Here is a 57671-nt window from a genome sequence, read left to right as displayed (position 1 = left end):
TTTGTCTCAGGTTCAGTTGTAGATTCTTGCGTTTCACCGTTTGTCATTCCAAGAACACTTCTTACTTCTTTTTCGAGTGTTTCAAAAAATTTTGGATCTTCAAGCATTCGTTGTTTCAATTGCTCACGACCCTGGAATCGTTCATCTTTATAAGTAAACCATGCACCACTTTTTTTAAGAATTCCGTGTTCTGTTGCTAAATCTATAATATCACCTGCTTTACTAATTCCTTCGTTATAAAGAATATCAAATTCAACTTCTTTGAAAGGTGGGGCAACTTTACTCTTAACAATTTTTACTTTTGTTCTGCTACCAATTACATTATTACCATCTTTAATTGCATTAACTCTTCTAATATCTAATCTAACCGATGCATAAAATTTAAGTGCATTACCACCTGTAGTTGTTTCGGGATTTCCAAACATAACACCAATTTTACTTCTTAATTGATTTGTAAATATCACACAAGTTTTAGATTTACTTATAGCCCCTGTAATTTTTCTAAGAGCTTGCGACATTAATCTTGCCTGCACAGCCATTTGAGGATCGCCCATATCACCTTCAATTTCTGTACGAGGCACTAATGCTGCAACAGAGTCTATAACAATTACATCGAGAGCATTACTTCTAATTAAAGTATCTACAATCTCAAGAGCCTGTTCACCAAAATCTGGTTGTGATAATAAAAGATTTGAAGTATCAACGCCAAGACGTTTTGCATAATTTAAGTCAAGTGCATGTTCGGCATCAATGAATGCAGCAAGACCACCCTTTTTTTGAGCTTCGGCTATGATATGAAGGCAAAGAGTAGTTTTACCAGATGATTCAGGACCAAAAATTTCGATGATTCTTCCTCTGGGTACACCACCTATCCCGAGTGCATAATCAAGCGATAATGAACCTGTAGAGATTGCTTCTACTTTATTAATTACTCCATCCCCAAGTTTCATTATCGTTCCTTTACCATAAGTTTTTTCAAGATTAGCAATAGTATCTTCTAATATTTTCATTCTTGCATCTTTATCCAGCGACATTTTTATTCTCCTTTATTTTTTATATAAAAACTTTTTAATGGCTCATACACTGAACCACTTTTTAATAATGTACTTTTAAAAAAAGTGATTTTGTTAGCATTAAAATTAATTTCTGGAATTTCTACTTCTGTAAGTTTATAAAAATCTTTATAAAATTTTTCGTCTTTATCTTTAATTCTTAATAGTGTAATATGAGGTGTAAATTTTCTTTTTTCTTTCAGGTATCCAAATTTTGAAATTAATTCATCAATTTCATTTGCTAATTTAATAAGTTTATCATTATCATTTAATCCAATCCATAATATCCTTGGTTTTTTATCTTTTATGAATAAACCAAATTTTTGAAAAGATAGATTTAATATATCATAGTTTTTTAATAGTTTTTCAATTTCTGAACATATATTCGGTACAATATTTTCTTCGGTATCGCCCAGGAATTTTAAAGTGAGATGTAATTTGTTTAAGGGTTCCCATTTTAATTTTTCATAATCATTAATCAACTGATTTTTAATATTTACTATCTTTTCAAGTGCTTCTTCTGGTATTTCCAGTGCAATAAATGTTCTAATCATCGTAAGATATTCCTAATAGATATCTTCTTAGCATTTCAAGTGCTGCTTGAGAAGTTCTATCTTTATTTAATATTCTATCATCTCCAAATCTAAATTCTTTTGCTGTACAAATTTTATCATCACAGATTCCAATATAAACTAAACCAACAGGTTTAGTAGGAGTAGCTCCTGTAGGACCCATGATTCCAGTAGTTGATAAGCCAATATCTGTTCCACTAATTGATTTAACTCCTTCTGCCATTTGTCTTGCTACTTCGAGACTAACTGCTCCATATTTTGAAATTATATCTTCATCAACTTTTAAGATTTCTACTTTAGCTGCATTACTATAAGCAATTACGCCTCTTTCTAAAAAGTTACTGCTACCACTAATATTTGTTAAACGATGTGTAATTAAACCACCTGTACATGATTCAGCTACAGCAAGTTTTAATCCTCTATCGATTAATAATTTTGCTACAACACCTTCAAGTGTATCATCATCTTTTCCATAAATATATTTTCCAATTATACTTCGTATTTTTTGTTCAACTTCTTCTAATTTTGAAATTGCTTTTTGTTGTTCTTTTTCTTCGACTGTAATTCTTAATCTAACACCAAATTGATTAGGAAGAAATGCAAGTTTTGCTCCATTTAATAACTCATCGATATTTCCAAGTTTACTAAATAAAGTAGATTCTGGGATTCCGGTAGTAAGCAAATTTCTTGTTAATATAATTGTGCCTTTGTGCTCGAGTTTATTAATCAATTTAGGTAATACATATGTTTCCATCATGTTTTTCATTTCGTAAGGCACACCGGGCATTGCTATAAAAATTTTATTATCTTTTTCTATCCATATACCAGGAGCAGTGCCACGAGTATTTCTAATTGGTTCAGCAATTTTAGGAACAAGTGCCTGTTCTTCATTAATTTTTGTTAGTTCTCTTCCCCTGACTTCAAAAAATTTTTTAATATCATTTAAAACTTCTTCATTCAAAATAAGCTCAGTCTCAAAAAATTCTACTATACATTTTCTTGTTACATCATCATGTGTAGGTCCCAATCCACCAGTAACAATTATGATATCACTTAACTTAAATACTCTTTTAAATTCTTTAAGAATTTTACTTTCATCATCTGGAAGAACACTTGAACCTATAACTTTGATTCCATTTTTTATTAACTGTTCGCCCAGATAAGCAGCATTTGTGTTTAGAACCTGACCAATTAAAATTTCATCACCAATTGTAATTAAGTATGCATTCATATATGTAAATAGTTAGTTTTTGTTCAATAAATTAAATATTATTTGAATAATAATAAAAGTATAAATACCTGCAAGTACATCATCAATTATAACACCCCATCCATGTTTTAATGATTCCGATTTTCGAATTGGAAATGGCTTTACAATATCCATAAATCTAAATATTAAAAAAGCCATAAATATGTACCAAACTTTTTTGGGTATAAAAAGTAAAGAAATCCACATTCCAATTACTTCATCCAGTGTAAATTCTTTTGGATCATTTCCATAAACTTTTTCAAATTTTATTGCTATATCAACACCAATTATTATAAATATGCTTATTAAAAAAATCATTAGTGTGGGATTTTCAAAGCCCGGGATTAAAAAAATAAAAATTGCTAAAAGACTGGCAAACGTACCACTCGCCTTTCTAATATAACCAGTATAAAAACCAGAACCAAATATTTTTTCGATGAAATTAATTTTTAACTCCAAATAATTGCTTAATCAATAATCTATTTGTGTAAATGTAAGTAATTCCAGTTACAACAGTAAATAAAGTTATAAAAAGCATTGAGTAATAAATTAAAAGTGGGTGAAGAAGCAGGTTAAAAAATTTTTCTCTACCTGTATATATCCAATCAATAGTTTTTATTGTATATATGAATAACAAATAATAAATAAAGAACATTTGTAAAAAAGTTTTCCATTTAGCTGAATAACTGGTAGAAAAAGATACTTTTTTATAGTCTGCATAAATTCTTATACCTGTTATCAATATATCTCGAATTATTATTAAAATTACCATCCACAATTCAAGTACATTAACTAATACAAAACCTATAAAAGCAGCAGAAGTTAAAATTTTATCTGCTAATGGATCTAAAAATTTTCCCCATTCAGTAATGTAATTAAATTTACGTGCAAGCCAGCCATCATACCAATCGGTAATTGCTGCAATAATGAAAACTACGAATGAAATTTGTAGAGTGGTATTTTCACCATACAGAAATAGATACAAAAAAATTGGTGTGAGAATAATTCTTAAAACAGTTAATTGATTTGGTAGTACCATGATAAGTGTAAGTATTAACCAGATAATTGTCTTAGATAAGGAAAATCATAAATACCAGTATCATGATTATCATTCCATACAACATTCAAAGCATAATTCCCAATTATTTTAATTTCTTTTATAGTTATTTGCTCTGTTGAATAAATTGGTATATATGATTTACCATTTTCTATTCGCTCAGTTTCACAAATAGCACATGGACATAAATAGCGAAGATTTGCAAATTTAATTTTTTGTTCGTGATTATCATCCCATAATATTAAAAGATTATCGTTATCATATTTACTAATTCGAATGGGAAACATTAAGATATTATTTCTCCTGTTAGCTTATAAAGTGCTTCTTGATACTTTTTACTTGTATTAAATATTACTTCTTCTGGTAATGGTGGTGCTGGTGGCTTTTTATTAAAATTAATTGATAGCAGATAATCACGAACATACTGTTTATCAAAACTATTTTGTGATACTCCTTTTTTATATTCTTCCAGTGGCCAGAATCTTGATGAATCTGGTGTGAGCAGTTCATCAATCAATATTATTTTCCCATCATAATAACCAAATTCCATTTTTGTATCGGCTATTATAATTCCTTTTTGAAGTGCATATTCCGAAGCTTTTTTATAAATATTGATAGTAACTTCTTTTAAGAAATTGAATGTTTCTTTTCCAACCAAAGAAATTGCTTTTTCTTCATCAATGTTTTCATCGTGTAAACCAATTTCTGCTTTTGTTGATGGAGTAAAAATTGGTTCTGGTAATTTTTCAGATTCTACCAATCCTTCTGGAAGTTTAATACCACAAATTGAACCAGTTTTTTTATAATCATTCCAACCAGATCCTGTAATATAACCACGAACAATACATTCAAGTGGAATTAATTCAGCTTTCTTAACAAGCATCGAACGATTTTTCAAAATTTCTTTATAAGGTTTACATTCATCTGGATATTCATCAACATTTGTTGTGATTAAATGATTATCAATAATATCTTTAGTAAAATCAAACCAGAAAGCTGAAATTCTATTTAAAACTTCACCTTTATATGGAATTCCTTCATTCATAATAACATCAAATGCAGAGATTCTATCGGTAGACACAATTAAGTAATATTCACCTAAATCATAAATGTCACGTACTTTTCCACTTTTGAAGAATTTTAGATTTTCAAAATTTGTTTTTGTGATAACATTAATTCCCATCAAAAATCCCTTTCTGATAAATAATTATATATGTTAATATACTTAGACTATGCAAGTGATTCAATAGAACTAAAAAAGAAATATGAAAGGGATTCAATAAAATTATTTTATTATCAAACTTTCTATTTCAAAAGTGTGGTCTGGTTTGTTTTCATTTTTATCAATTATAAACTGAAGAAATTCTACTTTATCTAAAGTCAACTTTTCATTTTCTGATTGTGAATTATTATTCCAAATTTTTGGTAGAAATTTTGGATATGAAAATGGAAGGATTAAAGAAGATCCTTTTTTGAAATCATCTAATGATAAAACTTTTTCTTCCATTAACTTGCTTAATTCAGTTTCACTCTGAAAACATTTGCCATCATCAGTAATAAAATTAATTTTCATCTTAAGTTTATCATCATTCAATGTGCGAGCTTTTAGAATAATTGTTTTGTAATTAGATAGATTGCTTTTAATAGAATTTAATATTGTGCTCAGGTTTAATTGAAATCCAAATGGAAATTCATCTTTGCCAGATGTTTGCACTGATATTTTAATTGTGCTTAATTCACTTGTAGAACCATTATTGTAATCAACAAAAAATCTTGTTGAGTTTGTAAATTGTGGAAAAACTAAATCTTTATAATCTCTTGATGCATTAAATAATTCAACAGGTGTATTTTTATCTAAAACTTTTGTCTTCCATAAATTATCAAAGTAAAAATCCCAATCATCTGGACTAATTTCTTTGCCATCAGGAAATGTGTATACTTTGTTATTAATTTTAGCTGTTACACAGAATTCAAGGTCGCCAGCATTTAATAAGTTTAGTGAATCACTTAAAACATAATTAAAGCCGTGTGTGTTTTTTAGAATAAATTTTTGAAATCTTCTCCATCCTAATCTTCTTATGTACAAAGCTGCTTCTTCAATGTTTTCTTTAGATGCAATTTCAAAAAGAAATTTTTGATAATCATTAACTAAAATATAGTGCGGTGTTTTATTCACTACATCAACAGGAAGATCATTCTTAAATTCTGGAGTATATAAACCATCTAAAAATTTTTTACGATTTAAATATTTCTTGACCTTATTAGACTCCAGATTATTTACACAAAGCAAATAAATTCCTGGTTTAACTTTAAATTCATTTTTAAATGAATAAAAAGATTTTTGATTACTGCTTAAAGGAATGATTTTAAAATTTTCTTTTAGTTCAGGGAGAAATATTTTTATAGTTCTTTCATTCCAGAAAAGTTTTGCGATTTGTTTTTTTGTACTTGTTTGTTCAAAAGGATCTCTGAGCCATAAAACATCTGGATATACTTCCAGTCTCCATATTCCACTTTCTTTTTTTTCTAAAAAGTATGCTCCAGTTCCGTCATAATTAATAATTTTCGAATTACCAGTACCAGCTATCAAAATCAAACTATCTGGAGAAACAGGGAGAGATTGTGTAGAATTAGAATAAATAAATTCTACTGGTGAATTTAATTCTGTTAAATTCTCTTCATAACTAATTCTAAAATTTTCGAACCTGTTATTTTGAGGAAAATCTCCATAAGATTTTTTATGCAAATAATGAAATACTTTCGAGGCAATCATCAAACTAATGGCTTTTGAAGGTGTGTATAAAAGATTTAGAAAATGAGTTTGATATTCAGTATTACTCCATGCAATTTGAGAAGGATCGTAAGCGAACATAGTTGCAAATTGCATTCCTGCTTCTCTAAAACTTCTTGCCATTGCTGGATACATAAAAGAAGAACCTATGTCAGCAGCATCAAATTCGTATACCATTTTTGCTTTTTGATTAAATCCTTTAATATTTTCAGATGGAATTTTATACTTGTTAACATTAATTAAATAATTGCCATTTAAAATTTTATTGTGAACTAAACCTGTGGGATACCATTGAAATGAAACACCTTCAACTTTAGAGTTGCAAACTGCTTGAGCCTGTGAATCACTCCAGCTTTCGCTAATATTGTAAAAAATAGGTTTAGTGAAATTCTCTTCACGTAATGCATCATACATTTCATTTATGTATTTTCTAACAAGTGATGTATCATCTGGATGATGTGGTTCATTAATAATTTCAACTGCTATAATTGATGGTTCGTCTTTGTATTTTAGTTTAGTATAAGGATTGAAATGATTTATAATTTGTTTCAAATAATTTTTTTGTGATTTTCGTGCATCTGGATTTGAAATCATTTCAACTTTTGAATAAGAACTTGAGAAACCTGGTGTCTCGAACTCAGGTTCAGGCCAGGCTGTTCCCCACCATGCAATTGGTGTGATAATTATTTTTATTCCTTTTTGTGAAAGTTTGTAGATGAGATAATCAAATAAATCAAGATGTTCATTCTGTAAAAGATTTCCTTCTTTATCAGAAATTTCTCTATCCCACATATGAACTCTAAAAGCATCAAATCCAAGTCGAACGAATTGCTCAACATCAAGATCAATTGCTTGTTTTAATGAAAGTCCCAATCTTTTATGAGCTCTATAAGCATAAGCAAATGGTGTGGTATAATTTACTCCAAATAATCTTACTTCTTCATCTGTATTTTGCCATCTAAGTATACCATCTTTATCAACATAGATATTATTTTCATTCCTTTGAGAATATATAACCGAGAAAATTATAAAAAGAAATAATAAAGTTTTCTTAAACATATTTTACACTCACTTTAATAAAATTAATTTATTAACAAGTCTTTTTTCGTTTGCTACTAAATTCAGGAAATATATTCCAGAAGGTACGTAAATACCATTATCATCTCTTCCATCCCAGAGAATTGAATAAGAACCAGCTTTAATGAATTTATTATCAAGGACTTTTACTAATTCACCAAGAGAATTATAAATACACAGAGATACATAAGAATCTTTATTAAGCTCATATTTTATTGTTGTGCTTGAATTAAATGGATTAGGATAATTTTGATATAGTTTTATATCATCAGGTAAAGATTTGTCTTCTTTTATATCTGTGATCAAATTTTTATCATTAAAAAATTTCCATGCTAATGTTGAGTCTTCTGAAGGAAAATAAAAATATCGATCTGGTATTGAATTTTCCCAGCCATTGAATGGTGCATTATCTATATAAAATTTATAATGAATTTTACGTCCTTTTTGAATTAAATATTTTGGAAAATAGACAATTCCAGACCAGAATGAATTATTTGCAACACTCGGTTCTTCTCTTTTTAAGATTAATTTATTTCTATTCCAGGAAAGAATTCCTTCTGATTCGATTGAATCCCCTCGAACAACAACTGGACCATTTTTCGCAGGATCAAAAATTCCTTTGCTCATCAAATGTGCGAGATTGACTCTGAACATAATACCAATTGAATCATTATTCTGTTTGAATGGTGAAAAGTACTGATAAATTTTACTTTTTGAAGAATTATAATATTGAACAGGAAGTATTGTATCATTTTTGCCTGCAATAAATAATCGATAATTTTTATTGCTATTATCAAAAGGAATAACAGGACCCTCCCAGCCTCCACTCAAATAAGTATATTTAGTTTTTGTATGACCTGTCCAAATTGAATATTCAAGAGTATCTCCTTCATACATTTGAAATGTATATTCCCAATTATCTCCATCAATATTTTTGAAAATTAATTCTGAAAGATTATCCCAGGTAATTCTTTCACCACTTGGTAATAAACTTGAACTTTTTCCTTTTACTTCTCCTCTTAATTGAACAATTCCATTTGGTTTTAATGTATCATTTAATGTAGAAGTATTTATTCTCATTTTAACATTTATAGTTGCATAATCTACATCAGGAAGAAAAACATCTATTGATGAAAGTGCTTCAGCCTCGAGATTTGAATTTGTAAAACCAAAAAGTGTTAAATTTTCCCATGATGAACCAATTGGTGGTACAGAAATATAAGCTGGTTCCCAATAAAAAAATCCTTTCCCTTTATTATTCTTTGTTTCTTTTATGATTTTTTTTAGAATAATTAAGAAATCTTTTTGTCCTTTCAACGAAGCAGGAAAACCCTGTAATAATTTTGTATTTTGTCCTACTATATTTCCATGATTATCGATTTGATAGTTTAATGTCCATGGATAAGCTGTTTCAACAACAATAATATCTTTATTATATCTTGTTGATAAATCATTCAAATTATATTTCAATTGTTCAAGAGTTCCATGCCACCAGGGATAAAATGAAAGCCCAATTACATCAAAATTAATTTTTTGTTCTTTTAATTTATTGAAGAAATACACTGCGCCATTATTATCACCACCTCTATCAATGTGAATCATAATTTTAATGTTTGATGAATCAACATCTTTTACGGCATTAATGCCTGCTTGAAGAAGTTGTGCAAACTTTACCCATTGTATACTTTGATTAAGAGTTGGATCATAGATTTTTCCATCAGGCCAGAGCATACCATTTGTGACTTCATTTCCAATCTGTACCATTTCTGGGAGAACATTATTAGCTCTTAGAGATTCGAGTACAAATTTTGTGTATGAATAAACACTATCTTTTAAAGATTCAAAAGAAAGGTTAGACCATGCAGCGGGTTTGGTTTGTTTTTCTGGGTCTGCCCATGAATCTGAATAGTGAAAATCAAGTAAAAATTTAAAACCTTTTTCTTTTATTCTCTTTGCAAATTGAATTGTTTTTTCTAATCCACAATAGCCATCTTTTGGAGTGTGCCATATTCTTAATCGAATATAATTCACACCTTTTTCCTTTAGAATATCCAGTAAATCTTTAACAACACCATTTAATTTATATTTACCACCAAGATCTTCAATTTGAGGAGTGAACGAAATGTCCACTCCTCTTATAAAATCATCAGTCTGTGAATACAAATTCAAACAAAAAAGAGTCAGAATTAAAAATATTTTTCCTAATAATTTCATATTATCTAATCAACATCATTTTTTTAGCTTGAGAGAACGAACCAGCACTTAGTTTTACAAAGTAAACTCCAGATGTAACATCCTGTCCAAAATCATTTTTGCCATTCCATGAAATGCTATGAGTTCCAGCATATTGTTGACCATCAAACAAAGTAATTACCTTTTGACCGAGTATATTATAAATCTCAAGCTTAACATTTTCTGTCTTTGGTATTGCATAAGTAATTACTGTTGATGGATTAAATGGATTAGGATAATTTTGATAAAGTTTATAAGCAGTTGGTACTGCATGTTCTGCCTCTATATCTGTAACTGGACCTAAGTCAGGATGATCTTCCACGGTCAAATCAGAAGCTTTCCATTGCATTAAAGCGAGTTCATAAGTATCTGGCCAAACAACTGGATTTATACTTACTGGCAAAATGTATTGATAATATCTTCTTCCTTTTTGAACACCTCCACCATTCCATATTTCACCTTGAGGAGATGTATAAACTATTCTATAACAAACTTGATAAAAAGTAGGAGGATTTAGATCAATTTCACCAGTATAAATCATATCACCATCAGGATCACTCAACATAACACGATTATCACTTCCATACATAGTTTTACCTTGAGTAATAGGAATTAAGCTTCCATCAAATTGAATATAAGCAGTATCAAGTCCCGGTCTGAAAAGTGGATTTGTAGGATTTGTTACAACATCAGTAGCTGGTGCCATATTAATTTTGAATTTGAGTTTAAGTGGATTTTTAATTACACCGTTTGGATGAATACTATTAAAGAATTGATATTCTGCACCAAAATCACCCGGTACAATCTGTTCAGGTTGATCAGTAAATGTATATTTTCTATCTGCACCACCGGTTACACCTGGTTCTTCCCAGCCATTAGAAAGTTGTAAACCGGGAATATAGTTTGGGCTATTTGGATCAACACGAGAAGAATCCCAGGCAATATAATATTTATAACTCAATACTTCGTTTGGGAAAAGAGTAAATGGTTCAAGTAAATCCCATTCTTCGAGGTCAGGGTTGTAAGTCATTTTGAGAACTGTAGGATCGGTGTCAAAATTAAAATCACCAGAAGCCCAGCCTTTTGGACCAGTTACTCCTACTTTATCTCCGAGTGCTCTATTAAATAAATTAGCTTTTTCAAGTGCATCCAATCTTAATCTAAAAAGAACATTTGCTGAAACTTTTGAGCCACGAGGCATTACATCATTGAAATAATACCAGTGAATGGTTACTTCGCCACTGTTTATAATATCCTCAGTGAAAGTGAAGGAGCGATTTGGTGTACTTTCCCATGTTTCTGGAGATTTGATAACAAATTTAAATTGCTGAACAGTTCCAGGTGTTACTGCAGATTTTGCAACATATGCTACACCAGACCAGAATGAACCTCCATTTACACTATTAACTTCACGTTTTAAAGTACAAATTTTTATCCATGGATTATCTGTTCCAAGTGGAGCACCACCTCTTACTTCAACTTCTTGTTTTTCAGGATCGAAATTAGCACCACCCATATTTACCCTGAAATAGATTGCAATTGAATCTGGTTTGATTTCAAAAGGTTTCCAGAATTGCTGGACTTTATTTTCCCAGCCATTCACATATTGAATTGGAAGTGTTGTATCTTTATCGCCAACTATTAATCCTCTGTTATCACCTGTTGCAAAACCAGCATCAATTGGTCCTTCCCATCCAGACCAGTGAAATGTAGGAGTATTAAGATCAAAATAAGTTACAAATTTATATTTAATTACATCTCCTGGATAGGCTTTAAACTCTGCTTCCCAGTAATCGCCACCAATATTTTTTGCTTTTATGCCGGTATTTTTATCCCATGTAATTGCTGGATCTGTTCCTTTTTGCGATTCTCCACAAACCAAAACAATATGGTTTGGACGCAATGTGTCTAAAACTGTAGCTGTATTTATTCTCATTTTTACTGTTACCATTTGTGCACTTATTGAATTAAAAATTAACATGGTAACGATAAAAGTTATAAATGAATAAATGTTGTTTGTCTTTCTTTTCATACTCCCTCCTTTTTATTGGGATTTAATAACTATGTTAATTAATTGAGATTTCATGATGATTGTTATTAAAATTTTATAATTAATGTAAATCTGTTAGAATTACCTAAATGCACAAAATTTTGATATGCATATTCTGTTGTAATTAATACATCACCAAAAACTTTTACATCATTTAGACTGAAGCCAAATGTCAGCCCGGTTTCATTATTTTCAAGAAATAAATCTTTGTAACCAGCACGGAATAAAACCTGATTATTCAATAATCCAATCTCAGTTCCAATATTAATGCTCTGTGCATTATCATTTGGGTTTATTCCATCAGCAGAAAGTGTCCATCTAATTAAATCGGTATTTATAACTTCACCAGAAATACCTATTCGCATAATTAAAGGCATATCAAACTCTTCGGTATTAAGTTTACCAACAATACTTTGATTATTTCCTTCTTGATTTGGTGCTATATCTACTCTAACATTCAAATCTTCACCATACATTCTCATTTTTGTTCCAAAATTTGATATGCTTGCACCTAATCTAATACCAGCAAATGGAGTTTCGTAAATTGTACCAATGTCAAAAGCTATTCCCGAAGCAGATGTGTTATAAATTGTTTCTTTAATAAATTTAAAAGTTCCACCTATAGAAAATTTATCTGTTAAATATCTGCTATAAGAAATTCCAACAGCAAAACTCGAAGCTGTAAATGTTTCCCCTGTTCCCATTGGTGCATAAGGTGTTGTAACATCCATTTCTTGAGTATAGAGAAATGTTGTGCTTATTCCAACTGTACCTAAATTTTCAAATGGGAGAACAATTCCAATAAAATCAAAATTAATTCCTGGCATCCAGGGTGAATGGTCTAAAAGCAAAGAGTTAGATTTAATTGTAGAAAGTACAGAAGGATTCCAGTAAATAGCAGAAGGATCGTTTATCATCGAAACAAAAGCACTTCCCATACCTGTGGCTCTCGCTCCGACTGGAATTCTTAAAAATGTTGCAGCTGCAGTACCAATTTTATTAACTCCCGCAGCGTAATTTGAAAGTGGTAGTAACATAGTACTAATCACTAATAGAATAACTATTTTATTTTTTACTTTTCTCATGGCTTCTCTAAAATTTATTTAATAATTGCAAAGGTTCCTGTTTTTTGACCTATTCCAGGGGCATCAACATGATAGACATAAATTCCATATGCTATTTCAAATTTTTCATCGCTTAATACATCCCATATTTCAGTTCCATTTTCATAAGGAGAATCGTGTTCGATAGTTTTTATCAAAGCTCCACTAACATTAAAAATTCTTATTGTACATTTTGCTGGTAAGTTGATAAAATGAATTTCGCGAGGACCACGTCCACTTGTATAAGTATTTCTTGGTTCCCATGTTTCTGCTGCTACATATGGATTTGGAACAACTCTTATTCTATCTAATTCTTCTTTAGCTTTATCAATAGAAATTGATGAGCTTTTCATTTTGAAATTATATACATCATAAGAAAGGAATGGTTTGTTGAGTATAATATTTAGTGTATCGCCAGCCTGAGGATTTCTTTTCCCTTTGAGATTAAGTGCAAATTGCCATGTAAATGTTTTTTTACCGTTCTTATCTTTTTCAAGAAAGTAAATGGCATCTGCTCTTCCACTTACTGGATCGATACTCAATTTACCATCAGTTCCATCTCTTTCGCTAAATAAAAATTCAATCTCCTTATTTTCTGTTGTGTTTATAACTTTGAAATTAACAGGGATGGCTGAAAATTTTCTTCCGAGTATTGTTGTATCTTTCGAAGTTGATAAACCTTGTTCACCAATAATTATTTTATAATCGCTTGGTTTAGTAACACCTTTTATTGTAAGATAAGTAAATGTATCGAAATTGAATGAATAGATATCAGGATCATTCCATTTTGTTTTAAGATTGTTTATTGAAATATCCTGAACATTTTCTAGACTCATTTGAAATCCATCAATAACAGGAAGCTCATCTCCAATGTTAATTCTTTTATCATCTTTCAATAAATATTTATTTTCAGTAACATTTTTTAAAGAAAACGAAACAGTTCTAATTACATCTCTATTATCAATTTTATAGGTTGTATCTTTGAAAGTTATTTCATATTCATGACCATTTTTAATTTTTGATGGATCAATAATTCTGAAATTAATATTACCACTTGCACCTCCACTTGTGTGTTTAAGATATTCAATTTCAGGTGGTAAATATCCTGCAGAACTTGAAGTTGGTCTTACAATAGCTACATTTTTACTATGAGTTATTGTTCCATCTGTATAAACATTAACTTGAATAGGAGTTTCTGTTGGAGGAATTCTAGCAGGCTCATAACCAAAATCGTAAGCAGTAACAGCATAAAAATATCTTTGTCCATTAACAACATCTCTATCAACGTAAACATGTCTTAATCCAGTATCGTTACCGAGGTCAAATTTAACTCCATTAATATCAATTGGATGCAAACCTTTAATCCCATCTTTCAAGTCAAATTGAGCAATTGGACGAAGTAAAGTTTTTACACCATAAGCATCAGTAATTACTTTAGCATCCTGGAAAGCAGCATCTGTAGCGCGATAGATTCGATAACCCTCGAAGTCGCGACCATTACCACCAATTTTATTTATATATCTATCAAAAGATTTTTCTGCTTCATCATCCCAATATAATGTTACCTGTCCATCTCCGGGAACAGCAGTTAATGTAACTTGAAGAGGTGCCTGAGCAAATTGATAATCTGCAGCATAAGCAGTTGTTGCCTGACGTTGTTTTTTAATAACACTTTCAATATCAGCATCTTTGGTATTACCACCGCCAGCAATTGCAATCGAAACTGCCATTCTTTGTCGTTGACCTGGTAAAATCGGGAAGTAACCAGATGAAACATAAGTTTGAAATTCACCAACCTGACGAACAAGATTAATTTTGCCTGGAACCATTAATAAATCCCACATTCCTTTATCTGGTGCAGTATTAAAATTAAGAGTACCATCAGGAATTTGAAGTGCAGCAGTAATTCCAATTAAATCTGTTTCGCTTACATCAGTTTTATCTATATTTGGTTCGCCCGGAAAATTTGTTCCAGAGCCACTTGAGGGTTTTCCATCTTTTTCTCCTTCATCCCCGCTTCCCCTTACACCATCGAGACCATTATCGTCAAGAAATGAATCCCAGTCATTATCATTATCAAATCCATCATCACGAGATTCATCTATCATTGGTGCAACATTTTGATAATTCCATTCTGCATTTAATCCAGCAACACAAAAACCTCTTTTTACTGTATCACCAACATTAAATGAAAGATAATTTATAAATCGAACAGGATTTGTTGTTTGTGTTATTTCGTTTATGTGGAATAAGTGCAAAGTTTCTTTTTCATCAATCAATCCATCTAAATCTTCATCAAATCCATTAGCAAGAGTATCTTCGTTGAGAGTAATTCCTTCTGGAGGTAAATAAAAATCTTTTCCAAGACTTTTTACTATACCACCGTTTTGAGGATATACAGTAATTATTCTATTAAAAGTTTCTGGTTCAATAAGAACAATCTTATCTCCAGGTCTAATAAATCTGGGTTGAAAATCATTTGCTGTAAAATGAGGTATTACAGTTTCAGCATTTTGAATTCTACTTATTAAATCTGAATATTCATCAGAATCTCCATCGTCATCTATTCCATTAACTTGATTACCTGGAGTTTCAATATATTTAAGTGATGCAACACCAACTGGATTTGTTCCAAAAGCTTCTGTTCCAATTCTATCTGCATCAGTAAGAAAAGTAGTTGCGGTCTGTAAATCTACATAAGGATAATCATCAGGAGCATCTCCACCAACCCAATCTGCTACAAAGAGGCAGAAAGATGTTTTATCAATAGTTTTAGTTCCATCATTTTTAATATCATGAATGAAAAATAAAACGTCGTTAATTAAAACTTGAGACCAGGCTAATGTTCTAACATCCATTAAAAGTCCAAGACCACCACGTGTTAGATCAGTAGTATCTGGTGTATATGGTTGTCTTTTATAAAGGTCATCAGATGTAACAAAGAAAAATTCTTGGTCTGCATTAAAAATGTTTTTTCCAAAAAAACCATTCCACGAACCAACCCAACCTGGATCAATTGGATCAGATCTTTTATCTCTCCAGCCACCTTGAACTGCAGTAGGCCAGGAATCTGGTTTATCACTTCTTGCAATTTCATTTTGTTGAGGATTTAAAAATCCTGGGACGGGCTCCATATTCCATGAATTTCCAGTTGAGGGATCTGTTCTACCTGCTGGAATTTCAACAAGATAAATTGTTTCGCCTGTATTACTTTTTACTTCGCCACCCAGAAAGATTTCGATTAAAGCGATGTAAATTCTATTAGTATTTTTTGGCCATTCGTAATCAATATAATCTGGTCTATTTGAAGGATCTCCACTGTATCCAGAATTAAATATGGTTGCTCGAATATTATTTCCATCAACATTTGAATTGCGTCTATAATTTACATCGCCTCTGAAATCCGAGGGCTTATGTTTTATAACCTGTCCATAAAATATTTGTGATACAAAAAATATGACCAAAAATTGTAAAATTATTTTTTTCATAAACCTTACCAATTTTATTTCAAGTAAATTTTTGTTCCGATGTAAATATTTCTTGGTTCACTATAAAAGTTTGGATAATCAAACCATCCTGGATCGTAATCACGAACCTGAAGTTCTTCAATTGTAAAATCTGGTTTACCAGTATCTCCGAATACAATCACAGGATTTTTTGCATCAAGTAGATTGAAAACTTTTAAGAATAATTGAATATCCAGAAATGAAAAATTAAAGTTCTTGTGTAATTCAAGATCAAGTCTTGCAATTGATGGTTTACGTCTACTGTTTTGAGCAAGACCACTTAGAACATTTCTTCCAGTATAAGCTCCTGCTATGTAAGTTGGAGTATATGGTTGACCTGTGTAAAAGTTAAAAATTAGACTTAAACCCCAGTCAACATCACCAACATATAAATTAGCATTGAAAGTATGAGTTTGATCCCAATCTAAAGGAGAAAGAATTTTAGTTGGCTCAGCTCCATTTAACTGTGAAAAGAATTCTTGGTCTGGCGAAGAATTTGTACCTTCTGCAATTTGAAATGTGTAATCAACACCAAATGAATAATTATTTGTAAATCGTTTGTTAATTGCTAATGTTATACCCCGTACATTAGCAAAGTCTCTATTAATTCTTTGTGAATAAGAAATTCCAGCAAGGAAAGTAGGAATAGGTTGACTTGAAGAAATCCAGTCACGAATATCACGATAAAATGCTGTTACATCCAGAGCAAAGTCTTCAAAAAATTGTTGTTGAAGTCCAAGCTCGTAGATTGTAGTTTTTTGTGGTTTAAGATCATTATTTCCAAAAGGTCCTTGAATACCCTGAGCAGAAGTTAATTTAAATTGATCTCCTAAGTAAAGCTGGCTGTACTCAGGAATCTGTTGAAAAATTCCATATGAAAATCGTATAATCCCTTTATCTGTAATTGGATATGCAATACCAACACGAGGACTTAATTGTGATTTTATAGATGCTTTTTTATACCAGAATGCTTCTTTTTCTGCAAGTGTAAATTTATTGTCTTCTCTTTGTTCATCGAGTCCAATTTTTCCATCGTTATTCAAATCTTTATAAATGTGTTCGAGCTTAAATGGATTAAAAATATTTGGATCACTTGGATCAACTGGAATCTTACCATTTGGATTAAATAAATCATAACGGAGACCAACATTTATAATCAAGCTTTCAAATTCAATTTTATCTTGAATAAAGGCACTGAACTTAAAAGGATTTCGATTGAATCGATCGTGTTGTGGTGATTCAATCCCCTGAATATATGGTCTGAATGGAACAACTTGTTGACCATTAGGTAATACTTCTGGAATTAAAGTAATATTTTCATAAAATAATTTATCGAACTGTAATTCTGCACCAATTTTAGCTAAATTAATTTTATCTAATTGGCTGGTGAAACTCCACTTTATAATAAAACTTTCAGTATTACGTTGAAATCTATTAAGATTTGTTCCTGCTCTTAAAAAGTGATAACCTGGAACATTCATTGAATCTGGATGAACATAACGTGAATCATAGGGGTCATCATACAGTCTTGAAATAAATTCATTAAATTTATATGCAAATGATAGCTCTTGATAAGTGTTTGTATAAATAAGATGAGTTAAATTTGCAAACAGACTATAACCCTTGCTTGTTCCTCCCATATCTCCATTTGGATTAAGTCTATAAATGTGATTATAAAATCTACTTTTCTCAAGACTACCAAACGCATCGATTTTTAATTTAAATCCTTCTGATATATTCCAGTCAAGTGTTCCCTGACCACTCCATCTATCATTCCAGTTCATAGAGACAAATGAACTATCACCAGGATTTGGGACTAATTGACCATCAACAAATTTATATCTTCCCTGTGGATTATATTTGTTAATTCCATAAATATAACCACCATTATGGTATCTTCTTAGAGAAACAAAATATCTTAAATTATCTTTTAAAATTGGTCCACCAGCAGAACCCTGAAAATTATAGTTAGAGACTGGATTAATCTTTTCTATATTCCAGAAAATATCTTTATGATTACTCAAATAATCACCAGTCCATACTTCAAAATTACTCTGAAATTTAGATCCCCCAGTTTTGGTAATTATGTTCACAACACCACTCATTGCATTACCATATTCAGCATTAAATGAACCACTTATTACTTGAAGTTCCTGAACTGATTCAGTTTCTATTGTTAATGCTTGCGTTCTTGTAAAATCATCGGTGATGCTTATTCCATTTAATAAATAAGAGACTTCACTACTTCTTCCACCTCTTATATGAATGCCACCACTTTGATCTCTACTTACTCCTGCCTGTAAACTGATAAGTCTGCTAAGATCTTGAAGTGGTAATTGTCTAATTTCTTCCGATGTAACTCTTGATTCGGTTGCTGTTAAATCTTTTTTTACCAATGGAGTTTGAGCAACCACAACAATTTCCTGATTAAGAGTTACTGTAGTAGGAGTTAATTTGAAATTCAGGTTAGTCGTTAAATCAGCATATACCTGAACATTTTTTGTTATTGTTTTTGCATATCCAATGTATGAAGCTATTACATTGTAATTACCTGAAGGAACTTTTACAATTACATATTCGCCTTCAATATCTGTAGCAGCACCATAATTAGTTCCTTCGACTATTATATTTGCTCCTACAATTGGTTCGCCAGTGCTGGCGTCAATTACTTTCCCAGCAATTTTACCAGTACTTTGTGAATACAAAATGTATGGAAAGAAAACTATTACGAATGCTATAATTTTTGTTTTCATATGCATTTAAATGTTGTTATTAATTTTTAAGTACTTCAGTTTATCTTTATTTATTTTATAACTAAACTTATTTTTTAATGATTCTACATATTCATTTCTTAACTTAAACCACCTGAAGTTTTTTAGCATTTCTTCTATTTCACGATAAGCCTGTTCAAACGGAATTATTTCAGAACCTTTTTTATCTGTACACTTCAGGAATAAAAATTTTCCATCGTTAATTAATGGACCAATCCATTCACCAACATTCATTGAAAATATTTTATCACCATATTCATATAATTCTTCTTTTGTAAAATAACCTATATCACCTCCTCGCTCTGCTGTTATTTTTTGTATAGAGTATTTTTTAGCAAGTAAATCGAATTGTACTCCTTTTTTTAAGTTACTTAGAATTGTATCCACTAAAGTAGAGTCATTCAATAAAATACTACTTAATCTTACTTGTGGTTTAGTTTTGAAAAGGTCTTTATTTTTTTCGTAATAAACTTTTATTGAATCTGTAGAGATAGTGATATTACTTTTTAATTTATTTTCTATTTCTGTTAACAAATAAGTATCAAAATTATAATCTACTTTTTGTTTATAATCAGGATTTTCATTGAGCTTTTCTTTTTCTGCCTGTTTAATAATGTATTTTCTATTTATTAAACCAGCAATAAAATCTTCAAGGTTTTCTTGAGTATGAATCCATTTTTTTTGCTTTTCTGGTACATTATTTAATTCATTAATTAATTTTTTCAAGCTCCAATTTTCGAGTTTGGATGTAACCACAATTTTATTTAAATCATTTGTTGAAATATTTGATGGTTGTTCTACTATCAAATTCAAAGAATCATTTTGAAAGTTCAGGAAATATTTTGACAACAATTTATGATTAAACTTCGTATTTAAATTTTCACGTAGTATTTGAGAATATTCTTTAGCAGCTTTTTCGAAAGCACGTTTGCGAGCAAACATTTTTAATTTTTCTTTCGATTTCAAAAATTCATACTCGGTTGTAAAAGGATTTTGTTTAATATCTTCAACTTTTATAATACTATATCCATAAACAGTTTTAACAGGTTTTGACACTTCTCCAATTTTCATAGAAAATGCAACTGATTCAAATTCTGGATCCACTTCATCTATGGATATATAACCCAGAAGACCACCATTCTCTTTAAGAACTGGATCATTGAAATTTTCTTTTGCTAATTGTTCAAAACTTTTTCCATTTTGAAGTTCTTTAAACAAGGAATCAGCTTTATCTTTTGTTCGAGCAAATAGATGTCGTACTTTAATTTTTGTATTTAATTTTATAAATAAATCTTTCAGGTCATTTTCTGTTACATTAATTTTATTTGAAATATGTTTTGTAACATAAGCATTAAGTAATTCCTGAGTTTGAATTCGTTTTAATTCTTTTATAGCTTTATCTGTTTTGTGTAAGTTTTGTGATTTTGCTTCAGCAATTAATAACTCATCACTCACGAGATTTAATAAATATTTTAATCTCAAGTCATAAGTATCATTAAGACCATAACGAATCAATTTATCTTTATAAAAGCTTATAAAGTCATTAACTGTTATTACTTTTTTATTAATAATAGCAAGTGTATCATTAAAGCCATAAATATTTTTATTACATATAAAAATAAATTGCGAAATAAGTACAGTAATTAATATTCTTGTAATTAGTATTTTATATGAGATACTTTTCATAAAAATATTTTTCGAAAATTTCTAAAATTAACTATTTACAAACGTTTGCGGTAACCTTTTCAGTAAATTTGTATAAATTTTTTAATAATAGCAACACATTTAAATAACATCTCTTAATAAATTGGAATTAGAGTAAATGAACTATAATAAATTTCTGGATAAACCCTATATTGCGGCATTGCTGGATTTGGTGTATCTCCAACACCTGTAATATTATAATTAAGTCGAACTACTAAATAATCATCTTTCTTTAGTTGAAAAGTATATCTGGATCTATCAAGATTATAATAAGGAACTACAGAAAAATGCAAAGGCTTTTTAGCTATTATGCTTATTCCTTCACCTGAAGCATTCTTTAATTCAAACCATCTTACATCAGAATAATTTCCATATTCTTGAGGTTCTATATATGGATTCATTAACGAATCTATATTAATCTTATGTATTCCTAACTTTGCACCTGTTTTTCTATCAGGATAATTTTCTATTGGGCCTCTTCCATACCATGTAAGATTTTTATAATTATCAGGAACATGTATCTTTAATCCAATACATGGTAACCAGTTTACATTAAAATATCCAAGTGGAATCATTAAGTGCTTAACATCTACTTCTCCTCTTTCGTTAAATTTATAAGTAAACTCGTTTATAACAATATCACTTGTTCGAGAAAAAGTAGTGTTTAATTTTACTTTGATCATTGAATTAATCGTATCTATTTTGATTTCCTCTACTTCATTTTTAATTTCATTCAATCCCATTCTATACCAATCTTCTGCTTCTGCTTTACCCCAATCTACTTTTTCATTTGATATTGGTGGACGCCATACATTAGCAGTCATCGACAAAATAATTGGGTTATTTTTACGAATTAATTTCAGGTCACCACTTCGTTTGTTTATTTGATATGTGTTTTCATTAATTTTTATAGAATATGCTATTGAATCCTCTTCAATAATTTTTGCATTATCTATTTTTTTGTTATGAACTTGTAACTCTTTTTTATTAAGTACAAACTGTTCAAAATTAATTTCAAAACCTTTTGGCTTGAATGGTTCGTCGTATTTCTGCTTACATGATATTTCTAAAACATATTCAGAATTATTATCTAAATTTTTAGGAATGGGCAATGTTATTTCTTTTTCTTGTTGTGGTAATAAGTTTATGTCGAATTTTCCTGATGATTCAAGTACTCCATCTTTATACAACAGCCATTCAAAGTCATAGTAATTAAGATTTGTAAATGAATTTTTATTTACAACTTTGAATTTTCTTTCTGAAAGATTAACAGAATAAAATCTCACTGGTGACATGCTGTGTTTAGCCTGCCAAAGTTCTGGTTGTGGTTTTCTATCTGCAGTAACCATTCCATTTATACAGAAAGGACTTATTCCATATGTGTAGTAATCCTGACCTTCTTTAATCTCATCAAATTTTATCCACAAGATAGGCTCGCCATTAATTTTATCGGATAATTTTACTTCATCGAATATATAATTTGACAACCATCCTAAATGCTGATCATCATTACGATATGAATCTCTCCCAATATTAACTGGATAGTGTAACGAGTTTATTTCTCTACTATATTCTTTTTTACCTAATACTTTCTCATCAATTATGATTGACATTTCTTTACCATCATAAATTGCTTTTACTTTGTGCCATTTATTGTACCAATCATCTGGTAATTTAATTTTCAAACTATTTCTATATGAATTGATGTAGAAACTCAAAGAATCTTCTTTAATTTGTTTTATACCAAACTGATAACCTTTAGTAATTAGAGAATTTTCTTGATAAAACTTTTGTGGAAACACTGTTAATTCTATAAATAAATTTTTATCTCTAATATCAAGTCGTTCGTCATCATAAACTTCTATCCAATCATCAAGTCCACTTAATTTAATTGCATTATCTTCCACACCTTTCACTAATTCTGGATTCCCCATTACAGCACATTGAATATCATTTTTAGAATAATCTTTCACAAATTTTGCTTTCACTTTTAATCCCTGATCAACCCAATCCCATACAAATCCACCCTGAAGTTTTGGGATTGAATAAATTATTTCCCAGAATTCATCAAAATTGCCAAGACTATTTCCCATTGCATGTGCATATTCACCCATAACGACAGGTTTTGTTGCAGTTAATCCAATTTGTCTTAATCTTGTTGGAGTAGGATAACGTGGACCAATTATATCAACATAAGGTGCTTCGCCATCTGGCCAGTTAGATTGATGCATTAAAAATCTTGTTGGATCAAATTTTCTGATATAATCTGCCATTGCATAATGCGGTTTATCAAGTCCACATTCATTTCCAGTACTCCACATAACTACACTTGGATGATTTTTATCTCTCTGAACCATTCTTATAAATCTATCCATAAAAGCATTAAAGTATTCACTTCGTGAAGGAAATTCATTTTCTGTATAATGGCATTCAGCATTTACTTCATCCTGAAGTAGAATACCATATTCATCACACAGTTCATACCATAATGGATCGTTTGGATAATGGCTCGTTCTAACAGAATTAAAGTTAAATTGCTTTAATAATTTTATATCTTCAATCATTAATTCTTTTGTTAGAGTTTTACCTGCGGTTGGACTAATTTCGTGACGGTTGGTACCCCTAAAATAAATTGGCATCCCATTCATCATTGCAATACCATTTTTCACTTCAAGTTCTCTAAATCCAACTCTTTGAGAAATAATTTCAATAACATTTTCATTCTTATCTATTAATTCAACAATTAATTTATAAAGATATGGATGTTCATCTGACCATTTTTGAGGATTATTAATTTTTTGTGTGATTGATGTATTAATTTTATCATTCACATCAATAACATCAGAAGTATATGAATGTACTTTATTATTTTCTTTATCCAGTAATGTGTATTTGATTTTTACTTGACTTGATTTCCCTGTATAATTTTTCAATGTAAAATCTAAAATTAAATTTGCATTAACATAATTTTCATCTAAATCTGTTTTAATAAACAAATCTCTTATCATTATTTGCGGTTTTGAATAAAGATAAACATTTCGATAAATACCCGAGAATCTAAACATATCCTGATCTTCTAAATAAGAACCATCACACCATCTTAATACCATTACTGCAAGTATATTTTCTCCTTTTTCAATTTTATCTGTAATATCAAACTCTGCAGGTGTCATTCCATCTTCATGATATCCAATATATTTTCCATTTAACCAAACAAATGCTGCTGATTGTACACCATCAAAGTGGATGTAGATTTTTCTTTCTTTCCAGTTAGAAGGTATTTTAAATTTTTTCCTATAAAATCCAGTGGGATTTATATCATCAGGTACATAAGGAGGATTGTATGGATAAAATTCCATTGGTATATTTCGATACATTTGATGATCATATCCTAACATCTGCCAGTTAGATGGTACTGGAATTTCCTTCCATGTTTTATCATTAAATTCTTTTTTATAAAAATCTTTTGGTGCAAGTGCTGGATTAATTTTCCAATCAAACTTCCAGTTTCCATTAAGAGATAAATAATAACTTGATTTATCAACTTCTCTTTGTAAAGCTTTTTCAAAATTTTGGTAAGGAATTAAAATTGCAGCTGGTTCTTCTTTGTTTTCTCCAAAGACTTCTGGATTTTCTATATATCTATTAATATCAAAATCTAATTGAGAATAAATATTACTAAAAGCAAAAATCATGAAGATGAAAAATGAAGTAATTATTCTTTTTGCATTCATTTTAATTCCCCTTTATAATGTATAGTAGGTAAACCCATTAAAATTTTAGCACTCTGTTCTGGTGTAATATCTCTTTGAGGTTCTGCAAGCATTTCGTAACCGACCATAAATTTTCTTATTGTTGCAGATCTTAATAAAGGTGGATAGAAATGCATATGGAAATGCCATTCTTTATAATCCTTACCATCTGTTGGTGCTTGATGTATACCTGATGAATATGGGAAACTTGTTTTAAATAAGTTATCATATTTAGTCGTTATAATTTTCAATGCATTAGCAAAATCTTTTTTTTCTTCATTTTTTAATTGAGTAATGTTAGCAATTTTTCTTCGAGAAATAATTATTGTTTCATAAGGCCAAACTGCCCAGAAAGGCACGAGTACAACAAAAGAATTATTTTCATAAACAATTCGTTCGTTCAATTTTAGTTCTAATTTCAGATAGTCTGAAAGCAAACTTCGTTTATATTTCTTGTAATACTTTCTGAAATTTTTTAATTCTTTAGATGGTTCCATTGGTATATTTTCTTGTGCCCAGATTTGACAATGTGGATGTGGATTACTATTACCCATCATTGTTCCTTTATTTTCAAAAATCTGAACGTACTTTATAAAAGGTTTAGAGCTCAGATTTTTAAATTCATCAATCCAGGTTTCAATCACTTTTTCAATTTCCTGTTCTGTCATTTCTGCCAAAGTCAAATCGTGACGAGGTGAAAAATTTACAACTCGACAAATACCTTTTTCGCTTTTAGCAGTTAGTAATCCATTTGTTTTATTTTCTGGTATATTATCCAGCAGAGCAGAAAAATCATTTGTAAAAACAAAAGTACTTTCATAATTGGGATTTACTTCACCATTTGCTCTTTTATTACCTGGACACAGATAACATTCAGGATCGTATTGAGGTCGAGTTTCATTTTCAACTTTCGATACTTCTCCCTGCCATGGTCTTTGTGTTCTATGAGGAGAAACGAGTATCCATTCGCCTGTTAAAATATTTTTTCTTCTATGTGGATAATTATTTAGTTCTGAGTTTTTCATTTTCATAAATGTTTTGAAAATTTGTTCCATTACTTATTGAAGTGACATAATATTTTAATTCAATGCCAAATTTTTCTTTGTATTTTTTAGAAAATAAATTACACACATAATCAACAGCATCCTTTTCAATTAGATTAATTGTGCAACCACCAAATCCACCACCCATCATTCTTGCACCATAAATACTTGAATGTTCTTTTGTTAGATCAACAAGGTAATCAAGTTCTTCGCAACTAACTTCATAATCTTTACTTAAACCTTCATGTGTTTGATACAATAAATTTCCTAAAGTAGTAAGATCTTTTTTCTTTAATGCATCACATGCTTTTAATAATCTATCGTTTTCTTCGATCACATATTTACATCGATTAAAAATTTTATTTGTCATTTTATTTTTATATTCATTCAAAATCTCAAGTGAAACATCACGCAGACTATTAATTTCTGGAAAATCTTTTCGAACAATCTCGACACCTACTTTACATTCTTTTCTTCTTAAATTATATTCAGAAGAAGCAAGTGAATGAGAAACACCTGTATTAAATAGCACAATTGCTATGTTGTTGAATTCAAATGGTTCATATTCATATTCAAGAGTTCGACAGTCAATTTTTAGTAATTTATTTTGTTCACCAAAAATATTTATGTACTGATCCATAATACCGCATTTAACGCCAACGAACTCATTCTCAGATTTTTGAGAAAGTTTAACGAGATCTAACTTAGAAATTTTCAGGTCATAAATTGAGTTTAATGCATATGCAAGACCAGCTTCCAATGCAGCAGATGAAGATAATCCTGCTCCGATAGGAATATCGCCGCCAAAAACCAAATTAAAACCATTAATGTTATAGCCAAGTTGATTTAATTGATCTACAATACCAATTAAATAATTAGGCCAACCTTTTTCTGAATGTTGAATTTCATTAACAGAAAATTCATAATTATCATTTAGATCATAAGCATAAATTTTACATAGTTTGTCATTTCGAGGTGTGATAGCAAAATAAATAGCTCTATCGATAGCACCAGGCAAAACAAATCCCATGTTATAATCAGTATGTTCACCAATTAGATTAATTCTTCCAGGTGAACGAAGCAATAGAGGTGTTTCATTAAATAGTTCTTTAAATTTTTTTTCTATCGAATATAGATCAGCCATAATTTCCATCTATTAAATAGTCTCCTTTTTGAATTTGAAATACATTATGCTTCCAAAAATTAACATTACAGCTCCCCACCAGATGTTTGGATGAATTTCACTTAAAACTGTAACTCTTGCCGAAGGATTTATCAAATAATAAATACCTGTAAGAAATATTATTCCTCCCATTATCAGGAGTATTAATCCTACAAAGTACCAGATTGGTTTCATTCCTTTTACTGTCATTTTAATTTCTCCATTTTACCAGAAAATTATATTTAATATTACTAGAACTATTAAAGAAATTATTGCAACAAATTCTGGTCTCTTTACAAATGGTAGATGTGAATCGTGTTTTTCTTCTGTCAAACCTTTTACCAAACCTACTAATTCTTCTTTTGGTTTCTTTTTTGTAAACAAACTAATTACTACAGTAACCACAGCACATATCAACCATGCCCACCATGCTCTCCAGAAATTTGCTGCCATATCACTTTGTACACTTGACATTGTTATAATACTTTCATTAAACCAATGAAATTTTACTCCCATATACATTAAAAATGAAGATAGCATCCCTGTTACTAATCCCCAGAATGCACCATTTGGTGTTATCCACCATATGAACATTCCCAATAACATTGTTGCAAACAATGGTGCATTTACCCAGGAAAAAATTGCCTGCATATAATCCATTATACTTGGAAAACTTTTTGCCCAGTATGCAGTTATTAATGAAATTAAAACTCCTACTACTGTTGATACTCTTCCCATCCAGAGTAAGTGAGTATCACTTGCATTTTTATTAATTACTGACTTATATATATCGTATGTCCATACTGTATTGAAAGCACTGATGTTACCTGCCTGTCCTGCCATAAATCCAGCAAGTAATGCTGTTACTCCTAAACCAACCAATCCACTTGGATAATATCTTTTAATTAACATTGGAAGTGCAGAATCATAATTAATCTGTCCTCCATCTTCAAGTAACTTAAATCCACTATTTGGATCATTTGACAATGCAATTGCAATTAAGCCAGCAAGTATTACAATAAATGGTAAAGCCATCTTAAAGAATGATGCAAGTATTGGTGTCATTCTTGCTGCTCTTAAATCTTTTGCTGAAAATGCTCTTTGAACTACTAAAAAATCTGTTGTCCAGTAACCAAACGATAGAACAAAACCCAATCCTAAAACAATACCAGACCAGTGTATTAACATTCCATTTTTTGTTGGATCTGATGATGTTGACCACAATGTATTCATTGATTCTGGTAGTCGATTTAGAATCTGGTCTATACTTCCTATTTCAATTATTCCCATAATTGAAACTAAGAATAATCCAAACCAGATTAAGAAAAATTGAATTATCTCTGTAAAGATTGCTGACATTAATCCACTTAATGTAACATATGCTGCAACTGTTACTGCAGATGCCCACATACTTATATCCCAGTTCCAGCCTAAGAATGTATGTAAAACCAGAGCCATTGCATAAAGATTAATACCTGAGACAAGCAATGTCATTACTGCAAATGCAAATCCATTTAGAACTCTTGTTTTTTCATCAAACCTAAGCTTTAAATAACCTGGTATAGATTTAATTTTGCTGCTGTAGTAAAATGGCATCATATAGATACCCAGAAACAGCATTGCTGGTATTGCACCTATCCAGTAAAAATGAGCTACATACATTCCATACTTAAATGTATTCCCCGTCATTCCTAGTAATTCGAGAGCACCAAGATTTGCTGATAAAAATGCAAGTCCTGCTACCCATGAAGAATTTTTTCTTCCTGCTAGAAAGAAATCTTCTTCACTTGTTGTAAATCTTCGGAGATAAACTCCTATGCCCAGTACAAAGGCAAAGTAGATAAAGATAATTATCCAATCGATAAAAGTTAAACCAATAGATGGCATAGATTGACCTTTAATTTATTGTTAAGAATTTTTCAAACGTTTGCATTTATTATGAAAAATTTATGTTGATCTCCGAATAATTAAATCTGCATTTAATACTATTTCTTTTGTATCAACGACATTTTTATTTTCAATTAAGTTTATCAGTATTTCAGCTGCTTTTTTTCCCATCTCAAAAGAAGGTTGATTTACAGTTGTCAATGGTGGATCAACCAAACTTGTAATTTTATTATTTGAGAAACCAACAATTGCAACGTCGTCTGGAATTTTCAGATTTGCTTCTTTTATTCTTTGAAAAGCTCCAATAGCTACTGGATCATTTACAGCAAAAATTGCATCTGGTATAATTTTTTTTTCTAATAAATAATTCATTGAATCATAACCATCCTGTTCATGTAATCCACCGTATCTTATCAATTCATTATTTACACTAATGCCATTCTCTTTTAAAGCATTAACATAACCTTCCATTCTTTTTTTACAAATATCTAATCCAATTGGACCTGCGAAGTGAGCTATTTTTTTATATCCTTTTTTAATTAAATAAGTAACTGCATTATATGCACTTTTCATATCATCAATAACAACTTTATAAGTATCAACATCTTCACATGTTCTATCAAAAAAAACAAGTGGAACACCCTTTTCAAGAACATCATTAAAGTGGTCTCCTTTTTTTGTATTTTGTGAAATTGATACGATAAGTCCAGCCACTCTATGATGCAGTAAAAGATTTGTATTAACTACTTCTCTTTCAAAACTTTCGTTGGATTGACATAAAATTATTGTATAACCAGAATTGTAAGCTACTTGTTCTATTCCACTAATTGCTGAAGAGAAAAAGTCATGTTTTATTTCTGGTACAATAACACCTATAGTTGTAGTACGATTACTTTTCAGGCTTTGTGCAATTGGATTTGGTTTATAGTTTAATTCTTTAGCAATTTTTTTTACTTTTTCTTTTGTTTCTAAACTTATGTCAGGATGATTATTCAATGCCCTCGAGACTGTAGAAGCCGATATTCCTAACTTTTTTGCAATATCTGTAATTGTTGTATTTCTCATATAAAATAGTCCAATTGCAAACGATTGCAATATAGTTTTATTATTTTATTTTGTCAAGTAGAATTTTATTCATTTTTATTTTTTTATTTAAAAATTATTAATACTAAAAAAAATATTAAACTTTTTTGAAGCCTTTACGATAATAAAGTAAAAAAGGCAATCCGTATGATTATTTATTATTTAATTGGTTATTTAATATTATTCTTTGTTGGAATAATGCTTGTTATAAAGAAATCCCCATATGGTTATGAAGATGAGAATGGTTTTCATTATCTAAATGAAAAATCAATTAAAAATTAATTGTAATTAAAATTATATTCTCACCTTATTCCAAACAATATAAAGTAAGAATCCACTCTTTATAATTGAAAATTATAAAATGTGATTTATCTTATCTCAATAACAAGAAGTCAGTGTTGAATTTAATACTGTTAAGTAGTTTTACCTATCAATAAACAAGTCTATCTTTCGGTTGATGGATAGCATAGAGATCTGATTCTAATATTAGAAATTAATTATATACACCCGACTTATATTTCTCTCTTTGATGTGCCTTTTCTCTATCAGGGAATACTTCATAATAAATTAATTCAAAAGGTCTATGTGGTTTCGTTGAACGGTTATATCCTTTATTATGCTGTGAAATTCTTCTTTGTAGATTATTAGTTATACCAACATAAATGTAATTGTGTACTTTACTTTTTATTGCGTAGGTATAATACATGTATAAATACTTGTAAGACTTGTACCGAAGGCCGGACTCGAACCGGCACGGAGTTTTGAGCTCCACTGGATTTTGAGTCCAGCGCGTCTACCAATTCCGCCACTTCGGCACAAATGAAGCATTGCAAAATTATATTTAATACCACATATAAGCAAGATTTCAATAAATCATAACTATACTTTTATTTACTTTTATCAGGATATGGAGGTGGTGGAGCAATTTTTGGAGGATTGTTTTTTAATTCCTCCATAATTACTTCTATGGCTTTATTTAATTGCTCATCAATTCCTTCAAATTCCATTGCTGGATCGTTATCAACAATTATATCTGGTTCAACTCCATATCCTTCCATTATCCATTCTTTTCCTTCAATGTCGTATCGAGAAAATTCTGGTTTATTTAGAAAACCACCATCGAGAAGTGGTAGTGTTCCTCTAATTCCTACAACTCCACCCCAGGACCTCTTTCCAATTAACTTACCAAGTTTTGCCTGTCTGAATCGATACGGAAAAATATCTCCATCTGATGCTGAATATTCATCCAGCAATAGTACTTTTGGTCCATAATGTGTTCCTGATGGATCTACATTTGGTTTTGTATTTCTTGCAATAGTTATCATTTGTAGTTTTCTATTTAATCTTTCTAATATCATTGGTGATACATTCCCACCCCCGTTTCCTCTATCATCTATAATTAATGCTTCTTTCTTTAATTGTGGATAATAAAGTTTTGCAAATTGATTTAATCCATTAATGCCCATATCAGGAATATGAATGTATCCAACTCTTCCATTTGTAGCTTTATTTACTTTTTCTATATTATTTTCAACCCAATTTAAATAATAGAGTGGTTGTTCATTATCAATTGGAACTACTGTGGTTTCTCTACTCCCTTCTATTTTAGGAAGAGAGTTTATTGTTAATGTTACTTGTTTATTGGCTGTATTAATTAAAGATTCATAAATATCATTCATTTGGTTAGTAAGTTTTCCATTGACTGCAATAATATATTCACCTTCTTTTACATTTACACCAATTTCTGTTAATGGTGAACGAAGATTTTTATCCCAGTTTTGTCCTTTAAGAATTTTTTTAATCTTATAAAATTTTGTTGCATTATCGCGTTCTAATTCTGCACCAAGTAAGCCTAATTTAATTTTATCTGGTTTTGGATAATCGCCTCCACCAACATATGTATGACCAATATTTAATTCACCTATCATCTCGCCAATTATATAAGTTAAATCTGCACGATGATTAACATAATCAACAAGTGGTTCATAATTTTTCTTTACTTTTTCCCAATCAACACCATGCATATTTGGATCGAAAAAGAAATCTCGCATTTGTCTCCAGCATTCATTAAATATTTGATGCCATTCTGCATATCGATCAAGATTAATTTTTAGATCCTCAAGTGATAGTTTTTCTTTTAGTTCGAGTTTTGTATTAGGAAGATCAATTATGTAATAAGAATTTTGATTTCCAACAATCATTTTTTTCTTATCCATTGAAATTTCAAACCCATCAGCTTCACCCAGTTCTATTTCACTTTTCTTTTCTAAATCATATAATGCTAATTTTGATTTTTTATCAGTCGAACTTCGTTTCATATAATAAATTTTTTCACCTGCAGATGTTATTCCCCAATATGTTGAACCTTCTGGTGTTACTTCTGCAATTCTATTTTTAATATTATCAAAATCAATTTTTATAAAAGTAGTTTTAGATTCTTTCTTTTCTTTATTCTTATCAACATCATTAGTTGATTTATCATTATCTTTAATTGTTACTTCATCACTCTTTGGCTCAAATGGTGATTTTGTATCTTTTGCTAATGTTACAAAATAAATTTTTGCCATATCAGTATAAATGTGATTAAACTCTGTTTGTCCATATCTTGGATTAAATGTTCTCTCGGAGATAAAATATAAATATTTACCATCATCACTAAATTCTGGTCCATATGAATCGTACCAGCTATCTGTAATCTCATATGATTTATTTTCATCAAGTGAATAGATATAAATTTTTGTAAAAGATCTATCTTCAGGTTTTGCATATGCAATCCACCTGCTATCTGGTGACCAGGCAAAACTTGTAATTTCCCATGCATCGGATTTATCAACCAATGTTACTTTTTTAGTTTCAATATCTACATAGAACAATCTTTGTAATCTATCATTCCATAAAATTTTCTTGCTATCTGGAGACCATTTTACTTCATATTTATAATTATTACTGTTGAATGTAAGTTGTACAGGTTCTCCTTTTCCATCTTGTGGGATTATATAAATTTCATCTTCACCTGTTTTATCTGAAATAAATGCGATCCATTTACCATCTGGAGACCATTTTGAATTTCTTTCATGAATTCCAGAAGTATTTGTTAGATTTCTTGTAGAACCATTTTTTGCAGGTACAGTGAATATTTCTCCACGAGTACCAAATAATGCACGTTTACCATCAGGAGAAATTTCATAGTTTGTTACATTCTTACTTACATCAATTAAACCACCTCTTCCAATATCAAAATCTTCATTTAAATAAATTGTAACTTTTTCTGCCTTTTGAGTTTTAAAATCGAATTTATAAATGTATCCTCCATTTTCAAATACTATTGCATTATCTCCCAGTGAAGGAAATTTTATATCATAATCTGTAAAATCTGTAAGCTTTTTTGTTTCTTTTGTATTAATGTTATAAGAATACAAATTGAAACGACCATCTCTATCAGAAATAAAATAAATAAAATTATCTTTCCACATTGGAATAATATCCTGAGCAGGATTATTGGTTATATTAATTGTTTTCTTGGTTTTAAAATTATAAATCCATATATCGTCTGCCTGTCCACCACGATATCTTTTCCATGTTCTAAATTCTCTGAAAACTCTATTATAAGCTAATTCAGATTTATCAGGTGAGAATGAACAAAAGCCTCCTCTTGGTAAAGGTAATTGTTTTGATAAGCCACCATTTATTGAAACTTCATAAAGCTGTCCTTTAAAGTCATTAAACTCTCTCCATCTTGACCGATAGATAATTGTCTCATTATCTTTCCAACACATTACAATATTATTTGGTCCCATTCGATCCGATACATCATCTCGATTGAGTGTAGCAGTAACAGTTAATCTTTTTGGTATTCCTCCTTCTGAAGGCATTAAATAAACTTCTGTGTTTCCATCGTACTGAGCTGTAAAAGCTATATGTTTACCATCTGGAGAAAATCTTGCAAACATTTCATAACCAATATCATTAGTTAATTTGCGTGCTACTCCTCCTTTTGAATCAACAGAATACAAATCACCTGCATAAGTAAAAACAATTTTATCACCATGAATTGCTGGGAAACGAAGTAGTCGAGCTTCATTTTGTTTTGCTACTAAATTAGTAAAGAACACAAGTAGCATAATTAATTTTAATATCAATGAATTTTTATTCATAATAAAACTCCACACAATTTATTGATTTAATTATTTTATTATTCACTCATTTCAATATTTCCATCCCATAAAAATTTCTTTGTCTCTTTAACTATAATTTTATTTAGAAAAATAAGAGCAATTAAATTGGGCAATGCCATTAAAGCATTAGTAATATCAGCAAATGACCAAACAATATTCAAAGTCATAACACTTCCAATAAAAACAAAAATTACCCAAAGCCATCGATAAGTTTTAATAAATTTTTTACCAAATAGATATTCAATTGCTTTTTCTCCATAGTATGACCAGCCAAGAATTGTTGAAAAGACAAAAGTTAATAAGCCCACAGTTAATAATATTGGTCCTATTAAAGAAATATCGGAGAAAGCTACTTTGGTAAGAATTGCTCCATTATAACCTTTAGTCCATTCATAAGAATTAACAACAACAAGACCAGTAAATGCACAAACAACAACAGTATCCCAGAAAGTGCCAGTAGAAGAAACGAGTGCCTGTCTTACAGAATTTTTTGTTTGAGCAGCTGCGGCAACAATTGGAGCACTCCCTAATCCAGACTCATTTGAAAATAAGCCACGTGCGATTCCAAATCTAATAGCTTCTTTTACACCAGCACCTAAAAACCCTCCAACTACTGCGTGTCCGGTGAAAGCACTTTTAATTATTAAAAAAATTGATTGTGGTATTGTGCTATAATTAATTATTAAAAGTATTATGCATCCAGCTACATAAAAAATTGCCATAAAAGGAACTAACATCTCACATACCTTTGCAATGGATTTTATTCCACCAATAATAACCAGTGCAGTTAAACTTGCTAAAATTATACCTGTTACCCACAAAGGTATATTAAAAGTTTCGTTTACTAATTGTGATATTGAATTTGCCTGTACCATATTTCCAATTCCAAAAGCAGTAATTGATGTAAAAATTGCAAAAATAATTGCCAGTATTTTGTTGTTCATACCTCTTTCAAGAACATACATTGGACCACCAGCCATAGAACCATCATCTGTAATAATTCTATATTTTACTGACAATAATGCTTCTGAATATTTTGTTGCTATTCCAAAAACTCCAGTAAGCCACATCCATAAAACAGCACCCGGACCACCAGAAGCAATAGCTGTTGATACACCAACAATATTTCCTGTTCCAATTGTTGCAGCCAGGGCAGTTGTAACAGCTCCAAATTGACTTATATCTCCCAGGCCTTCTTTTTCTTTTGATAATGAAATTCTAATTGCTTTTAATATATATCTTTGAATAAACTTTAATCTAATAGTTAAAAAAATATGAGTGCCAAAAAGAAGAATTAATAAGGGAATTCCCCATATAAAATTGCTAATTTGATTTAATAAATTTTCAATTCCCTGCATATGCTAATTCATTTTTTGTTTTTAAATATGTTACTTGTTGCTTTCAAGAATTTTTGATACATAATCTACAAACATAATTTTCCATGTTTCCCAATCATGTTTTCCTGCATTATAGATATTAAAACTATGATTAATACTTTTTGATGTTAATATATCACTCAATTTTTTATTCTCATTAATTGTAAAATCAAATTCACCAGTGCCAATAAATATTTTCATTGTTCGTATTTTTTCAAGATACCATTCATCTTCTAAATTTGGCATATAATCCGGTGGATTATTGAAATAACAATTATCATCATAATAACCATAAATAAATTGTTTGATATCAAAAAAGCCTCCCATAGAGATTACAGAACTAATTTTATCTGGATGACGAAATGCTAAATTGATAGCATGGTAGCCACCAAAACTACAACCTGCAACACCAACAAATTTTTGTTCAGTCTCATACTTAGCAAATTCAAGTACATCATTTAAAATCACTTTTTCGTATATGATATGTTTCTTAACACGTTCAGCAGGTTGAATATCAAAATTATACCAGCTTTCTGAATCAATAACTTCTGGACAATAAATTTTTATTTTACCTTCTTCTATGAAATGTTGAATTGACGTAATTAAACTAAAATTTTTACAATCATAATATTTCCCTTTCTCAGTTGGAAAAAGAATAATGGGATAACCATAAGAACCAAATACAAGCATTTCGAGATTATGATTGAGATATTGTGAGTGCCATTTATGATAAGATTCTTGCATTTGAATAGAGATTGTTTGAACAAAGATAAATAATGAAAAGATAAGTTGCAGTTAAAATATTTAAATTATTTTATGAATTTAAAAACTCGATTATCATTTTTTGGAAATTTATAATCGCTGCAATATTTTTACATATAGAAATTTTTAAAACCTATAATTAACCATGCGCCCGTAGCTCAACTGGATAGAGCATGTGACTTCGGATCACAGGGTTGAGGGTTCGAATCCTTCCGGGCGTACAAATTCATTCTAATTGTATGCTATTCTCTGAACAAACTTATAAATTCATGTTTGCTGCTCTTCAAGAAGCAGAAAAAGCTCTCAACGAAAATGAAGTCCCTATCGGAGCGGTTATTGTATATCAAGATAAAATTATTGCCAGAGGTTATAATCAAACTGAAAGACTAAAAGATGCAACAGCACATGCAGAAATGATTGCAATAACTGCAGCTTCAAATTACTTACAAAACTGGAGATTAAATGAATGTGATCTCTATGTAACTGCAGAACCATGTATAATGTGTACGGGTGCAATTCTTCTTTCCAGAATAAAAAATATTTACTTTGGAACATATGAACCTAAGTTTGGTGCATGTGGTTCACTTTTTAATTTAATTGAAAGTAATAAATATAATTTCAAACCAAATGTATATTCTGGAATATATGCTGATGAATCAAAAAATCTATTAGAAAAATTTTTCCAGTCTAAACGCAATTCAACTTAATAATTTTGTCAATCGAAACTATCTAATTATTTTTGCAGTAATTTTTTTAAAAACTAATAAATAATAAGGCCTATGCAAATCATTATATTTGGAGCTCCCGGTGTGGGGAAAGGAACTCAAGCAAAATTATTAGCAGCAAAATTAAATTTAGCACATATCTCCACAGGAGATATACTTCGTGAAGCAATAAAAAATGAAACTGAAATGGGTTTAAAAGCAAAAGAAATAGTTCAAAGTGGTGGTCTTGTGCCTGACGAAATAGTTGGTGGAATTGTAAAAGAAACATTAAAAGATGAGAGATGCAAAAATGGATTTATATTAGACGGTTTCCCGAGAACTATTAATCAAGCAGAAATCTTAAACAAAATTCTTTTAGAAATTAGCAACGAACAACTTTATCTAATTAAACTAAATGCAGATGATAATGTAATTATTAGTAGATTGAGTAACCGTTTAGTATGCAACAAATGTGGAAATATCTTAAATAAAAATGAAGTAACAGATAATTTTAAATGCTCTGTTTGTGGTGAATTAAATAGTTATGTAAAAAGAAAAGATGATGACGAAGAAGTAATAAAGAAAAGATTACAGGTTTATCACGAAACAACTGCACCAGTATTTAATTATTATAAAGATAAAGCGATAATTATAGAAGTAGATGGTACTCAACCAATTGAAGATGTTACTAAAGATATTTTAGAGAAATTAAAAGTTAATTAGATATTTACCTTTTTAAAATAACTTTTACAGCTTTTCCATTTTCGAGTTTAATAATTTTAGTATCAAAAGAACGAACGAGTTCATAATTATGCGTGGCAAAAATTACAGAAGTGCCACGCGAATTTATTTTTTTTAATATTCCCAGTATTTCATCTGCTGTATCTGGATCTAAATTACCTGTTGGTTCGTCGGCTAATATTAAAAATGGATCGTTTATTATTGCTCTTGCAATTGCTACTCTTTGTTGCTCTCCACCTGAAAGTTCATCAGGCATATTATTTTGCTTATGAGTTAAACCAACTTCTGATAGAGCATAGAATATTTTCTTTTTAATTTCTCTTTTGGGAGTACCAATTACTTCAAGCACAAAAGCCAGATTATCATAAACACTTCTATCTGTTAACAATTGAAAATCCTGAAAGATTATACCAAGCTTTCTTCTTAAAAAAGGAATTTCTTTTAGTGTAATTGTTTCTGATGAATAATCACCAACCTGAACATAACCTGATTGTGGAAAGCAGTCCATATAAATTAATTTTAATAAAGTTGTTTTACCTACTCCACTTTTCCCTATCAAGAAAACAAATTCTCCTTGATCAATCTGCAAATTCAAATCCTGAAATACAGGTTGATTATCGTAACTAAAATCTACATGATTGAATATCAACATTTACTTTTTTTCCTTAATATAAATTGTGCTCTTTCCGATTCTGAATTTGCATCATCAAATGTAAATGCATCGTAACAATGCTCAACATAAAAATTCGATTTGTCAAGGAGTTGAAAATACTCTTCAAAACGATAAATTTTTTGCTTATGAATTTCAGTTATTTTATCACCATTTTCAAATTCTATTTCAAAAATATTGTAATGAATTCTTTTTGTTTCTTCATATTTACTAATTTGTTTATAACGAATTCCATCAATTTTCCCTTTTCTATTCAAATATCTTTGATATCGTTTACTGTTATTTTCAAGACTTACATCAAAAGTAAATATTCCATCGTTTGTTAAACATAATTCTACTTCCTTAAATAATTTTAATAATTTTTCTTTTGTGGTCAAGTAATTAACACTATCGAAAGCTGAAAAAATAAAATTAAATTTATTTTTAAATGGTAATAAAGTCATATCACATACAACACGTGGAATTGTATTGTTAGAAAATTGCTTTAACATTTCTAAAGATAAATCTGTACAAACATAAAAATCGAAATATTTATTCACTCTTTCGGCTAAACTTCCTGTACCACTTGCAAGTTCAAGTGCAATTATTTTATTGGTATTTAATTGTTGGCTTAATTTTATTATATAATCTGCCCAGGTATCATAATCAATAGAGCGCATCAAGTGAGTATAAATAGATGCAAGATGAGAATAGATTTTTTGTTTCATTTTTTATTTCTATTGCGTACTATTAACTCTGCCCATTTGACTGCTTCAATCATACTGGATGGATTTGCAATCCCTTTACCTGCAATGTCAAAAGCAGTTCCATGATCAGGAGATGTTCTTATAATTGGTAATCCTGCAGTATAATTAACACCATAATTAAAATTCATCATTTTAAAAGGAATTAATATCTGATCGTGATACATCCCAAGTACTGCATCAAAATTTTCATATTGATGCATTCCAAAAAAAGCATCTGAAACAAATGGTCCATGTATATTTTTTTTACTAAAACTTTTTATTACAGGCTTTATGACTTCATCTTCTTCTTTCCCAATTAATCCATTTTCTCCAGCATGCGGATTTAATCCAAGAACTGCAATTTTAGGATCTTTTTTATCTAAATCAATTTTGAGAGTGTTATGTAAAATCTGGAGAGATGTATAAAGTTTTTTTTGTGTTATTGCTCTTGAAACTTTTTTTAATGGTAAATGAATTGTGACCAAACCACAAATCATTTTGTCTGATAAAAAAGTCATCAAAAAATTTTTCGTACCTGTTAACGAAGCAAATAATTCAGTATGTCCTGGAAAATCTATTCCCGCTTTATTAAATGAATATTTTGAAATTGGAGCAGTTACTATTGCATCTGCAAGTCCATCATTTACAAATTTAAAAGCAAGATTAATGGATTTAAAGGCAGCTTTGCCAGATTCAGAAGTAGCCTTACCGATAGACTGTTTATAATCTCCTATATCATAAATTAAAACATTGTTCGTTTTTCTTTTAATTTCACCTTTAACTATATCATAATTAAATGTTGGATTAACAATATCAATAGTATTTTCAAAAACTTTTTTTGGTATAAAAACAATTAATTCTTTTTGAGTTCTGGAAGTAATGAGATTAATAGTTTTGATAATAATTTCGGGACCAATACCATTTATATCACCACATGTAAATGCAAGTTTTACCATTTTTAATCTTCCAGTGTAAAATTTCCAAGTCCACTATGATCAGTAAAAGTAAATTCTTTATTTATATTTTGATAAATCCAGATTTCTCTTACTTTATTATCCGAATAATCTCTTAAAATCTTATCTGGCTTACCATATTTAATATAAATCTTACCTCTATCGGTCTTAGCACCAAATTTATTTGTTAATGTACTAAAATTTTCATTTGCATAATCAACTCTTTTATAAAATTCATTCATCAATTCATTAAACTCGTATTTTCTATTGGGTAATTTTTTATCCCAATAATTTATTAAGGATTCATACAAATTCTTTTTTGAATTCTGGAATATATTCATAACAACATCATTATCTTCTATAGTCTTTAGAATTTCTACTGCAAAGTTTACATTATCAAGTGATACTGGTTTATTAAACCATTTTACCTGTAATTGAAATTCTACTTTTTTATCATTCAATAAAATTATTAGTTTGGTAGAACCTTCACGCAATTTATAATTAAATTTATCTATAATGAAATATCTATATTTATTTTGTTGTGAATTAAAAATTCCAATAAAATCATTGCAATTATTTATTATTAAATTACCATAAAAAAACTCTGTAATTGATTTTTCATAAATCAAATTAGCATTTTGTTGAATATTTACAACTATTTTTTTTATTGAAGTATCTTTCACAGGAACGACAAGATAATAATCACTATTTGAGAAAGGTACAGTGTTTTGAGAATTAGTAAGTTTGAAGAGCAAAGAATCTCCACAGCTTACTTGTGATTTTTCAACTATTAATGGTGGAAAAACATAATCTTGAATTTCATTTTTTAAATTAATTTTTATCGAATCGAGAACAAATGTGTTGGTTGTATTTTCCAGACTCAATGTTGGTAACACTGTATAATTATCATTGTTCAACAATATAAATTTTGTAATTCCCTCTAAAAAAAGATCTTTTGATTTTGTCTTATTATAGTCATTTACATAAATATTTTTAATGATTGATTCACGATTGATTAACTTTCCCGATTCGAATAAATCAAATTCGAGTTTAACACCAGCAACAAAATTTTCATTTTTCTTTATAAAGATAAGATTAGAATATGGTATCTTAAATGAAAGGTAAAGAAGATTAGAATTTTCTGAAGGGAGTATGTTTTTTTCAATCAGTATAATATTTTCCTTCACAGGTTCTACATTTAAACATAGAACCTGTGAAGTTACAATTGATAAGAAAAAATATATAAAGTAAAAAATCCTGAGGGTAAATTTCATATAATATTAGCTATTCATACTCTGCAAGAATTCTTTGTTATTTTTGGTGCCTTTCATTTTATCGAGTAAAAATTCCATAGCTTCGGTTGGATCCATATCAGAAAGAATCTTTCTTAATATCCATACTTTATTTAGTTCATCTTCTTTAAGCAGAAGTTCTTCTTTTCTTGTACCTGATTTATTAATATCAATTGCAGGGAAGATTCTTTTATCTGCAAGATTTCTATCCAGAACAAGTTCCATATTACCAGTACCTTTAAATTCTTCAAATATTACTTCGTCCATACGACTACCAGTATCAATTAATGCAGTAGCAATAATTGTTAAACTACCACCATCTTCTGTATTTCTTGCAGAGCCAAAAAATCTTTTGGGTTTGTGGAGTGCATTAGCATCAACACCACCAGAAAGTATACGACCACTATGTGGAATTACAGTATTATGTGCACGTGCTAATCTTGTAATACTATCAAGTAATATTACCACATCATCGCCTGCTTCTACCATTCTCTTTGCTTTTTCTATAACCATATTAGCAACCTGAACGTGTCGTTCTGCAGGTTCATCAAATGTAGAACTTATTACTTCTGCTTGAACAGAACGTTGCATGTCAGTAACTTCTTCGGGTCTTTCATCTATTAAAAGCATAATAATTTTTACTTCGGGGTGATTTCTTGTTATTGAATTGGCAATTTTTTGTAGGAGTATTGTTTTGCCAGCTTTAGGAGGAGAAACTATTAAACCTCTTTGCCCTTTACCAATAGGTGCAATCAAATCTACAATACGCATTGAATATTCACCGGGTGCCGATTCTAATTTTAATCTTTTAGTTGGATAAATAGGGGTAAGATTATCAAAAAGTGTTCGTTCTCTAATTGCTTCTGGGTCTTTACCATTTACAGCTTCAACTCTTAGTAAAGCAAAAAATCTTTCGCCTTCTTTTGGAGGCCGAACCTGACCACTTACAAAATCTCCAGTTCTTAAACTAAATCTTTTAATTTGTGACGGAGAAACATAAATATCATCTGGAGATGGCAAATAGTTATAGTCAGCTGACCTTAAAAATCCATAACCGTCAGCTAAGACTTCAAGAACACCTTTTGAAAAGGTAAGGCCATCTTTTTGTGATTGGGCTTCGAGGATTTTGAAAATTAATTCCTGTTTTCTAAGGTCACTATAACCTGTAAGCCCAAATTCTTTGGCGATTTTGTATAAATCAACGATTTTTTTTGATTGTAATTCTGATATGTCCATTGGCATAACTAACTCTTCCTACAAATTGTGATTAAATACCTCAATATTTATTTTTTTAAACTGGGGATCAATTTGACATTTGATCTTATGGATTAATTATTAAATAACGCAGAAGTTTTTCTGAGGTTCACTGGAAAATTATATTTCTTATTTCTTATTGTCAAGCATAAACTCCTTTATTTTTAATTTTATTTCACCAAGCAAATAAATACTACCGAGAACAACCAGGCATTTCTCAGAATCTTCTAAAAAAAATTTTTTTATATAATCATCTGGATTCTTCAATGGAATAACGTCAATATTAATTTCATCGGTAATATTAACAATTTCATCAATTGTAGCCGCTCTTTCATTTTGAATTGAAGTTACATAAATACTATCGAAAAAAGGAGTCAATAATTTTAGCATCTCTTTTATGTTTTTATCTTTCATTACGCCAAAAATTAATTCCCTCTTTGAGTAGGAATAATATTCTCTTGTAAATTCTTCTAAAAATATTTTAACTCCTTCTGGATTATGAGCCGAATCAAAAATTATTCGTGGTTTATCATTTATTATTTCATACCTGCCACTAATACCGGTATTGATAACTACATTTTTTATTCCTTTATTTATTTTTAAGAAATCATCAATACCTAAAATTTCATTTAAACATTTTACAGCTAAAGAACAATTTAGTAATTGATGATATCCTCTCAATGGTGTTGTATAAATTTTATATGTTTTGTTATTTAAATTTACATCAACATGATCTTTATTTCGGACAACAAAACTATCCAATGGGAAATATTTGCAACCTGATTCATTAGCTTTTGTACGTATAACATTTTCTGCTAATAAAGGCATATTTCCACTTATAACAAGGGTTCCTTTCTTAATAATCCCGGCTTTTTCCTGTGCAATTTTTTCTATTGTATTTCCAAGCACGTTTGTATGTTCCAAACTAATTGAAGTTATAATCGAAGCCAGTGGATTAATAATATTTGTAGCATCAAGTCTACCACCAAGACCCGTTTCAATAATTGCATAATCAACTTTATTGTCAAAAAAATATTGAAAAGCCAGTGCTGTTGTAATTTCAAAAAATGTTGGTTCAATTTCATTAATTAATTTTTCTATTGAATTATAAAAATTAAAAATATATTCATCTTCAATTTCCTGACCATTAATTCTAATTCTTTCATTAAATTTTATTAAATGGGGTGATGTATAAAGACCAACTTTATAACCCTGTTCCATTAATATACTTGCAAGAAAAGAAGCAGTACTTCCCTTTCCATTAGAACCCGCAATGTGAAAACATTTTAATTTTTTATGTGGATTATCAATTACATCCAGTAATTTTTCAATGCGCTCAAGACCAAGCTTAATATGAAATTGGCGCATTGAATAAAGTTTTTTTAGAATCGGTTCGATATTCATTATAAAATATAGGATGCTGTTAAATCAGATATTTTTTTAATTGACATTTTCTCGCAGTAATTTTTTAAGCCATCTAAAATTTCAATGCTTGCATAAGGATTTACAAAATTAACCGTGCCAAGTTGAACTGCAGAAGCACCAACAATCATGAATTCAACCACATCTTTCCAATCCATAATTCCACCGATGCCAATAATTGGGATATCAACATTACGACTTATTTCTAAAACTTTTGCCAGTGCAATTGGTTTTATTGCTGGACCCGAGAGGCCTCCAGTAATGTTTTTTATTTTTGGTTTTCTTGTCCATATATTAAAAGATGTTCCAACAAGAGTATTAATTGCAGATACAGCATCTCCACCATTATCTTTTACCACTTTTGCGAAATCAGAGATTCTTGAAACATTAGGTGATAATTTTATAATCACAGGTTTGTTTGTTACAGATTTTACTTTTTCAGTAATTCTACCAACTGCTTCCAGGTTATTTCCGAATTCCAGACCGCCTTCTTTAACATTTGGACAAGAAACATTAATTTCAAAAGCTGCTATTGATTCTTCTTCATTTAAGATTTTCGTACACTCCACATATTCTTCAATAGTACTCGCTGCAATATTACAGATTATTGTTGTATTCAAATTTTTGAGAAATGGTATCTTTTCTTTCAAAAAAATTTCTACTCCTACATTTGCAAGACCAATTGCATTCAACATACCAGAAGGGGTTTCGCAAATTCTTTGTGGTGGATTTCCTTTGCGTGGTTTCAAAGATATAGACTTTGTTACAATTCCACCAATCTTACTCAAATCAATAAATTCAGCAATTTCATTTCCATAACCTACTGTTCCTGATGCAAGGAGTATTGGATTCTTTAGTGTTAGTGAACCAATTTTAACTTTAAAATCTATTTCCATGATATACTTAATTGTGTTCTTTAGAATTATTAATGTTACAGTAAATTTTAAAATAATATTTTATCTGCATCGAAAATGGGTCCATCTTTACAAACTAAATAATATCCATCTCCATTTGATTTTTCTATTGGGCAACCCTGACAAATACCAAAACCACAAGCCATTGCGCATTCAACTGAAAGTTGGCAATCAAGATTTTGTTCAAGTGAAATTTGTTGTAGAGCTTTTAGCATTGGTGTGGGTCCACAGGCAAATATTCTAATCTTTTTATTTATAAAATTTTTTAATTCCATTTTGAATAAATCAATTATAGTTCCATGAAATCCTTCTGAGCCATCATCTGTTGCTAAATGAATATTTTTCATTTGATATTTAATTAAATGTTCTTTTGTTCTTCCACCAATAAAACTTATTATATCTACATCAGAAGATATTTTTTTTGTAAGATATGGAAAAGGTGCAGTCCCAATTCCACCACCAATTAAAATTGCTAAATCATATTTACCTTCGATAGTAAATCCATTGCCCAGAGGACCTAAAATATCTAATTCATCCCCTTTCTTTTTTGAAGATAATATTTTCGTTCCTTCTCCATGAACATCAAAAACAAAAATTAATTTGTTTGCATCCACATCACAAATACTAAACGGTCTTCGTAGTAATGGATAATTTGTATCAGTAACTTTAATATTGCAAAATTGACCGGGCTTAATTTCTTTTGCAATTAAAGGAGAAAAAACTTCAATTAGATAATAATAATTTGATAATTTCTGAATTGATTCAATACGAGCTTTTTCGATAACCAAGAAATATTCTCAAATTGTTTTGCAAATTTAATTTATGAATAATTAATTGACAAAATTTAGATTACTTTTTCATAAATTTTTCTTCGATAGCTTTAATTTTGTCCAGCCTTCTTTGATGACGGTCTCCAAGAAAAGTTGAATTTAACCAGACATCAACGATTGATTTGATTGTTTCTTCACCAAGTGATTTTGCACCAAGTGCAATAATATTTGCATCATTATGCTCACGAGAACTTTTTGCAGAAAATTCATTATAACAAGTTGCAGCTCTAATATTTGGTAATTTGTTAGCAGTTATCGCCGATGGAATTCCAGTTGCATCTAATAAAATACCGCAGTCAAATTCTCCATTCGATACTCTTTGAGCTACAATTAAAGCAATATCGGGATAGTCAACTGAATCTTCTGTAAAAGTGCCAATATCTGTTACATCATAATTTTTATTTTTAAGATATTCAACAAGTATTTTTTTTACTTTAAATCCTGTATGATCAGAACCAATTATTATTTTGTTAACAATTTTTGATTTTATAGTTTCATCATTATCATAAACTATTTTCAAGTTAGCATATTTTATTCTATCTAAAGCTAAGGGAGTAAGAATTTGATTTTTTTTAAGATGGATTTCACCTGCCCCAACTTTTATTAAATTAAGAATATCATTTTCGGTTATAACTTTTTTCATATTAAATCTGTTCTGTTATTCATTTTAAGATAATCAACTACCTGACGCACATCCTGTGCATAATTACGATTGCATATTAATAATGCATCGTTTGTGTTAATTATAATTAAGTTTTCCGCTCCAATTACAGCAGTAAATTTTCTTGGAGAAAATATATATGAGTTATAAGTTTTTTCTGAATAAACATCACCAATAATAACATTTCCATCTTCATTTTTTTCAGAAACTTCATAAACAGCTTCCCAGCTTCCAACATCATTCCAATAGAAATCTGCTTTTGTAACATAAACATTATCTGCTTTTTCCATAACTCCATAATCAATTGAAATACTACGAAGCTGACCATAAACTTGAGTAAGCTGAGATTCAAAATCATTTGTATTTATTGCAGATTCGATTTTCAAAAGTCCTTCGTAATGTTCTGGTAAATATTTTTTTAATTCATCTAAAATAACATCAACTCTCCAGATGAATATGCCAGAGTTCCACAAAAAATCACCACTTTCTATAAATCTAATAGCAGTGGATAAATTAGGTTTTTCAGCAAATGTCAATACTTTATGAATATTATTCTCAATCTCCTTCTCATCAAATTGAATATATCCATAACCAGTTTCAGGTCTTGTAGGTTTAATTCCAATAGTAACTAATCCTCTGGATTCATAAGCAAACTTTGCAGAATTTAAAAGACATTTTTGAAATTCTTCTTCATTTTTAATAAGATGATCTGAAGGTAATACAATAGTTACAGCTTCGGGATTTTTTTGTTTAATAATAATAGATGCTAAACCAATACAAGCAGCGGTATTTTTACCGAAAGGTTCATCAATAATATTTTCTTCTGGAATATCTGGAAGTTGTTCTTTAATTCTGAGCTTTTGAAGTCTATTAGTTATTACATAAATATTTTTATTTTCTACTAAACCATTAAGCCTTTTTACAGTATCTTGAATCATTGTATTTTCGCCAAAGATGCGAATTAATTGTTTAGGTTTTCTTTCTTTGCTTCTGGGCCAGAAGCGGGATCCTACACCCCCAGCCATAATTACTATGAATAATTCCATTAGAATACCCTTTTAGTTTGAAAAATCATTTTACCAAAATTTTCTGCACGATTAAGGTAGTTTGTAATATCAACTTCTTTCCCTCTTACAACAGCAACAATAACAATTAAACAAGCTCTTAAAGCTTCGATTACTAAATTACTTGGAGCAATTTTTTTTTGATGAATAGCTTCAAGTCCCTGAGCAAATATTTTATGCATATTGGATATTATTTCAAAACCAACTTTTTGAGAAAGTTCAGCGTTTTCATTCATTAACTTTATGTATGAATTAATTTCACTCTCGGTATAATCATACTTAGAAACTTTATTTAAGAATGAATCCAAATCTTTGATAGGTCTTAATATCCTTTCTTCAAATTTTTCGAAGCTAAATTCGTTAAGTTTTGATAGTTCATCAAAAATTATTGCTTCTTTCAATTCGTCGGCTCGAGTTCGTTGAGGAATATTAATCGCTTTATTATCATTAAATTCTACTTTTTTATTTTCAAGTTTGGTTAAGTCAACATTAATAGTTTTGTTATCGAGCCTATCTAAAATATTTCTCATTGTTTGTGGTGTAACAATATCAAGAAAATAATTAATTTCTTTTACAAGATAAAAACTATGTTCCTTAAATTTATCTGAAAGTTTTAAAAAGTCTATTCTACTATTTTCAAGGTAATTCAATATTTCGCCTAATTTAATTCCAAGTTTAGAAAGTTCAGTAATCCTTTTAAAATTTTTTATTTCTTCTTCAAGATTATTTGAGCTCGCTAACCTTTCACGTAAAAGAGCAACGGTTTCTATTTTTTCAGAACTCAATCTTAAATTATTAGCAGCATTTGAAATACATTGAACTATGTATTGTTTAACAAAATCCAATTTTGCCATTAAATATTTTTCATATTACATAATCATTTAATACACACATTTTAAAAATATATAGAAAAAATGAAAGTGGTAAATAAATAATTAAGGAAGTTTATAAAGATTTGTCAGAATATAATTTGGTTTTAATCAGAGAGCATAATTTTTACTAAACGTTCATAATCATCTTTGATTTTTTTCCTTGCTGTAGAAAAAAATCCTTTAGGTAATTTAATGGCATCCCATATTTTAATATTTGGTTCTGGAATAAAATTATCCCCTCCATAGCCTAATTCCATTGCTCTTGCAATAATATCACCGAGGTGTACAGATGCTAATAATGGATTAATATTAAAACCAATAAGTCCAGTATGATGTGCACTAACAATGTTCACAACAGTTTGAGGTAATTTCCATTTTTCTGCAATAAGTTGTCCTGCACGAGCATGATTAATTCCAAGTATTTCCAGTTCAGCATCTTTTATTGGGATATTTTTTGATTCAACAAGATGAATTACTTTTGAATATTCATTTGGGACATATTCAAAAAAGATTAATTTCCCTATATCGTGGAAGATTCCTGCAAGGAAATAATTTTCCAGATTTTTTTCTCCAATTGCAGCACCAATTATTCTTGTTGCAACACCAACCCCAATTGAATGTGCCCATAAGTCTGTAGGTTTAAACTTTGTAAAAAGCTTATTCCTTGTAAATGAATTTATTACGGACAAAGCAAATACAATGTTTTTTACTTCATTAAAACCAAGATATAATAATGCTTGCGTAATTGTATCAACTCTACCTCTTAAACCATAAAAAGGAGAATTAGCTACTTTCAGAATTTTGAAAGAAGCTGCTTGATCAGTGGAAATTATTTTTGCTAATTCTTCTTTTGTTGTATTTGGATTTTCCATTGCTTCAGAAAGAGTGGTATAAATTGTAGGTAAAGTTGGCAGGTTATTTACACCTTCGATTATTTTTTTAATAACATCCATTGCACCCTCTTAACAAATTAAATTTTTTCGAGAATATGTTGAGTAGCAAGTTCAATCAATTCTTCTTCATAATCATTTTTAGGCTTCCAGTTAATTCTTTGACTTAAAATTGATTTTGCTTTTTCTAATGCCTGATCATCATATTCTTTTTTTGATCCATTTTCACTATCATCAACTATATAAATAGTTTGAATACCACATGATTTTAAAAATCGCACATGCTTTTCTTCTAACTTTACATTAGCTCCTAACAACGTATGACCAAAGCGATTTTGAATAGCTTCTGCCAGAATCATTCCATCTTTAATTTCATCAACAGAAATTAATCTCGACATTATATTTCCTTAAATAATTATTAATATCCCATATATATTTTCGTAAAATTTTAAAATTTATTGAGTGTTTTTAATAAAAATTTTTGAATAAATTAATTTTATTAACTTTAATAAATCATTAAAAGTCTTTTCAAACTATTTTATTCAAGAAATATTCAATTTATCTTAACCTTATTTACTTTATTATTAGATGCCTGTAGGACGAATCTTTTCATAATATTTTCTTATAACTTGCATAAGTTTCAATCTTTTTAAAGATTATCTCATATAATAACAAAATCAAGAATTTGAAATCATTGTTATAAATAATTGCTTTATTAAATTGAAATTAATTCCTATTCAGTTTCAAAGGACTTATATGCTCGATTGGTGAGCTTTAATTAAAGCTTGGGAAATTTTCTCTAAGTTCTTAACTTACATATAAATTTTGAAGCGGTCTGTTGTGAAGTTAGGTTGTTTAGCCTAACGATGTACAACAGATCGCTTCTGTTTTAATGTATCATAATACAATAATCCATTTTATCTACTCATAAACTAAAATGTAAAAAAGAAGTTTCAATAGAATAATCAAAAAACAAAATCAAACCATAAAATTCCAATTGTTAATGAGAGTATTGTAATAACAAGACCTGCTTTCAAATAATTAAGAAAGGTAATATTAATAAATTGCTTTCTTGCTGATTCTACCACAATTAAATTTGCTACTGAACCAATTAGTGTAAGATTTCCAGCAAATGTAGAAGCCATTCCCAGTACCAACCATGCCTGTTCTCTATTTTCCATAACTTCAATAACTGGTTTTAGAAGAAGAACTGCTGGAACATTCGAGACGAGGTTGCTTAAGAATGTTGCTGATATTGCTAATGACATTACTGACTTAGTTAAATATGGTTGAATTGTTAATTTTAAATATTCCCCAATTCCAGAAGTATCAATAGACTTAGTAACCACAAACAATGACGAAAAAAATATTAATAATGACCAATCTATTTCTCTAAAAACACGTTCTGGTTTTAATCTTCTTGTAATTAAAAGTAAACTCGCACCACCCAGAGCAGCTAATGAAATCGACATTCCTGAAATGAAAGCTATAATCATTAGAGTTGATGATAAAATGCTCTTTATCAATAAAGGTCTGTAAGGTTTTATTTCTTCTATTTCAATCTTATTGAAGTAAATTTTTTTAAACTCGCTTTTGTAAATAATTGATATAACAAAGATTACTATTATCAATCCAGCTAAAGAAGGTACGGATTCATAAATTGCATATTTTAAGAAAGGTATTTTTGAAGATATTCCAATAATCATATTTTGTGGATTACCAATTATAGTTGCAGATGAGCCAATGTTAGCTGATGTTACAAGTGCAATTAAATATGGAATGGCATTTCTCTTTAAGGTTTTTGTGATTTCAATAATTAGTGGAGTAAAAACTATTACAATTGTATCATTTAAGAAGAATGCAGATAATAAGCCTGATGAAAATGTTATTAATATTAATAAATGAAATGGAGTTTTTGCAAGGTTAATAATTTTCAAAGTAATTAACTTAAAAAATCCAGCGATTCTTAAATTTCCATTAATTACCATCATTGCAAAAAGTAAAAGAATTGTATCCATATCAATAGCATCATATGCTTGACTAAGAGATATAGCATTAGTAAATATTAAACACGTAGCTCCCACAAGTGCAATTGTAGCACGATTCATTCTAAATTGTGGAAAACTTCCTACAGCAATTCCATACAATGTTAATAATATTAAAGCAAAATGTATGTAGAGAGGAAAATTCAATTATTCACCATATTTTGTTTTAAATCCTTTCAACATCCATTTACGAGCAATAAATAATCCAAGAGGAGAAATAATTGCAATAAGACCATAAATAAACCACATTAACTCTGTATTCATTTGTGATGGTGGTACTCCAGCAGGACAAAATTTCATTAAAAACCATCCAGAATAAAGACTTGTTATAATTTTAGTTAAGAACCATGGAAATTGTCCAATTCCCATATAAATACCAGTCATATTTTTTGGAGCTATTTCTGCTACCCATTGCAAAAATCTTGGTTGCCACATTGCTTCACCAATTGTCATTAAAATCAAATATGCCATCAATGTATTTATGCTTGGGCCTAAAGCAAGTATAAAAGTTGGTGTAGCCATTACAAATGTTCCAATTATCATCATATTATAAGTATTTTTATTTGATGTAAATGCTGCAACCATTGGAGTTAAAATGAAAATTAGAATTGGATTAAGATTGACAAAAAATTCAAAATTATCCTGAACAAATCCTTCAAATGCACGACTTGTATACTGTGGAAGCGTAAGCCAGTTATGAGCAAATAATGTTTGAACTGGAATCAATATAAAAATGAAGTATAAAAATCTTTTATCTTTTAATGGGAAATTTTTTATGTAAAATTGTACTTTTTCTTTCAAGGTCATTTTATTTAAACTATCGTCGTCTTCTACTTTATTAGAAGAATCTTTTGCAACTTCTTGAATTGCTGTTTCATATGCTTTTTTCGTAATAACAAAATAAACTATTAAGATACCAACTACAGTCAAAGCAACATAAACCCAGAAAACACCAAGAATAGAATATGCTTTTCTTACTGGTGGCGAAATTAATCCTGGAAGAAATCCACCGAGATTCATTAATGCATATAACATTGCATATCCCATTGCTGCTGTTTTTTCAGTTGTTAATTTTTTTACACCAGCATAACAGGCAGGTTGATAAATTCCATATCCAAGTATTATTCCTAAAATTCCAAGCATTGAAATTATATGTGCTGAATTCCATAAACCTGGCATTCCAATATTAGGTGCTATTGTTATTAAAATTCTTCCTATAAGCATAAATGATAATGCAATTAGAAGTGATTTACGCAAACCAATCCAATCTACAGTTGCACCAAGAAAAAGCATGCTCAAAGTTATTCCAGCAGTTAAAAAACCAACCATATTTCCAGCACGTATATCATCAAGTTTGATATATTCATTAAAGTAAATAGCAAGTAATCCAACTACACCAAAATATGTTAAGCCTTCGAGCACATAAGAAAGATTTACACCAAGTAATGCTCTGGATGTATGAAATAAATCCTTAAATGGTTGTGTTATTTCATTAATAGTTTTCTTTAGAATATTTTCTGAATTAGACGATTTCATTTTAATCCTCGAAATTGTATTAGTGATTTATTAAATAATCATTACTTCATATTCCAGATTGATATTAAATTTATTATACACTGCTTTCTTTATTTCATCAGCGAAATTTTTAATTTCTTCACCTGTTGCATTCCCATAATTGATTATAACAAGAGCCTGTTTTTCGTATGTACCTACATTACCAATTCGTTTCCCTTTAAAGCCACATTTTTCAATTAACCATGCAGCAGGTATTTTGTATTTATCATTAATTTTATGAAAAGGTAAATCGGTATAATCTTTTCTTATCAACTCAAGCGTAGTAATAGGCACTTCTGGATTTTTAAAGAAACTACCTGCATTTCCGAATAAAGCTAAATCTGGGAGTTTACTTTTTCTAATTTTTATTACTGCTTCTCTAATATCGCTTGCAGTAATTAGATTAATACTAACATCCTTAAAATAATTTTGAAGATCACGATAACTAACATTTATTTTCTTTTCTTTACTGAGTCTAAAAGTCACTCTGGTAATAATAAAATTATTTTTAAATTCATTTTTGAAAATGCTATCTCGATATGCAAAGGCACAATCTTCTTTATATAAAATCTTTTTCTCTCCGCTACTTATTTTATAACCTTCAACAAATTCAATAACATTACTAACTTCAACACCATAAGCTCCAATATTTTGAACTGGAGCAGCTCCTACAGTTCCAGGTATTAGTGAAAGATTCTCCAAACCATAATAATTTTTATTAACAGCATAATTCACTAAATCATCCCATATAACATTTGCATCTGCTGAAATAAGAACATCATTTTCAGATTCATGTAATATTTCAATATCATTTCTCTTATATTTTATGACAATGCCATCAAAGTCTTTTGTGAATAAAATATTGCTACCTGATCCAAGAATAAGAAAATTGTTAGCACCTTGAATTACTTTTATTATATCTTTTAATTCGTTCTCATCAAATACTTCATAATAATATTTTGTTTTTACATCAAGATTAAATGTATTGAAATGTTTTAAGGAATAATCTTTATACACATTCATGAAATATCTCGCAGAGTTTTTTGGAAGGATCTGAATATGATTTTTTAGTAATTATTGTCATTAATAATTAACAATTAATTTTTGGTTTCAAAATATAAAGCTGTTATCAAGCTTTTTCCAATTAACATAGTTAACTTTCGAACCATCTGAACGCATTAATATAGCACCTTCTTTATCTGTTCGATGAATTTTTATATTTCTTTTCTTTAATCTATCAAGTACTTCAATATGAGGATGATAAAATCTATTTGCAACTCCAGCTGAAATTATAGCATAATCTGGTTTCACATAATTCAGAAAGATTTCACTTGTTCCTGTTCTACTTCCATGATGACTAACTTTCAACACATTTGATTTAATGAAATCTTGATATTTAATAACAAATAATCTTTCTACTTTTGAATTGATATCACCAGTAAACAAAAATGATGTATTTCCATAGACTAATTTTATTACTCCACTTCTTTCATTTGAACTAACTATACTATTTTTCATAATGTTTGAATCACTTAAAATGTAGATACGAGCTTCTTTAAATTTTATAACATTTCCATTATAATATTTATAAGGGATTGAATGATTTCTTAAATATTTCTCAAAATTAACATCATCTCTATCAGATGAATCTATTGCAGGTTTATAAATGGTTCTTATTTTTTTCATCTTGATTAAAGAATAAAATCCTTTACAATGGTCTGCATCAATATGACTTACAAAACCATAATCAATACAATTGATACCAAGTCTTTCAAGTAAAGGCAAAATTATATTTTTACCAGAATCAAAATATTTATTTGCATTTCCAGCATCAATCAATGCAGTTTTACCATTCGGAAATTTTATTAGAAAAGAATCTCCCTGTCCTACATCAATAGCCATTATGGATAAATAATTATCAGGTAAAAAATTTACATCATTAATTTTAGACCATAAATATAGATTACAAAAAATCAGGAATATTACAATTAGCTTCAGGTATATTGAATGTACTTTCTTTAAGAAAATTGTAGTGTACAATAAACACGAGTAAAAAATAACTGAATCAAAAAGTTTGAATTGATTTACAGTTATATATGCATACGGAAAGTTATTCAATTTATTTATGCTAAATAATATAAAATAAGTTACTAATTCATTTGCGGATGCATAATAATTAGCAATTGCAGGAATAATAAATGCAACGAGTATCGTTACTAAACCTAATCCAATTGTAAAACCAATTAATGGTATTATTATAAGATTTGCAATCAATGAAACAATGGATAATTTATTAAAGTAGCTGAGAACTAAAGGAATTGTTCCAATTTGTGCTGCTAAAGAAACCGCAATGTATAAAAGAATATTTTTTAAAATCTTCGAGTTAATTTTTGAATTGGCTATTAGCTTATTTAAAATTGGATAAAAAACAAGTATAGAAATTACCGCCGCAAAAGATAATTGAAATCCTGAATTAAAAAGTTCATCTGGATTAATAAGTAAAATTATAAAAGCTGAAAGAGCAATTGCATTAAAACTGTTATATCTCCTGCCAGTCATCAAACTTATAATTATGACAATAGCCATTATAGTTGCACGAGTCACCGATGCTGGTGCACCAGTAATTATCATAAATAAAATCAATCCGAAAATTGTAAATGAATATTTCAAATAAGGATTTAACCTTTGAAATAAAATGATAAATATCAAAGAAATAAAGCCTACATGTAAACCTGATACTGCAAGTACATGTATCACACCAGTATTAATAAATTCATTTTTAATGTCATAATTAATAAGACTCCTATCAGCGAGCAATAATCCCCTTAATAAAGCCAATGTATTTTTGTTATGGTACTTAGTTAATACATCATCAATATTTTTCCTAATATCAAAAATTAAATTTGCTAAAGGTTTTTGTTTGTAAGATATTATTTTCAAATTATGAGTACCATAAACATTCAACAATGCGTGTATTTGTCTGTTATTCAAATAATTTTCATAATCAAATTCACCGATATTTCTTTTATCTCGAGGCTTAATAATATTACCAGTTATTATAACATAATTGCCTATTTTAATTGAATCATATTTTTTTCTCAGTTTTTCTTCACTATCATTTAATGAACATAAAAGATTAATTTGTTTTTTGATAATATTATCATTTATGATTATTGTATCTGCTCTTAATGAAAATGAAACTCTTTCATTTTTTATCAACTCTATATTTTTTATTTCGCCTATTGCAATAACATTTGAATATCTGGGAAGTGAAAATGGATAAGAAACTTTTTGCTTATGAAGAATTGAATAGTAAAATCCACTTACAATAACAATTGTTATCAGAATAAATAACTGTTTTATGAACGATATAGATTCATTACTTAATAATTGAAAAACAAATAGAATTGCTAAAGATATAATTGACAGGTAGAAAAGAATATCCTGATTAAGATTAAAGATTGCCTGAAGTAAATAACCGCAAATAAAAAACAAGACAAATTTTATTAGCGGATAATTAGTCACTCATAAAGCTCCAGAATTGCTGGTTTAATGTGATAAAGTTTTTTAATTTTTTTTGATAATTCATTTGCATATTTGCCAGCTGTAAGTCCCAATGCTGGATTAAGTGTGTGAGCTTTAATCGATAAATCTTCAAAGTTACCGTGATCTGAACAGATGATTAAAGTCATATTTAAAGGAAGATTTTTCAATATGTATAAAATGAAATTGTCCAGAACATTAATTGTTCTATCGAACAATTCTAAATTTCTTCCGTGACCAAGATGATCTGTATAAAAATATTCAAAAAGAGTAAAGTGATTTTCACCAGCAATTCTTAATAACCGTTTTGCTGCTTTTTCAGGAGTATATAATGGAAGTTTATAATTCATTTTACTTATTAATCTATAATTTTCAATATCTGCACTTAAAGCCTTTCCATCGTGAATATCTTTTATCTTATTTAATCTAATATTACTCAAAAGACAACTTAAAGTTGTTGTACTTAAAATTCTATTCCCTTTTTTCACATAATCAAAGAATACTTTTGGATATGCATTAACAAAAGTTACTTTCTTTTTTCTTTTTAAGAATTCTTTAAAGATATTTTTTTCTTTAATCAACGGAATTAATGATGAATGGGGATATGGACCAAAATGTTTACTTAATATTTTTTGAGCATTAATTCCACAAAATATTGATGTTTGTCCTGTTCCACTTAATGGTATATCAGGAACACCAAGTAAAGCATCAACTGGGAACACATTTATTCCATTAACAGATATTTCTGGTTTTTCAAGATGGGGAATTTCACCAATTGTTTCTGTAAACATTTTAAACTGGTACTTAAAGAAAGGATTGTATTGATAATCTTTTTTACCAATACCAACACCATCAATGAATATCATTAAAGTTGAGTGCATATTATTTTGATTCAACTAAAATTGTTACTGGTCCATCATTAAAAATTTTTACAAGCATCATTGCAGCAAAAATTCCACTTTTAACTTTATCATCGCCTAAATTATGTTTCATTCTTTCAATAAATTTATTATAAAGCTGTTCTGCAATTTCAGGTTTAGCTGCATCAGAAAAACTGGGACGATTACCACGTCTTGCATCGCCATAAAGTGTAAATTGAGAGATAACAAGAACTTCACCATTGATATCTTTCA

The 57671-nt window shown here is 29.4% G+C and carries 46 protein-coding genes and 2 tRNA genes (2 of these 48 only partly in view); 4 read left to right on the top strand and 44 right to left on the bottom strand.

Translation table 11 applies throughout. The features are described from left to right. The 20 genes from recA to VJY38_RS09510 form a co-directional block, all read right to left on the bottom strand. On the bottom strand, positions 1-1034 hold the 5' portion of the coding sequence (gene recA / locus VJY38_RS09605) for a recombinase RecA (RefSeq protein ID WP_353680477.1). Its footprint begins 19 nt before the window's first position; 1034 of the gene's 1053 nt are visible here — the first part of the coding sequence; the start codon lies at positions 1032-1034; the stop codon falls past the left edge of the window. Between the two features lie 2 nt (positions 1035-1036). Then, positions 1037-1606 (bottom strand): RNA 2',3'-cyclic phosphodiesterase, encoded by a 570-nt coding sequence (thpR, locus tag VJY38_RS09600; protein WP_353680476.1) that lies wholly within the window; start codon positions 1604-1606, stop codon positions 1037-1039. Further along, entirely contained in the window at positions 1599-2855 is a 1257-nt protein-coding gene (locus VJY38_RS09595; RefSeq protein WP_353680475.1) for a competence/damage-inducible protein A, read from the bottom strand. The genes thpR and VJY38_RS09595 overlap by 8 nt, the downstream gene beginning before the upstream one ends. A 12-nt stretch (positions 2856-2867) precedes the next feature. Next, on the bottom strand, positions 2868-3332 hold the full coding sequence (locus VJY38_RS09590; protein ID WP_353680474.1) for a phosphatidylglycerophosphatase A family protein: 465 nt from the start codon (positions 3330-3332) through the stop codon (positions 2868-2870). Next, positions 3316-3912, bottom strand: a complete 597-nt coding sequence (pgsA, locus tag VJY38_RS09585) for a CDP-diacylglycerol--glycerol-3-phosphate 3-phosphatidyltransferase (protein ID WP_353680473.1) — start codon at positions 3910-3912, stop codon at positions 3316-3318. Before pgsA ends, VJY38_RS09590 begins: the two co-directional genes overlap by 17 nt. Before the next feature lie 14 nt (positions 3913-3926). Beyond that, a complete protein-coding gene (locus VJY38_RS09580) occupies positions 3927-4217 on the bottom strand; it encodes a DUF971 domain-containing protein (protein WP_353680472.1) in 291 nt (96 codons plus the stop codon). Beyond that, a complete protein-coding gene (locus VJY38_RS09575; protein ID WP_353680471.1) occupies positions 4217-5113 on the bottom strand; it encodes a phosphoribosylaminoimidazolesuccinocarboxamide synthase in 897 nt (298 codons plus the stop codon). Before VJY38_RS09575 ends, VJY38_RS09580 begins: the two co-directional genes overlap by 1 nt. A gap of 102 nt (positions 5114-5215) precedes the next feature. After that, positions 5216-7780: a cellulase family glycosylhydrolase gene (locus tag VJY38_RS09570; RefSeq protein ID WP_353680470.1), complete on the bottom strand. Its 2565-nt coding sequence runs from the start codon at positions 7778-7780 to the stop codon at positions 5216-5218. A gap of 9 nt (positions 7781-7789) precedes the next feature. Next, on the bottom strand, positions 7790-10012 hold the full coding sequence (locus VJY38_RS09565; RefSeq protein WP_353680469.1) for a glycosyl hydrolase 53 family protein: 2223 nt from the start codon (positions 10010-10012) through the stop codon (positions 7790-7792). A 1-nt stretch (position 10013) separates the two neighbouring features. Then, complete coding sequence (locus VJY38_RS09560) at positions 10014-12062, bottom strand: T9SS type A sorting domain-containing protein (RefSeq protein WP_353680468.1); 2049 nt, start codon at positions 12060-12062, stop codon at positions 10014-10016. A gap of 65 nt (positions 12063-12127) precedes the next feature. Further along, a complete protein-coding gene (locus VJY38_RS09555) occupies positions 12128-13165 on the bottom strand; it encodes a PorV/PorQ family protein (RefSeq protein WP_353680467.1) in 1038 nt (345 codons plus the stop codon). Positions 13166-13179: 14 nt separating this feature from the next. After that, positions 13180-16671 (bottom strand): hypothetical protein, encoded by a 3492-nt coding sequence (locus tag VJY38_RS09550; RefSeq protein WP_353680466.1) that lies wholly within the window; start codon positions 16669-16671, stop codon positions 13180-13182. Between the two features lie 14 nt (positions 16672-16685). Then, positions 16686-19442 carry a TonB-dependent receptor gene (locus VJY38_RS09545; RefSeq protein ID WP_353680465.1) on the bottom strand — a complete coding sequence of 919 codons (2757 nt, stop codon included), beginning with the start codon at positions 19440-19442 and terminating at the stop codon, positions 16686-16688. Positions 19443-19448: 6 nt separating this feature from the next. Next, a complete protein-coding gene (locus VJY38_RS09540) occupies positions 19449-21146 on the bottom strand; it encodes a peptidylprolyl isomerase (protein ID WP_353680464.1) in 1698 nt (565 codons plus the stop codon). 113 nt (positions 21147-21259) lie between these two features. Beyond that, on the bottom strand, positions 21260-24898 hold the full coding sequence (locus VJY38_RS09535) for a glycoside hydrolase family 2 TIM barrel-domain containing protein (RefSeq protein ID WP_353680463.1): 3639 nt from the start codon (positions 24896-24898) through the stop codon (positions 21260-21262). Next, positions 24895-25941: a UDP-glucose--hexose-1-phosphate uridylyltransferase gene (locus VJY38_RS09530; protein ID WP_353680462.1), complete on the bottom strand. Its 1047-nt coding sequence runs from the start codon at positions 25939-25941 to the stop codon at positions 24895-24897. The genes VJY38_RS09535 and VJY38_RS09530 overlap by 4 nt, the downstream gene beginning before the upstream one ends. Next, a complete protein-coding gene (locus VJY38_RS09525) occupies positions 25919-27103 on the bottom strand; it encodes a galactokinase (protein WP_353680461.1) in 1185 nt (394 codons plus the stop codon). The genes VJY38_RS09530 and VJY38_RS09525 overlap by 23 nt, the downstream gene beginning before the upstream one ends. 12 nt (positions 27104-27115) lie before the next feature. After that, on the bottom strand, positions 27116-27331 hold the full coding sequence (locus VJY38_RS09520) for a hypothetical protein (RefSeq protein ID WP_353680460.1): 216 nt from the start codon (positions 27329-27331) through the stop codon (positions 27116-27118). A gap of 15 nt (positions 27332-27346) precedes the next feature. Next, entirely contained in the window at positions 27347-29008 is a 1662-nt protein-coding gene (locus tag VJY38_RS09515; RefSeq protein ID WP_353680459.1) for a sodium:solute symporter family protein, read from the bottom strand. Positions 29009-29068: 60 nt separating this feature from the next. After that, positions 29069-30073, bottom strand: coding sequence for a LacI family DNA-binding transcriptional regulator (locus VJY38_RS09510; protein WP_353680458.1), 1005 nt, complete (start codon positions 30071-30073; stop codon positions 29069-29071). Positions 30074-30238: 165 nt separating this feature from the next. Here VJY38_RS09510 and VJY38_RS09505 point away from each other — a divergent pair, with 165 nt between their 5' ends. Continuing rightward, positions 30239-30373 carry a hypothetical protein gene (locus tag VJY38_RS09505; RefSeq protein ID WP_353680457.1) on the top strand — a complete coding sequence of 45 codons (135 nt, stop codon included), beginning with the start codon at positions 30239-30241 and terminating at the stop codon, positions 30371-30373. A 211-nt stretch (positions 30374-30584) separates the two neighbouring features. Here the strand turns inward: VJY38_RS09505 and VJY38_RS09500 are convergent, their stop codons facing one another. The 5 genes from VJY38_RS09500 to VJY38_RS09480 all read right to left on the bottom strand — a co-directional run bounded on the left by VJY38_RS09500 (position 30585) and on the right by VJY38_RS09480 (position 36386). Then, on the bottom strand, positions 30585-30797 hold the full coding sequence (locus VJY38_RS09500; RefSeq protein WP_353680456.1) for a GIY-YIG nuclease family protein: 213 nt from the start codon (positions 30795-30797) through the stop codon (positions 30585-30587). 22 nt (positions 30798-30819) lie between these two features. Beyond that, positions 30820-30906, bottom strand: a tRNA-Leu gene (locus VJY38_RS09495). Between the two features lie 72 nt (positions 30907-30978). Beyond that, on the bottom strand, positions 30979-34245 hold the full coding sequence (locus VJY38_RS09490; RefSeq protein WP_353680455.1) for a S41 family peptidase: 3267 nt from the start codon (positions 34243-34245) through the stop codon (positions 30979-30981). A 38-nt stretch (positions 34246-34283) separates the two neighbouring features. Next, positions 34284-35624, bottom strand: coding sequence for an alanine/glycine:cation symporter family protein (locus VJY38_RS09485; RefSeq protein ID WP_353680454.1), 1341 nt, complete (start codon positions 35622-35624; stop codon positions 34284-34286). A 30-nt stretch (positions 35625-35654) separates the two neighbouring features. Continuing rightward, positions 35655-36386: an esterase family protein gene (locus VJY38_RS09480; protein WP_353680453.1), complete on the bottom strand. Its 732-nt coding sequence runs from the start codon at positions 36384-36386 to the stop codon at positions 35655-35657. A gap of 165 nt (positions 36387-36551) precedes the next feature. Between VJY38_RS09480 and VJY38_RS09475 the strand changes: the two genes are divergently transcribed. The 3 genes from VJY38_RS09475 (at position 36552) to VJY38_RS09465 (ending at position 37831) form a co-directional block, all read left to right on the top strand. Further along, positions 36552-36625, top strand: a tRNA-Arg gene (locus VJY38_RS09475). 18 nt (positions 36626-36643) lie between these two features. After that, positions 36644-37111 carry a nucleoside deaminase gene (locus VJY38_RS09470; RefSeq protein WP_353680452.1) on the top strand — a complete coding sequence of 156 codons (468 nt, stop codon included), beginning with the start codon at positions 36644-36646 and terminating at the stop codon, positions 37109-37111. 72 nt (positions 37112-37183) lie between these two features. Continuing rightward, positions 37184-37831: an adenylate kinase gene (locus tag VJY38_RS09465; protein ID WP_353680451.1), complete on the top strand. Its 648-nt coding sequence runs from the start codon at positions 37184-37186 to the stop codon at positions 37829-37831. Positions 37832-37835: 4 nt separating this feature from the next. Here VJY38_RS09465 and ftsE read toward each other — a convergent pair whose 3' ends face one another. The 19 genes from ftsE to dtd form a co-directional block, all read right to left on the bottom strand. Next, positions 37836-38501, bottom strand: a complete 666-nt coding sequence (gene ftsE / locus VJY38_RS09460) for a cell division ATP-binding protein FtsE (protein WP_353680450.1) — start codon at positions 38499-38501, stop codon at positions 37836-37838. Beyond that, positions 38495-39226, bottom strand: a complete 732-nt coding sequence (locus tag VJY38_RS09455) for a class I SAM-dependent DNA methyltransferase (protein ID WP_353680449.1) — start codon at positions 39224-39226, stop codon at positions 38495-38497. The genes ftsE and VJY38_RS09455 overlap by 7 nt, the downstream gene beginning before the upstream one ends. Beyond that, on the bottom strand, positions 39223-40200 hold the full coding sequence (gene pdxA / locus VJY38_RS09450) for a 4-hydroxythreonine-4-phosphate dehydrogenase PdxA (protein ID WP_353680448.1): 978 nt from the start codon (positions 40198-40200) through the stop codon (positions 39223-39225). The genes VJY38_RS09455 and pdxA overlap by 4 nt, the downstream gene beginning before the upstream one ends. Before the next feature lie 2 nt (positions 40201-40202). Further along, positions 40203-41384 (bottom strand): GWxTD domain-containing protein, encoded by a 1182-nt coding sequence (locus VJY38_RS09445; RefSeq protein ID WP_353680447.1) that lies wholly within the window; start codon positions 41382-41384, stop codon positions 40203-40205. Between the two features lie 93 nt (positions 41385-41477). Further along, positions 41478-42725, bottom strand: a complete 1248-nt coding sequence (gene rho, locus VJY38_RS09440) for a transcription termination factor Rho (RefSeq protein ID WP_353680446.1) — start codon at positions 42723-42725, stop codon at positions 41478-41480. Between the two features lie 147 nt (positions 42726-42872). Further along, positions 42873-44147 (bottom strand): bifunctional folylpolyglutamate synthase/dihydrofolate synthase, encoded by a 1275-nt coding sequence (locus tag VJY38_RS09435; protein ID WP_353680445.1) that lies wholly within the window; start codon positions 44145-44147, stop codon positions 42873-42875. Beyond that, positions 44147-45055 (bottom strand): dihydroorotate dehydrogenase, encoded by a 909-nt coding sequence (locus tag VJY38_RS09430; RefSeq protein ID WP_434968569.1) that lies wholly within the window; start codon positions 45053-45055, stop codon positions 44147-44149. Before VJY38_RS09430 ends, VJY38_RS09435 begins: the two co-directional genes overlap by 1 nt. A gap of 53 nt (positions 45056-45108) precedes the next feature. Then, on the bottom strand, positions 45109-45867 hold the full coding sequence (locus VJY38_RS09425) for a dihydroorotate dehydrogenase electron transfer subunit (protein ID WP_353680443.1): 759 nt from the start codon (positions 45865-45867) through the stop codon (positions 45109-45111). A 61-nt stretch (positions 45868-45928) separates the two neighbouring features. Beyond that, entirely contained in the window at positions 45929-46552 is a 624-nt protein-coding gene (gene rpiB, locus VJY38_RS09420; RefSeq protein WP_353680442.1) for a ribose 5-phosphate isomerase B, read from the bottom strand. Further along, positions 46549-47616, bottom strand: coding sequence for a mannose-1-phosphate guanylyltransferase (locus VJY38_RS09415; RefSeq protein WP_353680441.1), 1068 nt, complete (start codon positions 47614-47616; stop codon positions 46549-46551). The genes rpiB and VJY38_RS09415 overlap by 4 nt, the downstream gene beginning before the upstream one ends. Beyond that, positions 47616-48488 (bottom strand): hypothetical protein, encoded by an 873-nt coding sequence (locus VJY38_RS09410; protein WP_353680440.1) that lies wholly within the window; start codon positions 48486-48488, stop codon positions 47616-47618. The genes VJY38_RS09415 and VJY38_RS09410 overlap by 1 nt, the downstream gene beginning before the upstream one ends. 122 nt (positions 48489-48610) lie before the next feature. Then, positions 48611-49459 (bottom strand): HDOD domain-containing protein, encoded by an 849-nt coding sequence (locus VJY38_RS09405; RefSeq protein ID WP_353680439.1) that lies wholly within the window; start codon positions 49457-49459, stop codon positions 48611-48613. Positions 49460-49476: 17 nt separating this feature from the next. Further along, the gene (locus VJY38_RS09400) at positions 49477-49794 is read right to left on the bottom strand and encodes a hypothetical protein (protein ID WP_353680438.1); all 318 of its coding nucleotides are present in this window, start codon (positions 49792-49794) and stop codon (positions 49477-49479) included. Positions 49795-50361: 567 nt separating this feature from the next. After that, positions 50362-51588, bottom strand: coding sequence for an anion transporter (locus VJY38_RS09395; protein WP_353680437.1), 1227 nt, complete (start codon positions 51586-51588; stop codon positions 50362-50364). Further along, positions 51589-52977 carry an MFS transporter gene (locus VJY38_RS09390; RefSeq protein WP_353680436.1) on the bottom strand — a complete coding sequence of 463 codons (1389 nt, stop codon included), beginning with the start codon at positions 52975-52977 and terminating at the stop codon, positions 51589-51591. Positions 52978-53007: 30 nt separating this feature from the next. After that, complete coding sequence (gene murB / locus VJY38_RS09385; protein ID WP_353680435.1) at positions 53008-54018, bottom strand: UDP-N-acetylmuramate dehydrogenase; 1011 nt, start codon at positions 54016-54018, stop codon at positions 53008-53010. Between the two features lie 87 nt (positions 54019-54105). Next, positions 54106-56520, bottom strand: a complete 2415-nt coding sequence (locus VJY38_RS09380) for a DNA internalization-related competence protein ComEC/Rec2 (RefSeq protein ID WP_353680434.1) — start codon at positions 56518-56520, stop codon at positions 54106-54108. Beyond that, complete coding sequence (locus VJY38_RS09375) at positions 56517-57419, bottom strand: alkaline phosphatase family protein (protein WP_353680433.1); 903 nt, start codon at positions 57417-57419, stop codon at positions 56517-56519. Before VJY38_RS09375 ends, VJY38_RS09380 begins: the two co-directional genes overlap by 4 nt. A gap of 1 nt (position 57420) precedes the next feature. Continuing rightward, on the bottom strand, positions 57421-57671 hold the 3' portion of the coding sequence (gene dtd / locus VJY38_RS09370) for a D-aminoacyl-tRNA deacylase (RefSeq protein ID WP_353680432.1). The gene runs 199 nt beyond the window's last position; 251 of the gene's 450 nt are visible here — the last part of the coding sequence; its start codon lies off the right edge, out of view — the gene reads right to left on this strand; it ends in the stop codon at positions 57421-57423.

Origin of the sequence: Rosettibacter firmus (genome assembly GCF_036860695.1) — a bacterium.
Lineage (GTDB): Bacteria > Bacteroidota > Ignavibacteria > Ignavibacteriales > Melioribacteraceae > Rosettibacter > Rosettibacter firmus.
Note: the sequence above shows the minus strand (reverse complement) of the source record. Positions and strands in the feature narration are given on the sequence as shown.

What these genes read in the sequence shown, in the direction of transcription:
- thpR (WP_353680476.1), bottom strand. Translation starts at nt 1,606, where the DNA reads ATGATTAGAACATTTATTGCACTGGAAATACCAGAAGAAGCACTTGAA.
- VJY38_RS09595 (WP_353680475.1), bottom strand. Translation starts at nt 2,855, where the DNA reads ATGAATGCATACTTAATTACAATTGGTGATGAAATTTTAATTGGTCAG.
- pgsA (WP_353680473.1), bottom strand. Translation starts at nt 3,912, where the DNA reads ATGGTACTACCAAATCAATTAACTGTTTTAAGAATTATTCTCACACCA.
- VJY38_RS09580 (WP_353680472.1), bottom strand. Translation starts at nt 4,217, where the DNA reads ATGTTTCCCATTCGAATTAGTAAATATGATAACGATAATCTTTTAATA.
- VJY38_RS09575 (WP_353680471.1), bottom strand. Translation starts at nt 5,113, where the DNA reads ATGGGAATTAATGTTATCACAAAAACAAATTTTGAAAATCTAAAATTC.
- VJY38_RS09570 (WP_353680470.1), bottom strand. Translation starts at nt 7,780, where the DNA reads ATGTTTAAGAAAACTTTATTATTTCTTTTTATAATTTTCTCGGTTATA.
- VJY38_RS09565 (WP_353680469.1), bottom strand. Translation starts at nt 10,012, where the DNA reads ATGAAATTATTAGGAAAAATATTTTTAATTCTGACTCTTTTTTGTTTG.
- VJY38_RS09560 (WP_353680468.1), bottom strand. Translation starts at nt 12,062, where the DNA reads ATGAAAAGAAAGACAAACAACATTTATTCATTTATAACTTTTATCGTT.
- VJY38_RS09555 (WP_353680467.1), bottom strand. Translation starts at nt 13,165, where the DNA reads ATGAGAAAAGTAAAAAATAAAATAGTTATTCTATTAGTGATTAGTACT.
- VJY38_RS09550 (WP_353680466.1), bottom strand. Translation starts at nt 16,671, where the DNA reads ATGAAAAAAATAATTTTACAATTTTTGGTCATATTTTTTGTATCACAA.
- VJY38_RS09545 (WP_353680465.1), bottom strand. Translation starts at nt 19,442, where the DNA reads ATGAAAACAAAAATTATAGCATTCGTAATAGTTTTCTTTCCATACATT.
- VJY38_RS09540 (WP_353680464.1), bottom strand. Translation starts at nt 21,146, where the DNA reads ATGAAAAGTATCTCATATAAAATACTAATTACAAGAATATTAATTACT.
- VJY38_RS09535 (WP_353680463.1), bottom strand. Translation starts at nt 24,898, where the DNA reads ATGAATGCAAAAAGAATAATTACTTCATTTTTCATCTTCATGATTTTT.
- VJY38_RS09530 (WP_353680462.1), bottom strand. Translation starts at nt 25,941, where the DNA reads ATGAAAAACTCAGAACTAAATAATTATCCACATAGAAGAAAAAATATT.
- VJY38_RS09525 (WP_353680461.1), bottom strand. Translation starts at nt 27,103, where the DNA reads ATGGCTGATCTATATTCGATAGAAAAAAAATTTAAAGAACTATTTAAT.
- VJY38_RS09520 (WP_353680460.1), bottom strand. Translation starts at nt 27,331, where the DNA reads ATGACAGTAAAAGGAATGAAACCAATCTGGTACTTTGTAGGATTAATA.
- VJY38_RS09515 (WP_353680459.1), bottom strand. Translation starts at nt 29,008, where the DNA reads ATGCCATCTATTGGTTTAACTTTTATCGATTGGATAATTATCTTTATC.
- VJY38_RS09510 (WP_353680458.1), bottom strand. Translation starts at nt 30,073, where the DNA reads ATGAGAAATACAACAATTACAGATATTGCAAAAAAGTTAGGAATATCG.
- VJY38_RS09505 (WP_353680457.1), top strand. Translation starts at nt 30,239, where the DNA reads ATGATTATTTATTATTTAATTGGTTATTTAATATTATTCTTTGTTGGA.
- VJY38_RS09500 (WP_353680456.1), bottom strand. Translation starts at nt 30,797, where the DNA reads ATGTATTATACCTACGCAATAAAAAGTAAAGTACACAATTACATTTAT.
- VJY38_RS09490 (WP_353680455.1), bottom strand. Translation starts at nt 34,245, where the DNA reads ATGAATAAAAATTCATTGATATTAAAATTAATTATGCTACTTGTGTTC.
- VJY38_RS09485 (WP_353680454.1), bottom strand. Translation starts at nt 35,624, where the DNA reads ATGCAGGGAATTGAAAATTTATTAAATCAAATTAGCAATTTTATATGG.
- VJY38_RS09480 (WP_353680453.1), bottom strand. Translation starts at nt 36,386, where the DNA reads ATGCAAGAATCTTATCATAAATGGCACTCACAATATCTCAATCATAAT.
- VJY38_RS09470 (WP_353680452.1), top strand. Translation starts at nt 36,644, where the DNA reads ATGCTATTCTCTGAACAAACTTATAAATTCATGTTTGCTGCTCTTCAA.
- VJY38_RS09465 (WP_353680451.1), top strand. Translation starts at nt 37,184, where the DNA reads ATGCAAATCATTATATTTGGAGCTCCCGGTGTGGGGAAAGGAACTCAA.
- ftsE (WP_353680450.1), bottom strand. Translation starts at nt 38,501, where the DNA reads ATGTTGATATTCAATCATGTAGATTTTAGTTACGATAATCAACCTGTA.
- VJY38_RS09455 (WP_353680449.1), bottom strand. Translation starts at nt 39,226, where the DNA reads ATGAAACAAAAAATCTATTCTCATCTTGCATCTATTTATACTCACTTG.
- pdxA (WP_353680448.1), bottom strand. Translation starts at nt 40,200, where the DNA reads ATGGTAAAACTTGCATTTACATGTGGTGATATAAATGGTATTGGTCCC.
- rho (WP_353680446.1), bottom strand. Translation starts at nt 42,725, where the DNA reads ATGGACATATCAGAATTACAATCAAAAAAAATCGTTGATTTATACAAA.
- VJY38_RS09435 (WP_353680445.1), bottom strand. Translation starts at nt 44,147, where the DNA reads ATGAATATCGAACCGATTCTAAAAAAACTTTATTCAATGCGCCAATTT.
- rpiB (WP_353680442.1), bottom strand. Translation starts at nt 46,552, where the DNA reads ATGAAAAAAGTTATAACCGAAAATGATATTCTTAATTTAATAAAAGTT.
- VJY38_RS09415 (WP_353680441.1), bottom strand. Translation starts at nt 47,616, where the DNA reads ATGGAATTATTCATAGTAATTATGGCTGGGGGTGTAGGATCCCGCTTC.
- VJY38_RS09410 (WP_353680440.1), bottom strand. Translation starts at nt 48,488, where the DNA reads ATGGCAAAATTGGATTTTGTTAAACAATACATAGTTCAATGTATTTCA.
- VJY38_RS09405 (WP_353680439.1), bottom strand. Translation starts at nt 49,459, where the DNA reads ATGGATGTTATTAAAAAAATAATCGAAGGTGTAAATAACCTGCCAACT.
- VJY38_RS09400 (WP_353680438.1), bottom strand. Translation starts at nt 49,794, where the DNA reads ATGTCGAGATTAATTTCTGTTGATGAAATTAAAGATGGAATGATTCTG.
- VJY38_RS09390 (WP_353680436.1), bottom strand. Translation starts at nt 52,977, where the DNA reads ATGAAATCGTCTAATTCAGAAAATATTCTAAAGAAAACTATTAATGAA.
- murB (WP_353680435.1), bottom strand. Translation starts at nt 54,018, where the DNA reads ATGAATGTGTATAAAGATTATTCCTTAAAACATTTCAATACATTTAAT.
- VJY38_RS09375 (WP_353680433.1), bottom strand. Translation starts at nt 57,419, where the DNA reads ATGCACTCAACTTTAATGATATTCATTGATGGTGTTGGTATTGGTAAA.